Here is a 56626-nt window from a genome sequence, read left to right on the forward strand (position 1 = left end):
TCTGGCGTTGATTTTTGGCACGCTGTTGAGTTCTCAAGGTGCGGACGCTTCCTTCGTTCCCGTTTCCGGGCCCTCCGGGCGCTTCCTTCGTTTCCAGCTTAGCAGATCCGATTTCCGTTTCTGCCACCCGCTGGAGCGGGCTGCTGGGATTGGAATTCGCTATTCGCGCTTTCCGTTCCCGGCGGGGTTGAACATTACCAGGCTTTCTCGGCCCCCCTGACCATGTCCCCTGCGAACATGCAGAGGTGTAGACCACTGGGGTTAGGATCTGGCTTGATAGGTGCTGCCGACCCGCGACTCAAGGCCGCGTTGGGGTCAGGCAGGAGTACGACAGTACATCCCACCGTCAGTAGAGGCAAATCATTCCGGTAGTCCCTAGCTCCGCCCAACGGGTACGTCTCGTGCGGAACCGGGACTTCCTATGACATACGCTTCAGAACAGTACGCCGTCCAGGACAGGTAGTGACGGCGCCACACCATCTCCGCCCCTGGGAGGCTTCCCATGACAAACGTGACGTCGCCGCTCGCCGGCCGCGCCATCGGTCTCGCCGCAGTTCCCGACCCGGTCTTCTCCGGTGCGATGGTCGGTCCCGGTACCGCCATCGATCCCGTACGTGAGCCCTCGGAGGTCGTCTCCCCTCTCGACGGGGTCATCGTCTCCATGCACCCGCATGCCTTCGTCGTCGTGGACGACGAGGGACACGGTGTGCTGACCCACCTCGGCATCGACACCGTCCAGCTCAACGGGCAGGGCTTCGAGCTGCTCGTCAGCAAGGGTGACCGGGTGACGCGCGGACAGGCCGTCGTCCGGTGGAACCCCGCCGAGGTCGAGACCGCCGGCAAGTCCCCCATCTGCCCCATCGTGGCCCTGGAGGCCACCGCCGACTCGCTCACCGATGTCGTCGAATCCGGCGACGTGAAGGCCGACGACCTTCTCTTCGGCTGGAACTGAGCCGGGCCGTCCTCGTGACGACCGCGAGTTCGACATTCAACGCGACGGCCGGGACCGTCGCTCAATCGGAGACGGGTGAGATGGAGACAACGCTGCGAGGCGTCGGCGTCAGCCACGGAGTGGCGATCGGCGAGGTCCGGCACATGGGCACGGCGGTTCTGGAGCCGCCGGCCAAGCAGATCCCCGCGGACGAGGCGGAGCGTGAACAGGGGCGCGCCCGTCAGGCCGTGGAGGCTGTGGCCGCGGACCTGATTGCCCGGGGCAATCTGGCCGGTGGCGAGGCCCAGGCGGTGCTCGAGGCCCAGGCGATGATCGCCCAGGACCCGGAGCTCATCGCCGACGTCGACCGCCGCATCGCGGTCGGCAGCACGGCCGAGCGCGGTATCTACGACGCCTTCTCGCACTACCGCGAGCTGCTCGCCGGTGCCGGCGAGTACATGGCGGGCCGGGTCGCGGACCTGGACGACGTGCGGAACCGGATCGTCGCGCGGCTGCTCGGCGTGCCGATGCCCGGCGTGCCGGACAGCGACGAGCCGTACGTGCTGATCGCGCGGGACCTGGCGCCCGCCGACACGGCGCTGCTCGACCCGGCGCTGGTGCTCGGGTTCGTGACGGAGGAGGGCGGTCCGACCAGCCACAGCGCGATCCTCGCGCGGGCGCTGGGCGTGCCGGCCATCGTGGCGCTGCCGGGCGCGGGTGAGCTGGCCGAGGGCACGCTCATCGCGGTCGACGGTTCCACCGGTGAGCTCTTCGTGGACCCGAGCGAGGAGAAGAAGGCGGAGCTGACGAAGGCAGCCGCCGCCCGCAAGGCCGCGCTGGCGACCTCCAGCGGTCCGGGCGCGACCTCCGACGGTCACAAGGTGCCGCTGCTCGCCAACGTCGGCGGTCCGGCGGACGTGCCGGCGGCGGTGGAGGCCGGCGCCGAGGGCGTCGGTCTGTTCCGTACGGAGTTCCTCTTCCTGGACGACAGCGAGAAGGCGCCGTCCGAGGAGAAGCAGGTCGAGGCGTACCGCAAGGTTCTCGAGGCGTTCCCCGAGGGCCGTGTGGTCGTGCGGGTGCTGGACGCGGGTGCCGACAAGCCGCTGGACTTCCTGACGCCGGCGGACGAGCCGAACCCGGCGCTCGGTGTGCGGGGTCTGCGGTCGCTGCTCGACCACCCGGAGGTGCTGCGGACGCAGCTGACCGCGCTGGCGAAGGCGGCCGAGGGGCTGCCGGTGTACCTCGAGGTCATGGCTCCGATGGTGGCCGACCGCACGGACGCGAAGGCGTTCGCCGACGCGTGCCGTGAGGCGGGGCTGCGGGCGAAGTTCGGCGCGATGGTCGAGATTCCCTCGGCCGCGCTGCGGGCGCGCTCGATCCTGCAGGAGGTCGAGTTCCTGTCGCTGGGCACGAACGACCTGGCTCAGTACACCTTCGCGGCCGACCGCCAGGTCGGTGCGGTGTCCCGGCTCCAGGACCCGTGGCAGCCGGCGCTGCTCGACCTGGTGGCGCTGTCCGCCGAGGCGGCCAAGGCCGAGGGCAAGAGCTGTGGTGTCTGTGGCGAGGCCGCTTCGGATCCGCTGCTCGCCTGTGTGCTGACGGGTCTGGGTGTCACCTCCCTGTCGATGGGTGCGGCGTCGATTCCTTATGTGCGGGCGACGCTGGCCAAGTACACGCTGGCGCAGTGCGAGCGGGCCGCGGCCGCGGCGCGGGCCGCGGACACGGCGCACGAGGCGCGTCTTGCCGCGCAGGCGGTGCTGTCCGGGGAGTGATCCCCTGACCGAACCGGTCGTCGAAGGGGCTTTCCGTCACGTGGTGGCGGGGAGCCCCTTCGTCGTGTCGTCGTGCCGGTGTCAGTGGTGGGTGGTCCAGTCGTCGTCGGGGTCGGGGGTGAGGGGGAGGCCGGCGTGGTACTCGACGCCCGGTTCCGGGGAGAGGGGTTCGCCGGTGCGGGCGTCGGTGCAGTAGGCGGCGAAGACCTCGGCCTCGGTGAGGGGCGTCAGGGTGCCGCCCGTGAGGCGCCAGCCGTGGAGCCGGTCGGGGGCGTCGGGGGTGGTGGTGCGCAGGACGATTCCGCCGGGTGCCGCGAGGGCGATGCCGGCGGCGAGTACGGCGGTGAACTCCGCTCCTGTGGCGTCCTCGGGTGGTGCGGTGTCCTGGGTGTGGAGGACGGCGAGGAGTTGGTCGTCGGCGGCCTGGACGCTGCAGACGAGGTGGTGGGTGCCGGGGCCGGCGGCTTCGAGGAGTCGGAGGAGCAGGCGGGTCGCCCGCTCGTACGCGGCTTTGCCGATGTCCTTGCCGCAGCCGGCGCAGTCGCCCGCGGTGGCGAGGACGGTGGTGGCGTACTCCCAGGTGGCCTGGCGGACGGCGGTGTCGACGAGTTCGGGGAGGAGGGTGGTGAGGGGCTGGCCGGTGTAGGTGACGCGGGCGCCGGTGACGGCCAGGTGGGCGGTGAAGCGGCTGCGGCTCGTGGGGTGGTCGGGGTCGGTGCCGGTCTCGGCGCACCAGGCCGCGTACTCCTCGGGGTCGAAGAGGGTGACGGTGGTGTGGCCGCCCTGGGCCGCGAGGGTTTTGAGGAGGGCCTCGATCTGCCGCAGGTAGGTGGTGTGGTCGTCGAAGGCGAAGGTCCGGTACTGGCGCATGGCGGCGAAGTCCTGCTCGTCGGCGAGGAGGCCGACGGTGCTGGGGACCTCGCGGCGCAGGGCGCGGCGGAGGTGTGCGGTGGTGGTGCCGGTGTGGGTCATGTCTCCCCCTGGTGACGCTCCGATCAGTGCTCACTCACCGTAACCTTCGGCACTGACAGTGACGGTCCGGTGAGGCGGCGGCGGACGAGGCGGTTCTGTGCGGCGGCGGTGGCGACCAGGGCGGCGCCGAGGAAGGGCCAGGCGAGGGGGCCTGCGGAGACGAGGCCGGTCACGAGGAGGGGACCGGCGAAACGCTGGGTGGACTGGGCGAGGCCGTGGACTCCGAGGTAGGCGCCCTGGGCGTCGTCGGGGGCGAGGGCGACGGAGATCTCCCAGGAGGCGATGGTGTGGATCATCTCGGCGAAGGTGAGGACGACGGCGGCCGTGATCAGGGCGGTGACCGCGAGGGTGCGGCCGCCCAGGGCGGAGACGGTGAGGGCGAGGGTGCCGATGGCGAAGAGGCCGGCCAGGGGTCCGTAGAGGCGGCGGGCGGAGTCGGTGGTGGAGCCGAAGCGGGAGAGCGGGACCTGGAAGAGCACGACGAGGGCGCTGTTGATCACCATCAGGAGCGGCGCGAGGCCGACCGGGGCTTCGGTGGCGTGGACGATCCAGAGCGGCAGGGCGACCTGGGTGATCGAGTCGTGGAGGAAGAAGACGGCCTCGCCGGCGGTGAAGGTGAGGAAGCCGCGGTCGCGCCAGGGGTTGGAGGGCTTGGTCGTGGGGGCCGGGCCGGTGGAGGCGGCGGCGACGCGGGAGGTGGCGGGGGCGGGGGGTTCGGCGCAGCGGAGGGTGAGGGCGGCCATCACGAGGTAGGACAGCGCGTCGCCCACGAGCAGGGCATGGAAGGCGGTGGTGGAGCCGATGGCGAGCGCGGCGGCGGCGCCGAGGCCGCCGAGGGTCCAGCCGAGGTTGGAGACGGTGCGGTTGATGGCCTGGTAGCGGACGCGGTCGGAGCCGGCGACGCGGGCCGCGTAGAGCTTGGTGAGGACGTTGGTGGCGCGGTCGGGGAGGGCGCCGACGGCGGAGAAGAGGACGAGCAGCGGGTAGTTGTCGGTGGTGAGGAGGGCGAAGAGGGCGGCGGCACGGAGGAGTTGGGTGCAGACGATGACGCGGACGAGGGGGAAGCGGTCGGCGAGGCGGCCGCCGAGCGGTGCGCCGGCTATGCCGGCGGCGCCGGAGAGGGCGATGAGGAGGCCGACCTGTCCGAGGCCGAGGCCGGTGACGTAGGTGAAGTAGAGGGCCATGGCCGTGGACCAGAGTCCGGTGCCGCACTTGTCGATGAAGCCGACGACGAGCATGCGGCGGCCGTCGGTGCCGCCGGGGATGCGGCCCTTGAGGGGTGGGCGGGTGGTGTGGGTGGTGCTGCGGCTCATGGGTCCCCCTTGCGAACTTCTTTGTATTGATACATAATTGATTACGTGGCAGCACAATATGCGATCGAAGGGGCGACGGCCAAGGGGATCGCCGCGTCCGTGGAGCGGGGCGTGTCCGAGGGCGGGCTCGCCCCGGGCGACGCCCTGCCGCCGGTGCGGCGGCTCGCCGACGAGCTGGGGGTGAGTCCGGGGACCGTCGCGACGGCCTACAAGGAGTTGCGGCAAAGGGGGCTGATCGTCACCCGGGGTCGGGGCGGGACGGTGGTGGCGGAGGTGCCCTCGGCGGCTTCGCGGCGCCCCCCGCGCGTGCCCGACGGCCTGGTGGACCTGTCCGCCGGGTTTCCGGACCCGGCCTTCCTCCCCGTACTGCGGCCCCCGGCGGCCGTCGACCCGGTGTACGGCTCCCATCGCGCCGCCCCCCGGCTCGCGCGCCTGGAGGCGCTGACCAGGGCCTGGTTCGAGCGGGACGGGGTGTCGGCGGAGCACGTGACGTTCGCGCACGGCGCCCTGGACTGCATCGCGCGGCTCCTTTCGACGGAGCTGCGGCCCGGTGACGCCGTGGCGGTGGAGGATCCCGGGTTCCACCATGTGCTCGACCTGGTGCCCGCGTTGGGGCTGCGGGCGGTCCCGGTGGCCGTGGACGGCGAGGGGCTGGTGCCGGAGTCGCTGCGGGCCGCGCTGCGGGGCGGGGCGCGCGCGGTGGTGTGCAGCCCGCGCGGGCAGTGTCCGACGGGGGCGTTCTTCACGCGCGCGCGGAGGGACGAACTGGTGGCGGTGCTCCGGGAGTTCCCCGAGGTGCTCGTGGTCGAGGACGATCACAACGCGGAGGTCGGCGGAGCCGCGGCGTACACGCTCGCGGCGGCGGGTCTCGACCGCTGGGCTCAGGTGCGGACCGTGTCGAAGCACCTCGGCATCGACCTGCGCTGGGCCGGGGTCGCATGCGACGCGGTGACGCTGGCGCGGCACGACCGGCGGATGGTGATGACCTCGGGCTGGGTCAGCCACGTCCTCCAGGAGACGGTGGCCGGCCTGTTCGCCGACCCGGCCGTACAAAAGCTGGTGGCGGCGGGCGAGGAGGCGTACGCGGAACGGCGCGCGGCGCTGATCGGCGCACTCGGCACGTACGGGATCCGTGCGGTCGGCGCGAGCGGACTCAATGTGTGGGTGCCCGTCCGGGACGAGTCGGCGGTGGTCAACGGCCTGCGGACGCAGGGCTGGTGGGTCGCTGCCGGGGCGAGGTTCCGGGTGGCGGCTCCGCCCGCGGTGCGGATCACCGCGGCGAGGCTCGCGCCCGTGGACGCGATGCGGCTCGCGGCGGACTTCGCCGGGGTCCTGGGGGACACGCAGGCGACGTACGGCGGGTGAGTCCCGCACCGGTGACGCGCGGATGCTCCGGGGCGGGCGTCGGCCTGCCCCGGAGCATCCGGTCGGTGTCGGTTCAGCGGGTGCGTCGGTGTCGGTTCAGCGGGTGCGGAAGGCGCCCAGCTGGGTCTGGGTGAGGGTGTTGCCCTGGGTGTCGGCGAGTTCGGCGCGGAGCGAGACGGTCCGGCCGGGGGCGGGGGCGCGGAAGGCCACCTGGCCGTTCAGGACGGGGACGCGGGTCCAGGTGGCGCCGTTGTCGGTGGACATCGACACGGTCAGGGACCGGACGCCGGCCTGGGCGGCCGCGCCCTGGACGGTGACCGGCACGCGGAGCGGGGTGCCCGCCGGGGCGGTGCCGTCGAGGGCGAGGCCCGGGGCGAAGCGGACGACGCTGAGCGGAAGCGCCTTCGGGCGGGCGGCGGCGGCCGAGCGGAAGGTCCAGGCGGCGGTGACGCGCCCGCTCGACGCCTTGCCGTCGCCCCGGGTCGCCGAGGCCGTCAGCCGGTACGAGGCCGCTCCGGAGGTGGTGGTGAACTCGGCGCGGCCGGGCTCGCCCCGGCGGGTGCCGATCAGGACGCCGTCGCGGTGGAGCGTGGTGGTCGCGGCGCTGAACCGCGGGGCGCTCGGGGCGTGGCCGTCCCCGTCGGCGAGGAGCGGGATGTCGAGCGCGATCCTGTTGCCGTCGCGGACGGCGGCCGGGCGGGCGCCGGGCGTGGTGTCGAGTGCGGGGCCGAAGACGGCGTTGCCGAAGGTGTGCGTGGTGGTCGCGCCCGCGTGGACCGCGATTCCGTTCGCCTCGTAGCGGTTGGGCGGCGTCTCGGGAGCGGCCGGGCCCGTGTAGGTGACGTCCCAGCGGCCCCGCTCCGGGGTGACGAGGACGGTCGCGGTGGCGGGGAGGCGGAGCGGCTGGGCGAGCCCGATGGTGGGGCCCTTGCTCGGCTGGATGGAGACGAACCCTGTTCCGGTCGCGCCCTCGGCGGCGGCTCCGCGGATCCTGACCGTGGCGAGCTTCCCGGCCGCCGGGTGCCGGACGAGGCCGGTCAGGGCGCGGTCGGAGGTGAAGGTGTAGCCGAGCGCGTAGTCGTTGCGCGCGCCGGACCAGTAGGTGTCGAACCACTCCTTGACGGAGCCCGGTTCGGAGGCCGGGCCGAGGTGGGCCACGCGCAGGCCCTCGCGGGCCGTCAGGATGTTCGCGGAGCGGGTGGTCCCCTCGTGGGTGACCTCGACGAACCCGATGCTGTTCAGGTAGCGGGCGCCCGACTCCTGCGGGCGGACGTCCACGGGGGCGGTCGTACGGGCGTCGACGGTGACGGTCGTGTTCTTGTTCAGGTCCAGGCGGGGCTGGACGACCCAGTCGGTCCCGGCGGCCGGGTCGGAGCCGTGCAGCGTGGAGTCGAGCAGGTAGCGCCCCTTGGGCAGGCGGACGGTGACCGTGCCGGACTTGTCGTAGGGCGCGGCCTCCTCCTTCGCGCCGGGGCCCGAGATGCCGGTGACATGGGTGCTGTAGCCGCCGGTGGCGGCGCCGGCGCGGTCGAGGTGCCGGATCGTCAGGGTGTACGTCTCGGGGGCGCCGGCCGCCACGGCGCTCGGGGGCAGGGCGTTCAGGGTCGTTCCGGCGAGGACCGCGGCGAGGGCCAGGGTGCGCAGGGCAGTGCGGCGGCCGGTGATGGTGGTGCGGGGGCCGGTGCTCCGGGGCGTACGGCGGGAGTTCGAGGAATCGTTCATGCTCAGCACTGCTCGTGGCGGGCGGGGCGTTCCCGTGACCTGGGCCACACCCTGCGGGCCGTGTGGTCCAGGTCACGGGAACCCGGGCGAACCGGCGCCCAGTGCCAGATGTGGAATCACCTATGAGAGATCGTTTCCGCGCCGGGGACCCCGCGGCGCTCGGAGAGGCGTACGACGAGCACGCACGCGTGCTGTACCACTACGCCTACCGGGTGTGCGGGGACCGGGCGGCCGCGGAGGACGTCGTGTCCGCCGCGTTCCTCGAAGCCTGGCGCTGCCGGGGGAAGGTGCATGCCGACGGCGGCAGCCTTCGCCCGTGGCTGCTCGGCATCGCGACCAACATCATGCGTGGGGCGGCCCGCGAGGCGCGCCGGCGCGACGCGGCGCTGGCCAGGATCCCCGAGCGCGGTGTCCTGCCGGACTTCGCCGACGACGTCCTCACCCGGATGACGGACGGGGAGCAGATCCGCGCCGCCCGTGTGGCGCTCGGCAGGCTCAGGCGGCGCGAGCGCGAGGTCTTCACGCTCGTGGTCTGGGCGGGTCTGGACTACGCGGCGGCCGGGGAGGCGCTTGGCATCCCGGTCGGCACCGTCCGCTCCCGGCTGTCCCGGGCCCGTGAACGGCTCCGGAAGCTCGCCGAGGCCGAACTGCGCGCGGGACGGCGCCGGGAGCGGTCCGCCGCCGCCGCGGTCCGCTCGGGCGGACGGCCGGTGCCCGGCGGCTCCACGGCCGGGGCGGGTGGGCCTCGCGGCGGCGAGGAGGGGGACACGTCCGGCTCCTTCGCGGTGACGGGGCCGGATTCCGGTTCCCTCGGGGTGCCGGGAGCCACGCCGCCCGGGGCCGCCGCCGGTGCCGGGCCCGCGCCGAGGTCCGGGGCCGGGAGCGTCGGCTCGCCCGCTTCCGTGTCCCCCGCCCTCACCGGGACCGACGGCGTCCCCGGGCCCGCCCCCCTCGCCGTACCCGGCGGCTTCGCCGTCCGCTCGACCGTCCGCCCGGCCCTCGCGCCCCGACCGACCCAGGAGAACCAGGCATGAACGCCTCCGCCCCCCGCCCGCCGCATGCCGACGCGGACGAGCTCCTGCGCACCGAGCTGACCGAGCTGCTGCCCCCGCCTCCGGTGCCCGACCTGACGGCCGAACGGAACCTGCGCCTCAGGCACTCCGTCCTGCGGACCGCCCTCGCCACCGGGGACGGTGCGGCCGCCCGCCCGGCGCGTGCGCGCCGGCCGCGCCAGGGGGTCCGGCTCGGCTGGATCGCCGCGCCGATGGCCGCCTGCGCGGTCGTCGCCGGTGTCGCCGTGCTCGCGCCCCGGGACGCTCCGGGCGGCTCCCCCGGTCACGGCTCGGTCGGGCAGCCCGCCTCGTCCGAGGCCGTGCGGGTGCTGTCCGGTGCCGCGCTCGCCGCGGCCGCCGCTCCCGCGCCGAACGTCCGGCCCGGTGAGTACGTCTACGTCAAGAGCCTCGTCGCCCACGCGGGGCGCGACGCGGCCGGCGGTCCCGCCGCGCTGCCGCCCGCCCATCAGCGCGAGGTGTGGCTCTCCCCCGACGGCAGCCGGCCGGGGCTGCTGCGCGAGCCGGGTGCCGCCGACACGGAACTCGGTGCCGAGGCGCCCGTGTACGAACTGGACCGTCCCGGGGCGACGCCCCGGAAGACGACCATGGAGGCGGCGCCGCCCTCCGTCACGAACCCGACCCACGCGTACGTGGCGACGCTCCCCACGGATCCGGACGTGCTGCTGCGCCTGATCCAGGACCAGACGCGCGCGGGCGAGGGCGACGCCGATCAGCGGGCGTTCACCGCGATCGGGACGCTGCTGGCCGAGACCTGGGCCCCGCCGAAGGTCACCGCCGCGCTGTACGAGGCGGCGGCGCGCATCCCCGGCGTGACCGTCCTGCCGTCCGCGAAGGACGCGGCCGGTCGCGAGGGCGTCGCCGTGGCCCGTACCGCCCACGGCGAGCAGACCCAGTGGATCTTCGACCGGGCGACGTCGGCGTTCCTCGGTGAGCGCACCGTCCTCACCCGGACCACCTCGGCCGGACGGGCCGGGACGGTCCTGGGGGTCTCGGCGGTACTCGCGAAGGCCGCCGCTCCGGCGCCCGGCGAGCTGCCGAAGGGCTAGCGCGTACGCGGAAGGGCCCGTCGATCCGGTCGGATCGGCGGGCCCTTCCGCCATGACGGGTCCTAGCGGCGGCGGTTGGCCGCGAGGGTCTCGTAGAAGTGGAGGAGGCCGAGGTCGTCGACCGAACCGGCGTTGACGGCCTTGGCCAGCGGGGTGCCCTGGAGGAGGCGCTTGACGGGGACCTCGATGCGCTTGCCCGTGAGGGTGTGCGGGACTCCGGGGACCTCGATGATCTCGTCGGGGACGTGGCGCGGGGAGAGCTCCGTGCGGATCGTCCGCTTGATGCGGTCGATCAGGTCCTCGTCCAGGGTGACGCCGTCCACGAGGTGGACGAAGAGCGGCATCCAGTATCCGCCGTCCGGTTCCTCCAGGCCGATGACGAGGGACTCGCGGATCTCCGGGAGGCGCTCGACGGCCTCATAGATATCGGCGCTCCCCATGCGGACGCCCTGGCGGTTCAGGGTGGAGTCGGAGCGGCCGTGGATGACGACCGAGCCGTGGTCCGTGATCGTGATCCAGTCCCCGTGGCGCCAGACGCCCGGGAACATCTCGAAGTAGCTGTCGCGGTAGCGGCTGCCGTCGGGGTCGTTCCAGAAGTGGATCGGCATGGACGGCATCGGGTTGGTGACGACGAGCTCGCCGACCTCTCCGATCAGGGGCTTCCCGGAGGGGTCCCAGGACTGGAGGTCGGTGCCGAGGCCCGCGGCCTGGAGCTCGCCGATGTGCACGGGCAGCGTGGGGACGGCGCCCGCGAAGCAGGAGCAGACGTCCGTGCCGCCGCTGACAGAGGCGATCCACAGGTTCTCGCGGACCTCGTCGTGGAGCCAGCGGAAGCCGTCGGGGGGCAGCGGGGAGCCGGTGGTGGCGACGCACTTCACGGCGGAGAGGTCGAAGTCCCGGCCGGGGTGGACGTCCGCCTTGGCGCAGGCCATCACGTACGCGGCGGAGGTGCCGTAGAGGGTGGCGCGGGTGCGTTCGGCGACCCGCCACTGGGCCGCGGTGTCGGGGTAGCCGGGGCTGCCGTCGTACAGGACGACGGTCGTGCCGGTGAGGAGGCCGGAGACGAGGAAGTTCCACATCATCCAGCCGGTGGAGGTGTACCAGAAGAACACGTCCTCGGGGCCGAGGTCGCAGTGCAGGCCCAGCTGCTTGACGTGCTCGACGAGGATGCCGCCCTGGGACTGGACGATCGCCTTCGGCAGGCCGGTCGTGCCGGAGGAGTACAGGACCCACAGCGGGTGCGAGAACGGCACCTGCTCGTAGACCGGCTCGACGTCGGCGGCGACCAGGTCGTCCCAGGCGAGGGTGCCCTCGGGGGCCGGGGTGCCGAGGAGCGGGATGTGGACGACGGCGCGGAGGGTGGGGAGCTCGGCGCGCAGTTCGGCGACGGTGTCGCGGCGGTCGTGCTCCTTGCCGCCGTAGCGGTAGCCGTCGACGGTGAACAGGACGACCGGCTCGACCTGCTGGAAGCGGTCGAGGACGCTGCGGGCGCCGAAGTCGGGGGCGCAGGAGGTCCACACGGCGCCGACCGCGGCGGTGGCGAGGAGCGCGACGACGGACTGCGGGACGTTGGGCAGGTAGCCGCTGACGCGGTCGCCGGGGTTCACGCCGAGGGCGCGCAGTTCGGCGGCGAGGGAGCCGACCTGGCGGCGGAGCTCGCCCCAGGTGATCGGCGTGGGCTCGTGTGTCTCGTCCACATGGAGCAGGGCCGTGTCGTGGGGCCGCTCGCCGGCGGCGCGCAGGGCATGCTCGGCGTAGTTGAGCGTGGCTCCGGGGAACCAGTCGGCGCCGGGCATGGAGCGGTCGCCGAGGACCCGCTCGTACGGGGTCGAGAAGCGGAGGTCGAACCACTCGACGACGGCCTGCCAGAAGGCTTCGAGTTCCTCGACCGACCAGCGGTGGAGCGCCGGGTACCCGCCCTCGGCGGGGGCGCCGTGGTGCTCGGCGGCCCAGGCCTGGAAGCGGGTGACGGCGGCCGTGGCGATGCGCTCCTCGTCCGGCTGCCAGAGGGGCTCGGTCGGCACTGCTGATGTCATGGGGGCTGCTCCCTGGCTGTCCGCGGGTCTGCGTGTGTCCCGCGCACGTGCTGGGGTGTGCGCGTGACGCGGCTGACAGGACGATGCCATGTGATCGTCTTTCGCACCAGGTCTGCCCACCCATGGTCCGGTAGTTGAACATGTGCTCCCACCACGGGTGAACGGCAGCTGAACGGAGCTCGTTCCGCCTCCGGGGGATGGCAGGGTGAGCTGCATGAACGGTCGGGAACTGGTGCGTTCGATCAAGGTGTTCGGTTCGGCGCAGGGCTTGCGGGCGGTGCGGTCGGCGTGGCGGCGGCGCCGTACGGACGCGTGGGGGCTGCCGCCCCGGGGACCGGAGCGGGCCAGGGTGCCGGGGCTCGCGGTGGGGGCGGAGGCGGCTCCGGGCGGGGGGACCGTCCGCTTCGCCCGGTCCTCGCTCCGGATCTGCGTGTCGTCGGGCGGCACGGTGTTCTGGGGGTGGGACGGGGCCGGGCCGTTGCCCTCGTACGCCCTGGCCGGCGAGGCGCCCGACGCGGACCCCCGGGCCTCCCTGGAACCGGACACCGACGGCGGCTGGCGCATCGTGTCGGAGCGGGTGACGGTGACGGTCTCCCGGCACGGGGCGGTGGAGCTCCGGACGCCGGGCGGGCTGCTGCTCCGCCGGGACCTGCCGCCGCGCTGGTGGGAGCCGATAGCGGATCCGGACGGCGGTTCCGGGGCGGCGGGATCGGCTCGCTGGGTGCAGCGCAGCGAGGTGCCGGCCGACGCGCGGTTCTTCGGGCTCGGGGGGCGGTCGGCGGGACCGCGTCTGCGGGACGGCTCGTACCGGCTGTGGAACACCGACCCCAAGGGCGGTTTCGGCCCCGGGGACGATCCGCTCTACATCACCATGCCCGTCCAGTTCGTGGTCTCGGACGCCGGTACGCACCTGGCGTTCCACGACAACTCCTGGGACGGCCGGGTCACTCTCGCCGAGGGCGAGGAGGGGGCCGGGTCCGGTCACGACCGGCCGGGCACGAGCGAGGTGCGGATGACGGGCGGGCCGCTGCGCTGCTGGGTGGTCGTCGGCACCCCCGCGCGCGTGCTGCACGGCTGGGCGGCGCTGACGGGCGCGCCGGCGCTGCCGCCGTCCTGGGCGCTCGGGCCGCAGCACGCGCGCTGGGGCTTCGGCAGCGCGCGGGAGGTGCGGCGGGTGGTGGCCGGATACCGGGAGCGGGGGCTGCCGCTGTCCGCCGTGCACCTCGACATCGACCACTACGACGGGCACCGGGTGTTCACCGTCGACCGGGAGCGGTTCCCCGATCTGCCGGGGCTCGCGGAGGAGCTGCGGGAGCAGGGCGTGCGCCTGGTGTCGATCGTGGACCCGGCGGTGAAGGCGGAACCGGGCGACCCGGTGTACGACGGCGGGTCGGCGGTCGACGCCTTCGTCAAGGACGCGCGGGGCCAGGAGGTGCGCGGGGTGGTGTGGCCCGGCGAGTGCGCCTACCCGGACTTCACCGATCCCGCCGTACGGGAGTGGTGGGGCGGTCTGTACGAGGAGCGGCTGCGGCAGGGCTTCGCCGGGGTGTGGCACGACATGAACGAGCCGGTGTCCTTCGTCCCCTTCGGCGACCCGACCCTGCCCCGTTCGGCCCGGCACGCGCTGGAGGGCGCGGGCGGCGACCACCGGGAGGCGCACAACGTGTACGGGCTCGCGATGGCCCGGGCCGGGTACGAGGGGCTGCGCCGGCTGCGGCCGGACGAGCGGCCGTTCCTCTTCTCGCGTTCCGGCTGGGCGGGCATGCAGCGGTACGGGGGCACCTGGTCCGGGGACGTGTCGACGGGGTGGCCGGGGCTGCGGGCCTCGCTCTCCCTGGTGCTGGGTCTGGGGCTGTGCGGGGTGCCCTACTCGGGTCCCGACGTGGGCGGTTTCGACGGCAGTCCGTCGCCGGAGCTGTTCCTGCGCTGGTACCAGCTGGGCGCGTGGCTCCCTCTCTTCCGTACGCATGCGGCGATCGACGCGGGGCGGCGCGAGCCGTGGGAGTTCGGCCCCGAGGTCCTGGAGCACGCGCGCGTGGCGCTGGCCGAACGGGAGCGGCTGCGGCCGTACTTCACGACGCTGGCCCGGCTGGCCCGGATGACGGGCGCGCCGTACGTGCGTCCGGTGTGGTGGGGGACGCCGGAGGACCGGGGGCTGCGCGACTGCGAGGACGCGTTCCTCCTCGGGGACGCGCTGCTCGTGGCGCCGGTCCTGACGCGGGGCGCGGACCGGCGGGCGGTGCGGCTGCCGCGCGGACGCTGGTACGACACCGCGACGGGGCGGGCGTACGAGGGTCCGGGGCAGGTCCTGCTCGACGCGCCGCTGTCCCGGGTGCCGGTCCTGGCCCGGGCGGGGGCCGTGCTCCCCGTGCGGGGCGAGGATGAGGGGCTCGTCCTGGAGGTGTGGGCGCCTGCCGCGGGGCGGGCCGGTGGCGGGCTCGTGGTGCGGGACACCGGGGACGGCTGGGAGCCGGCCGCGATCGAGCGGTACCAGTCGCGGCTCGTGGACGGCCGGGTGGTGGTGGAGCGCGTCACGGACGACGGGGTGGAGGAGGTGGGGTTGCCGGTGCGGGTGCGGGGGCTGTGAGGGGAGTGGATCCAGTTGGTGGATCCACGATCCGGTCGGTGGATCCACGATCCGATCTCCAGCATTCGGCTATTGGATAGTGGATCCACCATCCAGTAGCCGAATGTCGGATATTGGATCCAGCACCCGGGGCCGGTCACCCGTAGGCCCCGCCGAACCACCTCCGTACCGCCTCCGTGTGGAGCGGGAAGGCCAGTTCCGCGGGTGCCCTGAGGACGTGGTGGCCGCTGGTCTCGTCCGTGGGGGTCGAGGGCGGGAGCAGGTCCGCAGGGCGGGGCGGGAGGAGGCCGAAGAGGAGGAGGTGGCCGGCCGGGGAGCTCATGGCGTCGGCGAGGCGGACCTGCTCGGCCGGGGCCGGGATGCCGGTCTCCTCGCGGAGTTCGCGGACGACGGCGGCGCGCCAGTCCTCGCCGTGGTCGATGAAGCCGCCGGGCAGGGCGACCCCGCCCCGCGCGGGTTCGATGGTGCGGGTGATGACGAGGAGGCCCGTCCCCGTCGCGTCGGTGACGGGGAGGAGCGCGACGGCGACGGGCAGGGGGTTGCGGTAGGCGGTGTGGCCGCAGGCCGGGCAGGTGCGGGGCCAGCCGGCGTCGGCGGGGTGGGCCGCGCCGCAGGAGGAGCAGTGGGAGTCCTTCACGGCCCGACGGTATGCGATCGCCCTTTCCCGGCGCTGCCGGAACTGGTAGACGGGGCGCATGACTGGACTCGCAACCGCTTTCCGTACCCTCGCCGTCGCGGCCGCGGCCGGACTCCTCGCCGTCACCGGTTCCGTCGCCGCGCCCGCTCCCCCGGCCTCGGCCGCGCCGGAGCCCAAGGCGCCGCGGGAGTTCGTGGCCCTGGGCTCCGTGGACCCGACGATCCTCCAGGAGATGCGCTACACGACCGCGCACGACTTTGTCGGCGAGCCGGTGGACGGCTACCGGCAGCCGCTGTGCATCCTGACCCGCCCCGCGGCCGAGGCGCTGCACCGCGCGCAGGTCCGGCTGCTGGCGCGGGGGTACACGCTGAAGGTGTACGACTGCTACCGGCCGCAGCGGGCCGTGGACCACTTCGTGCGCTGGGCGAAGGACCTGGCGGACGAGCGGATGAAGAAGGAGTTCTATCCGCTCGTCGACAAGTCGAGGCTGTTCGCGGACGGTTACATCGCGGAGAAGTCCGGGCACAGCCGGGGTTCGACGGTGGACCTGACGATCGTGCGGCTGCCGGCGGCGCCCACGCGCGCGTACGTGCCGGGCGAGGAGCTCGTGGAGTGCTCCGCGCCGAAGGAGGAGCGTTTCCCGGACAACTCCGTGGACATGGGCACCGGCTTCGACTGCTTCGACACCCTCTCGCACACCGACGACCCGCGGATCGGGGGCGAGCAGCGGGCCAACCGCGATCTGCTGAGGGGAGCGCTGGCCGAGCAGGGCTTCGTCAACCTGCCCGAGGAGTGGTGGCACTTCACGTTCAAGCCCGAGCCGTTCCCGTCGACCTTCTTCGACTTCCCGGTGGCGCGGAGGTCGGTGGCCGGGCACTGAGGCGTCGGACCCTTCTCAGCACCGGTCTCCCGTGACACACTTCTGACGCTTCGTCAGATCACGGGAGGCCGGAGAGATGACACGGACACGCAGACCGGTGGTGCCGGGATGGTTCACCGACGACACCGTGCCGGAGGTGGAGTTCCGGCTGCTCGGCACCCGCTGCACGGCCTGCGCGTCGGTCTTCTTCCCGCGCGAGGACGACGGGTGCCGCAACCCCGGCTGCCCGGGCGGCGGCGAGCTGGCCGAGGTCCCGCTCTCGCCGCGCGGCCGGGTCTGGTCGTACACCGACGGCCGGTACCGTCCGCCCGCCCCGTACGTCTCCGACCCGGACGTGCCCTGGGAGCCGTACACCCTCGTCGCCGTCGAGCTCGCGGCCGAGGCGATGGTGGTCCTGGGGCAGGCGGCGCCCGGTGTGTCGACGGCCGACCTCGCCGTCGGGACGGAGGTCGAGGTGGTGCCCGGTGTCCTGAACGAGGACGAGCGGCACGTCTGGACGACCTGGAACTGGCGGCCGGTGCGACGGGGGCAGCGGGAGGAGCGGTCGTGAACGACATCGCCGTACTCGGGGCCGGGATGCACCCCTGGGGCAAGTGGGGCCGGAGTTTCGTCTCGTACGGAACGGCCGCCGCCCGCGCCGCGCTCGCCGACGCCGGTCTGGAGTGGTCCGACGTCGGGTCGGTCGTCGGCGCCGACACCATGCGGTGCGGATACCCGGGGTACGTGGCGGGGGCGACCTTCGCCCAGGCCCTCGGCTGGCAGGGGGCGCGGGTCACCAGCGTGTACGCCGCCTGCGCCTCGGGCGCCCAGGCCATCGGGACCGCGCGCGCCCAGATCCTGGCGGGCCTCGCGGACGTGGTCCTGGTCGTCGGCGCGGACTCGACGCCGAAGGGGTTCTTCGCCCCGGCCGGCGGCGAGCGGCCCGGGGACCCGGACTGGCTGCGGTTCCGGGTGCTCGGGGCGACCAACCCGGCGTACTTCGCGCTCTACGCGCGCCGCAGGATGGCGCTGTACGCCGACACGGCGGAGGACTTCGCCCGGGTGAAGGTGAAGAACGCGGCGGCCGGCGCGCTCAATCCGCTGGCCCGCTACCGCGCGCGCGTGACGGCCGAGGAGGTCGCGGCCTCCGCCGTCGTCGCCGATCCGCTGCGGCTCCTCGACATCTGCGCGACCTCGGACGGGGGCGCCGCGCTCGTGCTGTCCAGCATGGAGTTCGCGCGGCGGCACGGACACCCCGACCCGGTCAGGGTCCGGGCGGTGTCGACCGTCTCCCCCACGTACCCCAAGGCGGTGCTCGACCTCCCCGACATCGCGACGGACTCGGCGGCGGCCGTCTCCCCCGCCCCGCTCGCCTTCCGCGCCTCGATCGCCCGCGCCGCCTACGAGGAGGCGGGGATCGGGCCCGAGGACCTGTCGCTCGCGGAGGTGTACGACCTGTCCACCGCCCTGGAGCTCGAGTGGTACGAGGACATCGGGCTCTGCGCGCCGGGCGAGGGCGCCAAGCTGCTGCGGGAGGGCGCGACGGCGCTCGGCGGGCGCCTGCCGGTCAACACCAGCGGCGGTCTCGGCTCCTTCGGGGAGGCGGTGCCCGCCCAGGCGATCGCCCAGGTCTGCGAGCTGACCTGGCAGTTGCGCGGGAGCGCGGGCGACCGCCAGGTGCCGGGCGCGCGGGTCGGGATCACCGCGAACCAGGGCCTGTTCGGGCACGGTTCGGCGGTGGTGGCGGTGCGCTGACCGCCCGTGCGGTCACGTGGCGACCGGGCTCCGGTCCGCGAGGACGAGGGCGTGCTGCACGACCGCCACCAGCACGTTCTTCACCGACTCGCGGTCCCGGGCGTCGCACATCAGCAGCTCCACCTCGGGATCCAGGTCGAGCGCGCCGCGCACGCTCTCCGCCGGGAACCGCTGGGCGCCCTCGAAGCAGTTGACGGCCACCGTGAACGGGATGCCGCGCCGCTCGAAGTAGTCGATGGCGGCGAAGCTGTCCTCCAGGCGGCGGGTGTCCGCGAGGACGATCGCGCCCAGGGCACCCTGGGCCAGCTCGTCCCAGAGGAACCAGAAGCGGTCCTGCCCCGGGGTGCCGAAGAGGTACAGGACGAGGTCCTCGCGCAGCGTGATCCGGCCGAAGTCCATGGCGACCGTGGTGGTGGTCTTGGTCTCGACGCCGTGCAGGTCGTCGACGGGCCGCCCCGCCTCGCTGAGCATCTCCTCGGTCCGCAGGGGCCTGATCTCGCTGACCGCGCCCACCAGCGTCGTCTTGCCGACCCCGAACCCGCCCGCGACGAGGATCTTCAGGGTCACCGGCTCGACGAAGGGCTTGGTGCGGCTAGAGCGCCCGAAGGCCATTGATCACCTCGCGAAGGATGCTCACGTCCGGCAGCTCGGCCGGCGGAACGGGGCGGGTCACATGGACGAGTTCGTCCTCGACGAGGTCACCGACGAGGACCCGGACCACCCCGACGGGGAGGTCGAGTCCTGCGGCGAGCTCGGCGATCGACTGGGGCTGCTCGGAGCAGCGTTCGACGATCTCCACGTGTTCCGGGGAGAGCGTCTGGTCCCGGCCGGGGTCTTCGGCGGCGGGTTCGGGAACGACCACCGCGATCAGGTCGAGTCGGTGGCGGGTGGCGGTGCTCGTCCGGCCGCGGGTCATCGCGTACGGACGGACCACCGGCCCGGCCTCGTCGTCGAACCAGTGGTGGGGGCCGGGGGTCTGGCCCTGCTGGTTCCGCTCGGCTTCGTCACTCATGCCGTCCCACTCACCCTCCCGAGGGCAGGCCGGACCGGGGAGCCGTCGTGAGGTGGGCCCCGACCCGCTTCACCATCAGCGTCATCTCGTAGGCGACCTGGCCGACGTCCGAGTCAGCGTCCGCGAGCACCGCCAGACAGCTGCCGTCGCCGGCGGCCGTGACGAAGAGGAAGGCGTCCTCCAGCTCGACGACCGTCTGGCGGACCTTTCCGGCCTCGAAGTGGCGGCCGACGCCCTTGGCCAGGCTGTGGAAGCCGGAGGCCACGGCGGCCAGGTGCTCGCCGTCCTCGCGGGTCAGCTCCTGGGAGGCTCCGGTGGGGAGTCCGTCGCTGGAGAGCACCAGGGCCTTCCGGATGGACCCGACGCGCTGGACGAGCTCGTCGAGGAGCCAGTTCAGCTCGCCGTTCCCGTTTCCGTGTCCGGTCGTGCTGGGTGCTGCGGCGTTCGGTGCGGTCATCGACCGTCCCCCTCGGGTGTCGTTCCTGGTGCTGTCGTGTCGTCCGGCTCTGTGGTGTCCCGCCGAGCACGCTGCCAGCCGCGCTGCATGGCGGCCATGCGGGCGCGCACCTCCTCGGCGTCGCGCTCGAAGGAGTCGGGTCCGCCGGTCGGTGCCCCGGTTCCCGTACGGGCACCGCCTCGGGTTCCCGTACGGGCGGCCGGGCCCTCGGTCTCGCGCAGCTGGGGCGCGAGGCTGGCCTGGCGGACGCGGCGGGGCAGGCCGTCGAACGGGTCCGGGGTCTCCGGCGGCACGGGCCCCTCCGGTGGTACGGGTACGAGGACGGGCCCGGCGCCGGGCAGGGGGCCGCGCCGCTCGTCCCTCGGGACGTCCGCCCGGTGGTCCTGCGGGTGCGCGCGCTCGGGCCGCGCGTGGGCGCCGTCCGGCTCGTCGAGGCGGCGGCCGTGGTCCACGACGAGCGTCGGGGTGCGGCGGCGCGGCAGCTGCACGGGGCCGTGCGGCGCCCCGTCGGCGGAGGCGTCCCGGCCCGCCGTGCGGTCCGGGGCCTGCTCGTGCTGCTCCCCGGCGGGCGCGAGTCCGGTGCGGCGGCGGGGCCGGAAGAGGCCTCCGCGCTCGCTGTCGCTGTCGAGGAGGTCCGCGGACCGGTCGAGGAGGACGTCGAAGTCCTCGGTGCCGAGCGGGGCCTCCAGCTCCACGGGGCCGTCCAGCGGTCCGGGTGCCTCGGGCACGTCGGGGACCTTCGTGAGGGCCGGCCTGCGCAGGGGCAGGGCGCCGCCTTCGGAGGAGGCCCCGTCGGTGCGTCCCGGCTGCTCCAGGGTCTTGCGGTCCAGCCGGAATCCGGCGCCCTGGGTCTCGGGCGCGTCGGTGAGCAGCGCGGCCGGGATGAAGACGACCGCGGTGGTCCCTCCGTACGGGGAGGTCTGGAGCGAGACCCGGACGTTCTGGCGCTGGGCGAGGCGGCTGACGACGAAGAGGCCGAGCCGGTCGGTGTCGGAGAGCTCGAACTCGGGGGTCTCGGCGAGCCGGAGGTTGGCGTCGAGCAGCGCGTCGGGGGTCATGCCGAGGCCGCGGTCGTGGATCTCCAGGGTGAAGCCGTTGGCGACCCGCTCGCCCAGGACCTGGACGGCGGTGTGCGGGGGCGAGTACACCGTGGCGTTCTCGAGGAGTTCGGCGATGAGGTGGGTGAGGTCCGCGACGGCGGGGCCGCCCACGCCGAGGCGGGGCAGTCGGCGCACCTCGATCCGCTCGTAGTCCTCGACCTCGGCGACGGCGGCGCGGACCACGTCCATGAGCTGGACGGGCTTGCGCCACTGGCGGGAGGGGGCGGCGCCGGACAGGATGACGAGGCCCTCGGCGTGCCGGCGCATGCGGGTGGTGAGGTGGTCGAGGCGGAAGAGGTCGGCGAGCTCGTCGGTGTCCTCGGTGCGCCGTTCCATGGTGTCGAGGAGGGTCAGCTGACGGTGGAGCAGGACCTGGTTGCGGCGGGCGAGGTTGACGAACACCTCGGAGACGCCGCGGCGGAGTTCCGCCTGCTTGACGGCGGCCTCGACGGCGGCGCGCTGGAGGGTGTTGAGGGCCTGGCCGACCTGGCCGACCTCGTCCTCCCCGTACTTGAGGTGGGGCACCTCGGTGCCGACGTCGACCTGCTCGCCGGCGGCGAGGCGGCGCATGACGCTGGGCAGCCGGACGCCGGAGACCTCCTGGGCCTCCTTCTGCAGGCGGCGCAGGTCGCGGATGAGGGCGCGGCCGATGCGCAGCGAGATGACGACCGAGGCGACGAGGGCGAGGAAGCCGAGGACGCCGGCGATGCCGACCTTGAGGAGGACGCTGTACGCGGCGGGCTTGACGCGCTCCTGGTAGCGGTCGCCGGCGGCGGTGTTCTCGCGGGCCAGGTCGTCGAGGACGGGGCCGGCCTGTTCCTGCCACCGTTCGGCGGTGATGGCGCGCGGGTGGTCGGTGGCGCCCTCTTCGATGAGCGCGTTCTCGGCGGTGCGCAGCGGCAGGGTCTTGGGGCTGCGCCAGTACTTCTCGAAGTGCTCGCGCTCGGTGGTGGGCAGGAGTTCGAGGTTGACCTCGTAGAACTGCTCGCGGTTGGCGACGAGGTCGGAGATCGAGCGGATCTCCTCGGCGGTGACGCGGTCCGCGACGAGCGCGGAGAGAACGAGGGCGTCCTCGCGGGAGAGCAGCTCACGCGCGCGCGTGATGCCGACGAGGGCGCGGCCCTGCTTGTCCATCTCCACGTTCTCGAGGGCGTGGAGGGTGATGAGGAAGCTGTAGCAGGGGTCGACGAGCCGGTTGTAGAACTCCAGGGCCTGCATGCGGCCGATGCCGCGGCTCTCGACGGAGCGGCGCAGCGAGGCGAGGCCGTCGAGCGCGTCGAGGAGGGAGTTGAGCCGCTGGGTGGTGACGGGCTGCATGGTGTCGCGGACGCCGGGTTCGGCGGCGTTGGCGCGGATGCGGGCGATCTGCCGGTCGGTGGCGCGGCGGGTCTCGCGCAGGAAGGCGAGGGCGTCGGAGCCACGGGGGTCGGCGAGGTAGATGAGGGACTGGCGGCGTTCGATCTGGATGACCCGGGCGGTGTCCTCCAGGGGGTAGCCGACCTTCTCCACGATGTAGCCGACGTCGAGGAGCTGGTTGGCCTCGCGGCCGGTCAGGACCGTGGCGAAACCCCACAGTCCGGTGAGGGAGACGAGCGGTACGAGCAGCAACGCCACGATCTTCCTGCGGATGGACTTCCCGCGAAAGCGCATGGCCTCCCCCTGCTCGGCCCCCGTGCGGCACGGGGGTCCCTCACGTTCGTGACGTCCGGCGTCAACACGCGGCGTCAACATTGAATTTCAACAAACGGCGGCGCGAGCCTACTACTGCATCACGGCCATCTCGAAGGCGTGTCCGAGCTATTTTCAGCCTGTCGAGTGAGTGTTGATCATGAGATGTCCTGGTATTGCGGGAGTTGGGATTGGCCACTGTGGCGTAGGACACCTGATGGCGTGCCATTTCTCCTACCTGCGTGGATGGCTGGAACTGTTCGTTCCGCCCTGTCGCGGGCCGCGTTCGTCCCCACCCGGACGAAACCTTTTCCCTCTCTCGTGCGTCAATACGTAACGGGGAGGGTTGTGTCCGCGTAAAGGCGCTCAAGGCGGGCAGCCAACCCTGGAGTCGTTCAGTGGTGGGGAGTGACAGGACAATGGAGCACGAGGCGCGGTCGGCGCGTCAGTTGTGGGTGGAGGAAGAGCGGGGCAGACGGCGGATGCCCGATCCGGTGCGCAACGCCGCCGTGCGGGCCGTGATGATCATTTCGGTGACGCTCATCCAGGCCGTGGTGGCCTTCTACTGCACGGTCGCGGGCGCGTGGCTGGCGTTTCCGATGACCGTCAGCGCGGTGGCCTCGACCGTCGCGGCCACCTGGAGCGTCCTCGACGTCTGGATCACCCGTCAGGTGTGGCGTCAGCGCAACGGCGTGGTGTCGGAGCCGAGCAGCACGGCGCGCCCGTCGGTCCGGACGCGGCGCGACGAGGGCCGGGCGGAGACGACACCGCTCTCCGAAGCGGCCTGAGGCGAGAACGGCGAGCGGCCCGGTCCCCTTTCGAGGGGGCCGGGCCGCTCGCCGTTGTACGGCCGGGGACTACGCGTCGCCCGCCGGGGCCGCCGGGTCGTCCGACGGGTGGCGGCGGAACATCCGCGTCGCCGTGATCTCGCCGTGGATCGTCTCCCCCTGCGTCCCGGGCTGCGGCAGACCGGGGCGCAGGTGCTCCTCCACGCTGATGTACTTCAGGCCGGCCCGCAGGTCCGCGTCGTTGCGGAGCCGGATCACGAGCGGGAACTCGGCGAGCGCGGTCGTGTCGAACAGGCCCGTCGTGTAGAGGAGCTGGACGCCCAGCGCGTCCGACACGGCCCGCTGGAGCTCCAGGAGGTACGTGGCGTTGGCGCGGCCGATCGGGTTGTCGAGGAACAGCGTGCCCGCGTGCCGGTGCTTGTCGCGGCCCCGGTCGTTGGAGCGGAGCGCCGCCATCGTGCAGTACAGGGCGATGGCCGCGGTGAGCAGCTGGCCGCCGGAGAAGACGTCGCCCATCTGCCCGACGGGGACGCGCTCGGCGCGCAGCACCGCGTCCGGCTTGAGGATCTCGACCGAGACGCCCTTGGGTTCGAGGGCCGCCTGGACGCCCCGCAGGAGCAGGGACATGCCGTCGCGCCGCAGGTCGGAGTTCTTCTTGACGGCGGCGCGGGTCGCCTCGTCGACGACCTCGCCGAGCCGCTCGGCGAGCGTGGCCTGGTCGGGCTCCTCGAAGCGGATGCGGAGGAACTCCTGGCCCGACCACTCGCCGAGGCCCTCGGGGAGCCGGGAGAGCCGCTGGGCGGAGCGGAGCGTCGCGAGCGAGGACTCCACGAGGCCGCGCAGCCGGTCCACGATCGAGTCCCGGTTGCGCTCCAGCTGCGCCAGCTCGTCGGTGAGGACCCGCAGCCGGGGCGCGAAGGCCTCGGCCCACTTGGCGGCGTGCTCCGGCAGCGCGGAGGCCGGGAGCTCGCGGATCTGCTGGCGGGCCGGGGTGCGGACCTGCTCGTAGCGGGTGGAGTTGGCGTGCCGGACGAGGATGTCGCTCGCCTCGCGCACGGCGGCGTCGGCGGCGGACAGCTCGGCGGTGCAGCCCCGCAGGGCGCGCCGCGCCTCGGCCGCCGTCGTACGGGCCTCCTCCAGGGTGCCCGCGTACGGCTCGGTCTCCTCCCGCTCCTCGTCCGTGTGGTCGCGGAGCAGGTCCCGCAGCAGGGCCGCCGTCTCGTCGAAGCCGCCGGCCGCGTCCTCGGCGGCCCGGTGGTCGCGGAGCAGTCCGGCGTGGGCGGCGCGCGCGGCCTCCAGGGCATCGGTGCGGGAGGCGAGTTCGGCGGTGGCGGTACGGAGCAGGGCCTGGGCCCGCTCGGCGTCGGCGGGGACCAGCTCCTCGGGCAGCTCGGTGTGCGCCTCGCCGTCCTCGGGGGCCAGGCGCTCGGCCTCGCCGCGCAGCCGGCCGAGCTTCTCGCTCGCCTCCGAGGCGCGGGTCTCCAGCATCTGGACCAGGGCCTCGGCGCGGGCGGCGGCGGCCTGCCGGGACGGGCCGTCGGCGCCGTCGGTGGACTCCAGGAGCTGTTCGGCGCGGGTGCGGACCTTGTTGGTGAGGCGGTCGAGCTCGGCGAGGGCGGCGGACTCGTCGCTCTCGGCGCGGGCCTGCTCGGCGCGCAGGTCGGCGCCGACGCCGACCTTCTCGTACACCTGGGAGGCCGCCCGGTAGGCCTCGCGGAGGGTGGGGAGCGCGGCGCGGGGCGCGGCCGGGTCCGCCTCGGGGAGGGTGTCGGGGGCGCCGGCGATCTCGGCGCGCTCGGCCCGCAGGGCGCGGGCGGTGCGGTGGGCGTCGTCGGCGGCGCGCTGGGCGGCGCGGCGGTCCTCGTCGGCGGCGCGGGCGCGCTCCAGACAGGTCTGGGCGCGGGCCTCGGACTCGGCGGCGTCGTCGGCGAGTTCGCGGAGCTTGGCCTGCCAGGCGGACCGCTCGCGCAGTCGGAACGCCAGGCCCGCGAGGGCGTCGGCGACCCGGCGGGCACGCTGGGCGGCCTCCTGGCGCTCGTCCCGGAGGTGCGCGGCTTCGGCGGCGGCCTCGTCGGCCTCCGTACGGGCCGTGCGGGCCTCCTCCAGGGTGGCGGCGGCGGCCTCGGCGGTCTCGCGGGCGGTCGTGGCGACGGACGCGAGCTCGGCGAGCATCCCGAAGGGACAGTCGGCGCGCCAGGCGCCGATCCGGGAGGCGAGGGCGCGGTCGCCGGCGAGGCGGCCGGCGAGGGTGCGGATCTCCTCGTCGCGGGCGGCGGCGCGGGCGCGCAGCGCGTGCCGCTCCTCGTCGGCCGCGTGCTCGTCGTGCATGGCCGGGTTCGGCGGGACGAGGAAGACCCCGCCGTCCTCGGCCGTGTCCTGGGCGGGTACGGGGGCGAGGAGGGCGGCGGCGGTGCCGACGGCGACGGCGGAGCGGGGCAGCAGGGCGGCGGTGCCGAGGACCTCGCGGGCGCGTCCGTACGAGATCGGGTCGGTGATCACGACGCCGTCGACGAGCTCGGGGCGGGCGGCGAGGACGCGGGCGTGGTCGACGGGGTCGACGGACTGGGCGAGGTAGCGCCAGCCGGGGAGGGCGGGGATGCCGTGCTCGCCGAGGTACTCGACGGTGGCGAGGACGTCGGGGCCGGGCGGCAGCAGGCCGCCGTCGCCGAGGGCACCGAGGATGCGGGAGTCGTCGGCGGCGGCGGTGCGCAGCTCGAAGAGCCGGCTCTCGGCGGAGGCGACGGCCTGGTCGAGCAGGCCGCGCAGCTCGTCGGCGTACCGGTCGAACTCGGTGACGGTGAGCGGGCCCTGGGGCGCGGTCCCGTCCTCGGGGTCGGCGTCGCCGTCGGAGGGGGTCGCGGCGCGCTGTCCCGGGAGCGGGGAGCCGGAGGACGGCAGGCTGAGGAGTTCGGCGAGGCGCTCCTCGGAGGCGAGGGACTCGGCGGCGCGGCGCTCCGCGTCGTAGGCGTTCCCGGCGGCCTCGGCGGCGTCCGCGGCGCGGGCGGCGGCGAGTTCGGCGCGGGCCTCGGCGCCGGCGGCCTCCCGCGCGCGCTCGGCCGCCGTGCGGGCGGCTTCGCGGGCGGTGTCCCAGGCGGCGACGGTGGTCTTCTCGGCGTCGCTCGCGGCGAGGGCGGCGCGGGCCGGGTCGGCGTCGGGCGCGGTGTCGTCGAGCCAGCCGGCGCGTACGGCCTCGGCGGTCTCCTGCTCGACCTCGGCGAGCCGCTGGCGCAGGTGGCCGGCCTCGCTGCGGGCCCGCTGGGCCTCGGTGGCGGCGGCGGTGGCGTCGCGGTGGGCGGTCTCGCTCGCGTCCTGGAGGGCGGTGGAGCGTTCCTCCTCCTCCGCGGCGTGGCGCTCGCCCTCCTCGGCGGCGGCGGCGAGGGCCCGTACGAGATCGGCGGCGGCCTCGGCCCGGGCGGCCAGGGCGGGGGCGGCGTCGCGCTCGGCCTCGCGGATGGCGGCGGCCACGCGCGCGGAGCGGTCGCCCGCGGCCCGGTGGCGCAGGACCGCCTCGGCGGCCTGCCAGGCGGAGTGCAGGGTGCGGGCGTCGGTGAGTTCGCGGCGCTGGGCGGCGGCGCCCTTCTCGGCGGCGGTCAGCGCCAGGGAGGCGTGCCGGTAGGCGAGTTCGGCGGCGATGAGGGAGCTGCGGCCGCGGGCGGTCTCGGCCTCGGCGACGGCGTGTCCGGCGGAGGTGACCTGCTGGGCGAGTTCGGCGGCGCGACCGCGCTCCTCGGCGGCGCGGGCGGAGAGCCGGCGGGCCAGCGTGCGGGTGCGGCGCTCGGCGCCCGCGTGGACCTCGCGCGCGTGGGCACGGGTTTCGGCGGCCTCGACGATCCGGCCGAGGAGGTCGACGGAGCCGGCCGTGAAGTCGCGCTCGGCGGTCAGTTCGGCACGGCGGCCGAGCTTGTTGCCGAAGCCGCCGACGAGGTCGGCGAGGCCGTCGGTGTCGCGGGTGTCGGTGACGGCGCGCAGCAGCAGGTCGGTGAAGTCGGAGTCCTTCTTGACCGCGAAGAGGCCGGCGGCCTCGCCCTCGTCGGCGTTCATCTCGCGCTGGTAGCGGAAGAGTTCGGGGTCGAGGCCGAGGTCGCCGAGGTGCTCGTTCCAGCGGTCGTGGATCTCCTCCCAGACCACCTCCAGGTGCGGGTACGCCTTCCCGGCCTCGGTGAGGGCGTCGCGGAAGCCCTTCATGGTGCGGCGGCGGCCGGTCGCGCCGGAGGCGCCCTCGACGGGCGGGCGGACGGAGGTCGCCTCGGCGACGGGGAGGTTGTCCAGGCTGAGTCCGGGGCCGGGACGGAAGGAGTACCAGGCCTCGGCGAACTTCCGCGGGTCGTTGGAGACCTGGCGGCCGCGCCACTCGCTGGCCTTGCCGACGACGACGAGCTCGCCGGTGAGGGTGTGCTGCCACTCCAGGGCCACGTGGCCGCAGTCGTCGGCCAGGAGGAACTTGCGCAGCACGCCGGAGCTGGCGCCGCCGAGGGTGTTGCGGTGGCCGGGGAGCATGACCGAGAAGATCAGCTTGAGGAGGACGGACTTGCCGCCGCCGTTCTCCAGGAAGAGCACGCCCGCGGGGGCCGGGCGGCGCGGCGGGCCGACCGGCTCCTCCTCGAAGAACTCCGCCTGGGCGGGGGCGGGGTGGGGCACCGGCGCGCCGACTCCGCGCAGGTCCAGGACGGTGTCGGCGTAGCGCGCACCGGCGGGACCGATGGAGTAGAGGCGGACCCGGGACAGCTCGTACATGCGGCGGACTCTCGTCGTCTCGTTCGGGTGGTGCGCGGGTTACGCGTGGAAGGGCAGGCCGGCGTCGGCGGCGAGTTCCAGGTCGTCGCCCTCGGGCGGCGGGAGGAGGGTCGCGGAGCCGTCGCTGACGGGGACGACGCCGAGTTCGAGGAGCTCGGCCATGGCGGCGGAGCCGGCCATGTCGCGGACCTGGAGCTGGTAGCGGGCGGTGGTGCGGTAGGAGCCGCCGCCCTCGTCGCCGGTGCGCTGGAGGAAGCCGGAGTCGGTGAGGAACGCGGCCGCCTTGCCGACGATGCCGGTGGTGGAACCGGCGAGGCGGCGGGCGTCCTTGGTGGCTCCGGTGGCGCTGCGGCGGGCGTAGATCCGCCAGGCGGCCTCCAGGCCGGGGGCGTCGGAGGCCGGGTCGGTGTTCTCGCCCTGCTCCTCGGCGCGCTGCTCCAGGCGCAGACAGGCCTGGCGTACGAAGGCGTCGACGCCGTTGACGGTGAGCCGGCCGATGTACGCGTCGTCGGCGAGGTCCTCGGGCCGGGGGAAGGCCATGGCGGCGACGGCGAGGTGGGCCAGGCCGTGCAGGAAGCGGTCGGCGGAGTCCGTGCTGGCGCGGCGGGCGTAGTCGCCCATGCGGACGGCGAAGACGGAGTCCTCGCCCGCGGTGACGGCCATCCCCGCGCGCGGGGACACCTCCAGGACGACGAGTCCGAGGCCGGTGGCGACGGCGTCGGCGAGGCGCGCGAAGGCGGGGTCCTCGCGGTAGCGGCGCAGGAGCTCGGTGTACTCGGCGTCGCGGGCCGGGAGCAGCTTGGGCTGGAGCCCGAACGAGACGAGCCGGGCCGCGTCGGCGGCGTCCGCGGGGGTGACGACGGAGGCGGTGGTGGCGGCCGGGGTCTGCGGGGGCTCCTGCTCGCTCCACGCGTCGGGGTACTCGGCGTGGGTCTCACTCACGGCTGGGGCTCCTCGGTACGGCTCTCGGTCGGTACGGCGCGGGGTACGGGCAGGGGGACGGGGGTGACGGCGGCGGGCGCCGGGCGCTCCGCGGGCGCGGACGGCTCGTCCGTGAGCCGCACGGCCCGCACGGCCGGGAGGTCCCGGCGCCGCGCGGGCGGGGTACGGGCCGGCTCCGGCACCGACACGGTCCCGAACCGGGGGCGGCCGGCCGTCGGCGGAGCGTCCGCTTCGCGCCGGGGCAGGCTCTCGTCGTCGCCCCGGGCCCCGGCCGGGGGCGCCACGGGCACGGCCCGCAGCCGCGGACGGTCGCTTGGGGCGGCCTGATCATCCGGGTCGCCCGGAACGGCCAGGTCGCCCTGGACGGCCTCGACTGCCTCGGCGGCCTCCCGGTCCGACTCGGGGGCGGCCTCCGTGTCCGGCTCCGGAAGAGGCCCGGCGCCCGTCTCCCGTACGGTCTCGGCCTGCGGCTCCGGTACGGACTCGGCGGTCGGCTCCGGTACGGACTCCGCTCCCGCCACGGACTCCGGCTCCGGCACGGGTTCCCGCTCCGGCACGGCGGCGTCCGCCGGTGCGGCGGGGGCCGGGACGGGTGCGGCGGCAGGGGTCGGTGCGGCGGGGCGAGCGGGGTCGGCAGGGCTCGTCGGGGGCTGGGGGGCGAGGGTCACGAGGCCTCCGTGCGGTCCGCGGCCATGCCCGCCGCGTCGAGCAGGGCCGTACCGACGATCAGGTCGGCGCCGCCGAACTCGGGGTCGTCGAGCGGGGTGCCGTCGTCGACGGCGAAGAGGAGGCGCTCCTCGCCCTGGCGGTAGGCCGTGCCGACCGGGGGGCTCGCCGCGTGGACGGCGAGGAGGGCGACGAGGTACGGGAGGTCGGGGTCGAGGCGGCGGGCCTCGGCGAGCAGGCCGGAGAGGCGGCGCGGGGCGTCGTGCTCCAGGTCGAGCAGGCGCATGGCGCTCGCGAGCTGCTCCTCGCTGAAGCGGGAGTCGTCGGGAGTGGCGATGAGGTCCGGCTCGGGCATCTCCGCGCCGAGGTGCTCGCGCTCGACGGGCGGGGTGAGGAGCAGGTCGACGAGGTCGCCGAGGCGGACGGAGGCGGGGGTGCGCAGTCCGGTGCCGTGGGCGAAGAAGGCGTCGGTGACACGGGTGGCCTGCTCGACGGGGAGCGGCAGGACGGGGGCGACCAGCTGTCCGTACAGGTCGAGTCCGGTGTACGCGGTGGGGGCGGCGAAGGCCTGCCGGTCCTGCTCGGCGCGGAAGAGCGGTCCGGCCTCCAGGAGGCGGGACTGCAGCTGGGTGTGGCGCCGGATGCAGTCCTTGACTATGTCGACCAGTTCGGCGGCGCGCCGCTTGTGCTCGGCGGTCTTCGCGTCGGAGGCGGACTCGGCCTCGTCGCGGGCCCTGCGGATGTTGGTGAGGATCGCGTTCTCGTGGCGGTAGCGGTCGGCCACGTGGTCGAGCGCCTCGGCGATCATGTCGGGGACCGTGTGGAGCCAGTCGACGGCGCGGACGTTGCGCCGGGTGGCCTCCAGGGTCTTGCGGAGGGTCTCGGCGTACTGCACGGTCCGGTAGCGCGCCTGCTCGGCGGCGAGCTGGGCGTCGGCGAGGCGGCCCCGGTTGATGAGGACCTCCAGCTTCACCTCGGCGGCGATCTGGGCGCTGGTGACGTCGGTGTCGAGGGCTCCGACGAGGACGTTGACCGCTTCGTCGGTGGTGCGGAGGTAGACCCCGCCGCCGTACCCGGGGACCTCTTCGATGAGCTTGAAGTCGTAGTCGCGGCGGACGTAGACCCCGTCGGTGCCGAAGGTCCCGTAGACGGCGCGGAAGCCGCGGTCGACGCTGCCGACGTTGATCAGGTTCTCCAGGACCCAGCGGGCCACGCGCTCGTGCTCGGCGGCGGGGCGGGTGGGGGCCTGGGCTGCGACGCGGGGCAGCAGGCGGGCGACGATCTGCTCGTGGTCGGCGCCGGTGTCGAAGTCCATGTTCAGCGTGATGAGGTCGATCGCGGCGAGGGCCACCTCGGCCATCGCGTAGACCGTGTACTCGCCGGCCAGGTTCGCCTTGCGCGCGTCGAGGTCGTGCAGCGGGGCGGTGCACGCGAGCGCGCGGAGGCGCCGCGCGAGCCCTTCGTCGGCGGCCGGGCCCTGCGCGGGGCGCGGCCCCGCGCTGAGCTGGGGCGGAGCGAGGTCCGTCGAGGCAGGCGAAGTCACGGTGGACAGATTAGGTCCTCACCCTGACAACGGTCGAAACGGCGCAGATGCGCCCGGTCTCCCGGGGCGTCCCCGGGTCAGCCGGCGGGGGCCGCCGGGTCGTCGACGGCCCGGGCGTAGACGGCGGCGACCCGGGTGCGGGAGTCGTCGAGGTAGCGGGCGAGGAGTCGCTCCGCCGAGGCCCGTTCCCCGGCGCGCAGGGCGTCCAGAATCTCCCGGTTCCTCCGGAGATAGGGCTCGTGGAGCGCGCGCGGGTCGTCGACCACGTGGAAGGCGAGGCGGAGTTCGGCGAGGACGCCGCGCATCAGCTCGTCGGTGCGGGCGCTGCCCGCGAGGGCGACGAGTTCGCGGTGGAAGTGGATGTTGGCCGTGGAGACGCCCGTCCAGTCGTCGGCGCGGGCCGCGGCCTCGCCCTCGGCGACGGCGGCGGCGAGGGCGTCGACGTCGAACGGCGGCTGTCCCAGGCCCCGCACGACGGCGCATTCGACGAGCCGTCGGGTGCGGTAGATGTCGTCCACGTCGTCGACGGCCAGGACGCGGACGAACACGCCCCGGTTGAGCTCGTGGACGAGCAGGCGCTCGTGGGTGAGGAGGCGGAACGCCTCGCGGAGTGTGTTGCGGGACACACCGAGGGCGCCGCCGATGCTCTCCTCGGAGAGTCGCGCGCCGGGCGGGAAGTAGCCCTCGGCGATCCGGGTGCGCAGGATGTCCGCGACCCGCTCCGCCGTGCTCGTGCGCCCCAGGAGCGCACGGTCGTCCGTCAGTCCTCCGGCCCCGCTCAGGTCCACAGCGCCTCGCCCCTTCCGTCGTCCGCGGCCGAGTCAACCGCAGAAACGGGGAACCGACAACACGCATCTTGTCGGATCGTTGAACAATCCTCTACCTTGACGACACCGCACGGATCCTCAGTACGTCTCTCAGGCACGCCTCCCTCTCCTGCGAGGTGCAGATGAGCACGACACAGACCCGGCAGCACTCCCAGGGCGAACGGCCCGACGACACGGGCGCGTTCGCCTGGCTGCGCGGCCTCGGGCCGCGCGGCCGGCGCGCCTTCGGCGGAGCTTTCGGCGGATACGCCCTGGATTCCTACGACTTCTTCACCCTGCCCCTGTCGATGGTGGCCATCGCCGCCTCCTTCGGCCTCGACAAGGGTCAGACCGGTCTCCTGACCACCGTCACCCTCGTCGTCTCGGCGGTCGGCGGCGCGCTCGCCGGCGTCCTCGCCGACCGCGTCGGCCGGGTGAAGGCGCTGATGATCACGGTCGTCACGTACGCGCTCTTCACCGTCCTCTGCGGCTTCGCCCCGAACTACGGGACCCTGCTGGTCTTCCGGGCGCTCCAGGGCCTGGGCTTCGGCGGCGAGTGGGCCGTCGGCGCGATCCTGGTCGCCGAGTACGCCTCCGCGAAGCACCGGGGCCGGACGCTCGGCGCCGTCCAGAGCGCCTGGGCGGCCGGGTGGGCGCTCGCGGTGCTCGTGTACACCCTGGTGTTCCAGTGGGCCGATCCGGACCTCGCCTGGCGGATCCTCTTCTGGACGGGCGCGCTGCCCGCGCTCCTCGTCGTCTACGTACGGCGGAACGTCGAGGACGCCCCGCAGGCGACCGAGGCCCGCCGGGCCGGCGGCGGCCGCGGCTCGTTCCGGGCGGTGTTCCGTCCCGGTCTGCTGCGCACGACGCTCTTCGCGATCCTGCTCTCGACCGGCGTCCAGGGCGGGTACTACACGCTCGCCACCTGGGTCCCGGCCTTCCTGAAGACCGAGCGCGGCCTGACCGTGGTCGGCACCGGCGGGTACCTGACCCTGCTGATCTCCGGGGCCTTCACCGGCTATCTGACCGGCGGACACCTCACCGACCGGCTCGGCCGGAAGAAGAACATCGCCCTCTTCGCCCTGCTGTCGGCGCTGTCCGTCCTCGCGTACACCCACATCCCCGCCGGGGCGAACACCCTGCTCCTGCTGCTCGGCTTCCCGCTCGGCTTCTGCATGTCGGCCATCTTCAGCGGCTTCGGCTCCTTCCTCGCGGAGCTGTACCCGACGGCGGTGCGCGGCACGGGTCAGGGACTCACGTACAACACGGGACGCGCGGTCGGGGCCGTCTTCCCGACCCTGGTCGGCTTCCTCGCCGAGAGCTGGGGCGTGGGCGGGGCCCTGGTCTTCGGGGCCGTCGGCTACGGCCTGGCCGTACTGGCGCTGCTCGGACTGCCCGAGACCCGGGGGAGGGAACTCGCGTGAACCAGACGGTGGTTCCCGATCCGCGTGAGGCACGCGCGCGTGCCCGGGCCGGGACGGCGGGCCCGACGGCCGGCTGGGCGCCGGGCCACGCGCAGGCCAACCTGATCGCGGTGCCCACGGACTGGGCGTACGACGTGCTGCTGTTCTGCACCCGCAACCCCCGGCCGTGTCCCCTGCTCGACGTCACCGACGCGGGCTCCTGGACGACCTCGCTCGCCCCGGACGCCGATCTGCGCACGGACGTCCCGGGCTACCGGGTGTGGGAGCACGGGCGGCTCGTCGACGAGCCGGCGGACGTGCGCGCGTACTGGCGGAGCGATCTGGTCTCGTTCCTGATCGGCTGCAGCTTCACCTTCGAAGGGGCGCTGGCCGGGGCGGGGGTGCCGCTGCGTCATGTCGCGCAGGGGCGGAACGTCTCGATGTACGTCACCGACCGGGCCTGCCGTCCGGCGGGGCGGCTGCACGGGCCGATGGTGGTGTCGATGCGGCCGGTCCCGGCGGAGCTCGTCCCGGTGGCGCGGCGGATCAGCGGTCTGCTGCCCGCCGTCCACGGGGCCCCGGTGCACGCGGGTGATCCGGCGGAGCTCGGCATCCGGGACCTGGACCGGCCCGACTTCGGGGACGCGGTCGAGGCGGAGCCGGGGGACGTACCGGTGTTCTGGGCCTGCGGGGTCACCCCGCAGGCCGCCGTGATGGCCTCACGCCCGCCGTTCGCGATCACCCACGCCCCGGGCCGGATGTTCGTCACCGACGTCCGGGACGAGCACTACCGGATCTCCGTCTGAACCGTACGGAGCAGTCATCAGCACCAACGCACCACCAGGTGGGAGAGGAAGCACCACATGACCCGGGTCCCGATCGATCTCAACGCCGATCTCGGCGAGGGCTTCGGCCGCTGGACGCTGACCGACGACGAACAGCTCCTGTCCGTCGTCACCAGCGCCAACGTGGCCTGCGGCTTCCACGCCGGGGACGCGGCCACCATGCGGCGGGTCTGCGAGCTCGCGGCGGCGCGCGGGGTACGGATCGGGGCCCAGGTGTCCTACCGCGACCTGGCCGGCTTCGGGCGGCGCGCGATGGACGTCCCGGCGGCGGAGCTGGCCGCCGAGGTGGCGTACCAGATCGGCGCCCTGGAGGTCTTCGCCCGGGCCGCGGGCTCGCGGGTCTCGTACGTGAAGCCGCACGGGGCGCTCTACAACCGGGTGGTGCGGGACGCGGAACAGGCGGCGGCGGTCGTCGAGGGCGTGCTGCTCGCGGACCGGACGCTGCCGGTCCTCGGTCTTCCGGGGTCCCGGCTGCACGAGGCCGCCGCCGCGGCCGGGCTCCCGGTCGTGGCCGAGGCCTTCGGCGACCGGGCCTACCGGGCGGACGGCTCCCTGCTGCCACGGGGGCAGGAGGGAGCCGTCGTCACGGATCCGGACGAGGTCGTCGAACGGTCGGTGTCCATGGCCCGGTTCGGGGTCGTCACGGCGCACTGCGGGAGCTCCGTCGCCGTCCGGGCCCGCTCGCTCTGCCTGCACGGGGACACCCCGGGCGCGGTGGGCCTCGCCCGGCGCGTCCGGGAGCGGCTGGAGGCCTCGGGCGTGCGCGTGGAGGCCTTCGCGTGAGGGTGCTGAGGGTGGGCGACCGGGCCCTCCTGGTGGAACTGGACGGCGGCGGGGCGACCGAGGCCTTCCACGCCGAGCTGCTGCGGCGGCGGGCGGCCGGCGCGCTGCCCGCCGTACGGGAGATCGTCCCGGCGGCGCGGACGGTGCTCCTCGACGGGGTGGCCGATCCGGAGCGGCTCGCGGCGGAGCTGACCGGCTGGGAGCCGGCGCCGCTCCACGCGCGCGTGGGCGAGGCCGTCGAGGTGCCGGTCCGGTACGACGGTCCCGATCTGGCGGAGGTCGCCGCGCTGTGGGGAGTGTCCGTGGAGGCGGCGGTACGGATCCACACGGCGGCCGAGTTTCGGGTCGCCTTCTGTGGGTTCGCGCCCGGCTTCGGCTATCTGACGGGGCTCGGCGAGCGGTACGAGGTGCCGCGCCGGGCCACCCCGCGCACGGCGGTCCCGGCCGGCTCGGTCGCCCTGGCGGGCCCGTACACCGGGATCTATCCGCGTTCCTCCCCCGGCGGCTGGCAGCTGATCGGCACGACCGGCCTGGTGCTGTGGGACGTCGAGCGGGACCCGGCCGCCCTGCTCACGCCCGGCACCCGGGTCCGGTTCACGGCGGAGGGCGTGCGATGAGCGACCGTGCCGTCGCCGTGGTCCGGGCCGGGGCCCTGACGACCGTGCAGGACCTGGGGCGCACGGGGTACGCGCACCTGGGCGTGCCCCGCTCGGGCGCCCTCGACCCGGCGGCCGGGCGCCTCGTCAACCGGCTCGTCGGCAACGCGGAGGACGCGGCCGTCCTGGAGACCACCGTGAACGGGTGCGCGCTGCGGCCCCGGTGCGCGGTGACCGTGGCGGTGGGCGGCGCGCCCTGCCCGGTCCGGGTGGACGGCCGTCCGGCCGCCTGGGGCACGACGGTCCGGGTCGGGGCCGGGTCCGTCCTGGAGGTCGGCGCGGCCGTACGCGGTCTGCGCTCGTACGTGGCGTTCGGCGGCGGGATCGCCGTCGCGCCGGTGCTCGGCAGCCGCTCCACCGACCTGCTGTCGGGCCTCGGCCCGGCGCCGCTGGCGGAGGGGGCGGTGCTGCCGCTGGGAGCGGCCACGACCGTACGGGGGTCGGTCGACGCTCCCCCCTGGCCGGGCCCGCCGGACGAACTCGTCCTGCGGGTCCGGCCGGGCCCCCGGGACGACTGGTTCACCGGTGCGGCGCTCCGCGCCTTCACCACGCGCGCGTACCGGGTGTCCCCGGCGAGCAACCGGATCGGGCTGCGGCTGGAGGGCCCGGCCCTGGAGCGGGCCGTGCCGGGCGAGCTGGCCAGCGAGGGCATGGTCCTGGGCGCGGTGCAGGTGCCGCCGGACGGGCGCCCGGTGGTGTTCCTCGCGGACCATCCGACGACCGGGGGCTATCCGGTGGTCGCGGTGGTGCGGGAGGCCGACCTGGGCGCGGCGGCCCAGGCGGTCCCGGGGACGCCGGTGCGGTTCGTGGCGGTGCGCTGACCGGTCACAGGGGCGGTGGGTCGACGGTTCACAAGGGCGGTGCGCTGTCGGTTCACAGGGGCGGCGGGCCGTAGCCCCCGCCGCCGGGTGTGCGCAGGACGAGGACGTCGCCGGGGCCCACCTCGGTGGTGGCGGCGCCTTCGAGGTGCTCGACGGTGCCGTCGGCGCGTTCCACGAGGTTCTCGCCGAGGGCGCCCGGCTCCCCGCCGGCCATTCCGTACGGCGGGACCCTGCGGTGTCCGGTGAGGAGGGCCACCGTCATCGGCTCCAGGAAGCGCAGCCGCCGTTCCACGCCGTGGCCGCCGTGCCACCGGCCGCGCCCGCCGCCGTCCTCCCGTACCGCGAAGGCGTCGAGGCGGACCGGGTGGCGCCACTCCAGGATCTCGGGGTCCGTGAGCCGGGAGTTGGTCATGTGGGTCTGCACGGCGTCGGCGCCGTCGAAGCCGTCGCCGGCGCCCGAGCCGCTGGCGACGGTCTCGTAGTACTGCACGCGCGCGTTGCCGAAGGTGACGTTGTTCATGGTGCCGGAGCCCTCGGCCTGGACGCCGAGGGCCGCGTAGAGCGCGCCGGTGACGGCCTGGGAGGTCTCGACGTTCCCGGCGACGGTGGCCGCCGGAGGGGCGGGGGCGAGCATGGAGCCGGGCGGGACGCGGATCTCCAGGGGCTCCAGGCAGCCGCTGTTGAGCGGGATGTCCTCGTCGACGAGCGTGCGGAAGACGTACAGGACGGCGGCCATGACGACGGCGGTGGGCGCGTTGGCGTTCCCGGGCAGCTGGGGGGAGGTGCCGGTGAAGTCGAGGACGGCGGAGCGCCGTTCGCGGTCGACGCGGACGGCGACCTGGATCACCGCGCCGCCGTCGGTCTCGTAGCGGTACGCGCCGTCGTCGAGGCGCGCGACGATGCGGCGTACGGACTCCTCGGCGTTGGCGCGGACGTGCCGCATGTAGGCCCGGACGACGTCGAGCCCGAACTCCTCGACCGTGCGGCGCAGTTCCTCGATGCCCTTCTCGTTGGCGGCGATCTGGGCGCGCAGGTCGGCGAGGTTGGTGTCCGGGTCGCGGGAGGGGTGGCGGGCGCCGGTGAGCAGGGCTCGGGTCTCGGTCTCGCGCAGCTGTCCGTCGCGGACGAGCAGCCAGTTGTCGAAGAGGACGCCCTCCTCGTCGACGGTCCTGCTGAAGGCGGGCATGGAGCCGGGGGTGATGCCGCCGATCTCGGCGTGGTGCCCGCGCGAGGCGACCAGGAAGCGGAGTTCGCCGCCCGTGTCGTCGAACACCGGGGTGACGACGGTGACGTCGGGGAGGTGGGTGCCGCCGTGGTACGGGTCGTTGATCGCGTACACGTCGCCGGGGCGCAGGTCGTCCGCGCGCCGGCGGAGCACCTCCTTGATGGACTCCCCCATGGAGCCGAGGTGGACGGGGATGTGGGGGGCGTTGGCGATGAGGTTGCCCTCGGCGTCGAAGAGGGCGCAGGAGAAGTCGAGGCGTTCCTTGATGTTGACCGACTGGGCGGTGTTCTCCAGGCGCACGCCCATCTGCTCGGCGATGGACATGAAGAGGTTGTTGAAGACCTCCAGGAGGACGGGGTCCACGTCCGTGCCGGCGGCCACGCGCGCGGGGCGGGGGACGACGCGGTGCAGCAGGAGGTGGCCGCCGTCGGTCGCGGTGGCCCGCCAGCCGGTGTCGACGACGGTCGTGGCGTCGGCCTCGGCGAGGATCGCGGGCCCGTCGACGGTGTCGCCCGGCCGCAGGTCCTCGCGGCGGTGGAGCGGGGCGTCGTGGGGTGCGCCGGCGCTGTGCATCCGGACGGTGGCGAGGGGCGCGAGGGCGCCGGTCCGCTCTCCGGTGTCCACGAGCACCGGGCCGTGCGGTCCCGCCGTGCCGACGGCCTCGACGGTGACGGCCTCGACGACGAGCGGCCGGTCCAGGGTGAAGGCGTACCGCGCACGGTGGACGTCCGTGAACCCGGTTTTCAGCTCGTCGGGCGGTGCGAGGTCGACGGGCAGGCTCGCGTCCGTGCCCGCGTACCGCAGGAGGACGCGCGCGTGGGTGGTGATCGCCTCGTCCGGCAGTCCGTCGGCGCGCAGTTCCTCGCGGGTGTGCTCGGCGAGCTCGGCACAGAGGTCCCTCACGCGTTCAGGGGTGCCGGCGGCGTCGAGTTCGGCCTCGACGGACCGCTCCCGCATGGCGGTGGCGTCGGCGAGCCCGATCCCGTACGCCGAGAGGACTCCGGCCAGCGGGGGGACGAGGACGGTGTCGACGCCCAGGGCGTCGGCGACGGCGCAGGCATGCTGGCCGCCGGCGCCGCCGAAGCTGGTGAGGGCGTACCGGGTGATGTCGTGGCCGCGCTCGACGGAGATCTTCTTGACGGCGTTGGCCATGTTGAGGACGGCGATCTCCAGGAATCCGGCGGCGACCTCCTCGGGGGTGCGGCCGCCGCCGACCTCCTCGGCGAGGGCGGTGAACCGCTCCCGTACGACGTCGGCGTCGAGGGGGAGGTCGCCGCTCCCGCCGAAGACGGCCGGGAAGTGGTCGGGCTGTACGCGCCCGAGCATGACGTTGGCGTCGGTGACGGTCAGGGGTCCGCCTCGGCGGTAGCAGGCGGGTCCGGGGACGGCGCCGGCCGAGTCGGGGCCGACCCGGTAGCGGCGCCCGTCGTAGTGGAGGACGGAGCCGCCGCCCGCCGCGACGGTGTGGATGCTCATCATGGGCGCCCGCATCCGCACCCCGGCGACCTGTGTACCGAGTTCACGCTCGAAGGTGCCCGCGTAGTGCGACACATCGGTGGAGGTGCCGCCCATGTCGAAGCCGATGACCCGGTCCCGGCCCGCCTGGGCCGAGGTGCGGGCCATGCCGACGACGCCGCCCGCCGGTCCCGACAGGACGGCGTCCTTGCCGCGGAAGTGCGCCGCCTCGCGCAGTCCCCCGTTCGACTGCATGAACATGAGGCGGATCCCGGCCAGTTCACGGGCGACCTCGTCGACGTACCGGCGCAGGACCGGCGAGAGGTAGGCGTCGACGACGGTGGTGTCCCCGCGCGGGATCAGCTTGATCAGCGGGCTGACCTCGTGCGAGCAGCTGACCTGCGTGAAGCCCGCGGCGCGGGCCGCCTCCGCGACCCGGGTCTCGTGCTCGGGGTACCGGTATCCGTGCAGGAGGACGACGGCGGCGGAGCGGAAGCCGTCCCGGTGCGCGGCGGCGAGCGCCCCGGCGACGGCGTCCTCGTCCAGCGGGCGGACGACCTCGCCGTGGGCGTCGGTCCGCTCGGGGACCTCGATCACGCGCGCGTACACCGCCTCGGGCAGCACGATGTGGCGGTCGAAGAGCCGCGGCCGGTTCTGGTAGGCGATGCGGAGCGCGTCGCGGAAGCCCTCGGTGACCAGGAGCACGGTCGGCTCGCCGCGCCGCTCCAGGAGGGCGTTGGTGGCGACGGTGGTGCCCATCTTGACGACGGCGATCCGGTCGGCGGGGACGGGTTCTTCGGGGCCCAGACCAAGGAGGAGACGGATGCCGGCGACGGCCGCGTCCTGACGGCGGGCCGGGTCGTGCGAAAGCACCTTGCGGGTGACGAGCCGGCCGTCGGGCCGTCGCCCGACGACGTCGGTGAAGGTGCCGCCCCGGTCGATCCAGAACTCCCAGCGCCCGGTCATCTCCCCATTGTGGCCGCGAGCGCCGCCGCGAGGGCGTCCTCCGCGCGCGCGTCGAGCGGCGCCGTGCCCGTGCCGTCGGCCCAGTGGCGCAGTTCGGCGGCGGCGAGCAGGAGGAGCTGCGGGAGCAGGTCGCGGCTGCGGCGCAGGACCCAGCCGGTGCCGGCGGTGGCGAGCCAGAGCAGGGCCTCGGCGCGGGTCGGCGGCGGTTCGACGGGCTCCGTCGAGGGCGGCGCGCCGTGGGCGAGCCCCCGATCGGCGAGGAGCCGGTGGAAGCCGGCGGCGACGGCCCGGTGACCGCGCTCGCCCGGGTGGAGCCGGTCGGCGCTCCACAGGGCGCGGTCCTCGGTCCAGGTGGGGTCGGCGAGGTGCAGGTGGACGGCTCCGTACCGCTCGGAGAGCACGTGCACGACCGCGTTCACGGAGCGCTGGCGGCGGGCGAGCGGGCGCGCCAGCGGCGGGGGCAGGCCGAGCATCCGCCCCGGATCGGGAAGACAGGCCGTCAGGAGTACGGCTCCGAGGGCGTCGAGGTCGGCGCAGACCCGGTCCAGGCGGTGGGCGAGGAGCCCGATGTCGAAGGTGCGGCGCAGGGTGTCGTTCACCCCGACGACGACGGAGGCGAGGTGCGGGCGGAACGCGAGGGCGCGGGGGGCCTGCTCGTCGGCGACGTCGCCGACGAGGGCCCCGCTGGTGGCGAGGTTCAGGAAAGCGCTCCCCCGCCCTTCGGCCGCGAGCCCCTCGGCGAGCAGCGCGGCCCACCCCCGCCACGCCCCGCCGACCCGGTCCCCGACCCCCTCGCTGAACGAGTCCCCGAGCACGACGAACCGAACGGGTCCCCCGTCGCCCTCGGCAGCGCCGCCGATCCGGGCGGCGGGGACGCGGGACCGCGCCACCAGTGCCTCGGCCACCGGGGGGCCGGAGGCGGTTGCCACGGCCTGCGGCACCGTGAGGCCCCCGGCCGCGAGGGGCGCGGCCGGGACCGGGCCCGCCGTCTCCGGTGTCATCGCCGCACCTCCTCGGGGACCAGCGGCGAGGGCACCGGGAGGGCGTCGTGGGCGTGGAGGAAGGCGGTGACCGCGCGGTCCCAGGAGAAGGCCGCCGCACGCGCGCGTGCGGCCCGGCGGCGGACGGTCTCCGGGGCCGCGAGGAGATTCCGTACCCCGGCGGCGAAGGCGGCCGGGGTGTCGGCGGCGGCGCCCGCCGTGCCCACGACCTCGGGCAGGGCGGAGGAGGCGCTGACGACGACGGGGGTCCCGCAGGCGAGGGCCTCCAGGGCGGAGAGTCCGAAGGTCTCCGCGGGCCCGGGCGCCAGGCACACGTCGGCCGCCGCCTGGAGGTCCGCCAGGGCCTCCCGGTCGGCGACGTGCCCGAGGAACCGCACCGGGAGGCGCCGCTCGCGCGCCCGGCGCTCCAGGGAGCCCCTCAGCGGCCCGTCCCCCGCGACCACGAGCGCCGCCGCGATCCCGTCCGCCCGCAGCTCCTCCAGGGCGTCCAGGGCCGTGCCCGGCCGCTTCTCGACCGAGAGGCGCGAGCACAGCAGGAGCAGCACCCGCTCCCCGCCGGCATGCCGGGCCCGCAGCGCGGTGTCGCGGCGGCCGGGCCGGCAGTGCTCCAGGTCCACGCCGAGCGGGGCCCGTACGACGTTGCGCGCCCCGATCCGTACGAACTCGCGCTCCGCCCACTCCGTCGTGCACACGATCCGGGCGAAGGCCCACGCCGTGCGGCGGTTGAGCCGGTCCGCCGCGCGGGCCGCGAGCGCGGGCGGCACGCCCCAGGTGCGCAGGACCCCGTCGGCGGTCTCGTGGGAGACCATGACGGACGGCACGCGCGCGCGTCGCGCCCACTCCCCTGTCCACCGCAGGGTGGTGCGGTCCGAGACCTCGATCCGGTCGGGGGCGAGTTCGTCGAGGAGCCGGCGGACCCGGTGCCGGTCGGCGAGGACCCGGTAGCCGCCGGTGCCGGGCAGCACGGGGCCGGGGAGGGTGACGACCCGGCCCTGTTCGGTGCGGTGGTCGCTCACGGCGTCTCCGGGGACGACGAGGACGGGGTCGTGGCCGGCGGCCAGATAGCCGCGGCCGAGCTGTTCGAGGGCGGTGCGCAGGCCCCCCGAGGTGGGGGTCACGAAGTTCGCGAGCCGCACGATCCTGAGCCCGGAGCCGCCCTCCGTACGGACGCCGTTCACGCCGCCACCGCCGTCCGCTCGCGCAGCACCTCCAGGTAGTGGCCGATCAGTTCGTCGCCGAGCGCCTCCCAGGTGCGTCCCTCGACGGCGGTCCGGCCGGCGCGGCCGTACTCCGCGCGCGTGCGGGGCTCGGCGGCGAGCGCGGCGACGGCCGCGCGCAGCGCGTCCGGGTCGCCCGGGGGTACGAGGAGCCCGGTGCGCCCGTGGTCGACGAGGTCCAGGGGGCCGCCGGCCGCCGGGGCGACGACGGGGACCCCGCTGGCCATGGCCTCCTGGACGGTCTGGCAGAAGGTCTCGTACGGGCCGGTGTGGGCGAAGACGTCGAGCGAGGCGAAGATCCGGGCCAGGTCGGCGCCGGTGCGGCGGCCCAGGAACCGGGCGCCCGGCAGGGCCGCGCGCAGGGCGGGCCCGCTCGGCCCGTCCCCGACGACCACGACCCGGACGCCGGGGAGCGCGCAGACGCCGGCGAGGAGGTCCACCCGCTTCTCGGGGGCGAGGCGGCCGACGTAGCCGACGAGGAGTTCCCCGTCGGGGGCGAGCTCGCGGCGGAGGGCGGTGTCGCGCAGGGCGGGGCGGAAGCGGACGGTGTCCACGCCGCGTCCCCAGCGCCGGACGCGGCCGATGCCGTGGGCCTCCAGGTCGCGCACGGCGGCGGAGGACGGGGCGAGGGTGCGGTCGGCGGCGCCGTGCACGGCGCGGAGGCGGCGCCAGGCGGCGCCCTCACCGGTCCCGACGTACGTGCGCGCGTAGCCGGCGAGGTCGGTCTGGTAGACGGCGACGGCGGGTATGCCGAGCCGGGCGGCGGCGGTCATGCCCCGGACGCCGAGGACGAACGGTCCGGCGAGGTGGACGAGGTCGGCGCGGTGGGCGGCGATGGCTGCGGCGACCCGGCGGCTGGGCAGGGCGACCCGTACCTGCGGATAGCCGGGCAGCGGGAGGGAGGGCACCCGGACGACGGGGCAGGGGGCGTCGGTGTCCGCGGCCGGGTCGGCGACGGCGGGGGCGATGACGAGCGGGGTGTGGCCCCGCCGGACGAGGTGGCGCGCGGTCTGCAGGGCGCAGTGCGCCACACCGTTGACGTCGGGAGGGAAGGATTCGGTGACGATGACGACACGCATACGGGTGTTCTCGTCGCGCTCGGCGTGTCCCCGCCGACGTGGATCTGGACGGGGAGGGAACGTCCCGTGAGCGTTTCCCCCAAAGCCGGGAGAACGCGCCCGAAGCCGGGGGGCACACTCCGGGGGCCGGGAGAACGCGCACGAAGCCAAGAGCACGCACCCCACTCCAAGCCGGGAGGACACCCCCCGGGGCCAGGAGGCCCCCGAGGCCGGGAGAGCGCACCGGCCCCCGGGGCGGGGCCACGGTCGGCGGGTTCTCCGCCGCAGGCCGCGCCGTCCCGGGGGCCGGGTGGCGGGTGCTCGGGTGCGTGGGATCGGGCCGGGAGGGGTTGGCCGGACCTGTCGCTGTCCCGGAGCCGGGGTCAGACCTGGAGGTCCGGCCCTATCCGGTTGCGTACGGCCGTCTGGACCTCGACCTCTTCGGCCGGGTCGGCGGCGAGCCTGCGCAATCGTTCGGCGACGCGCACGTCACCGGTCTCGGCGTGCTGGGCCGCCACCTCGCGGGTGGTCTCCTCGCAGTCCCAGAGGCATTCGACGGCGAAGCCGGTCGCGAAGGTGGGGTCGGTGGTGGCGAGGGCGCATGCCACGCGGCCACGCAGCCGGGAGGAGGTCGTCTCGCGGTAGACGTGGCGCAGCACGGGGGCCGCGCAGGCGATGCCGAGGCGTCCGGCGCCGTCGACGAGGCAGGTGAGCTCGGGGGCGTCGGGGCCCGCGGAGCGCACGGTGTCGCGCAGGGCGCCGAGGACGAGTCCGGCGTCCTGGGCTGTGCCGCGGCAGGCGAGGACCTCGGCGGCGGCGGTCCCGAGGGCGTCGGTGCGCCGGACCCACGCGCGGGCGCGGGCGACGGCGTCGTCGCCGCACATCCGCCGGTAGGCGGCGACGGCGGCGTCGGCGATCTCGCGGGAGTCGCCGTCGGCCGCGGCCTCGACGAGGTCGAGGACGGCGGGGTCCCGTGACTCGGCGAGGTGGTGCAGGGCGGCACCGCGGGCTCCCGGCGCGCCGTACCGGGCGGCGGCGAGGAGCTCGGGCCGGTCCTCGGGTCCGGCCACGGCGGTCAGGCAGCGGGCGGCGGGGCCGTACAGCACGGCTCCGCGCTCGTACCCCTCCTGCGCCCAGTCGAGGACGGCCTTGACGCTCCACTCGGGGCGGGGCCCGGTGGGGCGCATCTGGCGCTGCCAGCGGTCGAAGGAGCCCTGTTCCCGGGCGGCCCGGACGCGGGCGCCGACGGCCTCGCGCGGGTCCTCGGCCCAGAGCCGCCAGGGGCGGGGCTCGTAGGCGTCGCGGACGACGGCGGCCAGCTCGGCGTCGCCCTCCGCGTCGGCCGGGAAACGGGCCAGTACGGGCAGGGCGAGCGCGCGGAGTCCGGCGTCGTCGTCGCGGACGGCCAGCTCGTCCAGGGCCCAGGCCCAGTTGGCGCCGGTCGCCGCGTACCGCCGGAGCAGCAGCAGGGCGTCCTGGCGTCCGTAGGACGCGAGGTGGCCCAGGACGGCGAGCGCGAGCCCGGTCCGGGACTCCTCGGTGTCGAGGTGGTCCTCGGCGTCGAAGAGGTGCGCCTCGATCTCGTTCAGGCCTCCGTGGAGGTCCAGGTAGAGACGGGCGTAGTACAGGGAGCGGTTCTCGACCTGCCAGTCGTGGCGGGGGTCGTCGAGAACGCAGTGGTTGAGGGCCGCGAGGGCCTCGGCGCGTGGCGCGGCGAGCGCGTGCAGGGTGCCGTCGCCGCGGCCCCGCTGCAGCAGGCCGAGCAGGGTGCCGCTCGGCGCTATGACTGGATCGAACATGGGAAGACGCCTCACATCAAGCTGTCGACACGACCGGGGGATACCGGGGGCGACCCGGTCGGGCGGTACATCGCCCGTACGCCTAGGCCGTGCGGCAACATTCGGGGCCGCCCGTCGTCGTGATTCGCCTGCCAGTGACCATCTTCCTCAGCCTCTCGTCGGTGGCCCGTTTTGCCGGGCCCGACGTCATGATGACCCACCCATTTCGCCACCGCGACCACATTTACGACCCCGCTCCCACCTGGGGTTCAGCCGCCGTTCACCTGGCTCCGAAGAGCTCCAGGAGTTCGGTCCTGCCGAACATGCGGGCGGTGTCGAGCGCGGACGGAGTCCCCGCCTCCGGATTGGCTCCGGCAGCGAGGAGGGCGCGGATCACGGCGTCCTCGCCCTTGAAGACGGCGCCGGCGAGCGGGGTCTGGCCGCGGTCGTTGGCGCGGTCGGCCTCGGCGCCGCGCTCCAGGAGGGCGGTGACCGCGGCGGCGTGGCCGTGGTAGGCGGCGAGCATGACGAGGGTGTCGCCCCTGTCGTTGGTGAGGTTCGCGGGGACGCCCGCGTCCAGGTAGGCGGCGAGGGCGTCGGCGTCACCCGTGCGTGCGAGGTCGAAGACCTTGGACGCCAGCTCGATGACCTCGGGATCCGGAGTCTCGCTCATCGGGTGGGACCGCCTTTCTCCTGCTGTGTCGACCGGCGCACGGCAAGCGCGGCCGTACGAGTGAATCGACAGGGTACTGCCCCTCCGGCGACATGACCGTGCCCGGCCGAGGCAAAGATCACGACATCCGATACCAGCGCCCGCCCCTAGCGCACGTCGGGTATTTCGCCACCCGGGGCGGCGTCCGCCGTCCGCCGGTCAAGTGAAATCGCCCGTTTTTCACTCGAATGCACCTTTAGTCACATAGATACTTGCTGTGAACCTGGAAGGACTCATGGTGACTGTCCCCTCAACCAGGAGAACAACCAATGATCCTGTCCATCTCAGGCGTGGTCCTGCTCGGCATCATCTGCTTCCTGTTCTTCAAGAAGGACGGGATGAAGGCCTCGCACGCCCTCGTCAGCGCGCTGTTCGGCTTCTACCTGGCGGGCACCGCCATCGCCCCGAGCATCACGGCGGGTGGGCAGAGCCTCGCCGGTCTCCTGGGCGGGATCAAGTTCTGACGCCCTCCAGTCCCTTCCATCGATTCAGGAGTACTTCGTGGCCCGGCGACCACTCCCCCGCATTCTGAGCAGCGGCAGCGCGCAGATCGCTCGCAGTCGAGAGATCGCGCGTTCGGCCGCCGACAGCGCCACCGACGTGCTCCATCCGCTGATCACGGTCTCCCGCGGTCTGCGGAAGCTGGCCGCGACCGCGCGCGCCAAGTGGGCCGCGACCCCCAAGGAGCGGCGTGGTCCCACGCTGCTCCTGGTCGCGGCCTGCGTCCTGGTCGTCGCCCTCATGCCGTACGGGCCGCTCCTCGCGCTCGTCGCCCTGATGGGCGCGGCCGCGTGGAAGGGCCGTGAGCGGCCGGTCGTGAAGACCGGGCCCGACGACGCGGAGATCGCCCGGCTCAAGGGCCTGTACGAGGCCCTCGTGCCGTACTTCTCCGTCCCCGAGGACCCCTCCCCGCTCTTCTCCCACGGCGGCGACTGGAGCGGCGCCTTCGCGGAGTACGCCTTCGACGAGGACGGCCGGCTCACCCGGCTGAGGATCGCCTATCCCCCCTACTTCACCGACGGCGAGCCCGCCGCACGCGCGCGCATCGAGCAGCTGCTGCATGCCAAGTCGGGGCGCGGCCGCGAGTACCTCTTCGACTGGGACGAGGAGGGCAACCGGCTCGTCATGAGCGTGCTGCCCGCGCTGCCCACCACGATCGCCGCCCAGCGCTTCGTCACGGTGCCGGGCGAGACCGTCCTCGGCTTCACCGACGCCGACGCCGTGCAGCGGACGGTGCCCGTCGTCTCGGCGGACGGCACCGAGGACGCGCCGGCCGTCGTCTGGCGCACCGGCCCCCGCTCCACCGAGCCGCACCTGCTCGCCGTCGGCCAGCCCGGCAGCGGCACCACCTCGCTGCTGCGCTCGATCGCCCTCCAGGCCCTCCCCCACGGCGACGTGCTGATCGTCGACGGCGGCGGCACCGGCGAGTACGCGTGCCTGACCGGCCGCGACGGAGTCCTCGCGGTCGAGTGCGGGCTCTCCGGCGCCCTCGCCACCCTGGAGTGGGCGGCGCACGAGACGGAGCGGCGGCTGATCGCCGCGAACCGGGCCCGGCAGGCCGGCCTCCCCGCCCCGGAGGACACCCGCCGCCCGCTGTGGATCCTGCTCGACCGGCCCGGCGCCCTCGGCCACCTGGCCGCCGCCGACGGCCGCCCCGACCCGCAGGAGCTGCTCCAGGTGCCGCTGCGGCACGGGCGCGCGGCGCAGGTCACGGTGGTGGTCGCCGAGCAGTTCGACGGCGTGGACACACTGGGCGAGGCGGTGCGGACCCACACCCGGGCCCGGATCGTCCTCGGCCCCGCCGCCCCGGAGCAGATCGCCTCCGTCCTGGGCGCCCGGCCGCACACCACGCCGACGCCCGAGGTCCCGGCGGGCCGCGGGTACGCGCGCCTGGGCACCGGTCCGGTCCTGCGGCTCCAGGTGCCGGCGACGCCCGACCCGTACGACGACGCGACGAGCGAGGCGCACCGCCAAGCGGTCCTGGAGCTCCTCCCGGAGCGCAGCGCGCACTCGGCGCCGGCGGCGCCGGTCCTGGTCAAGACCCCGGCCCCGGTCGCGGCTTCGGACACCGTCTCCTTCTCGGCCGTCGTCGCGGCCCCCGACACGGTCACGCTCTCGGCCGCCGCGGTCGAGGCGGTCCCCGGCTCGGCGCCGGAGCCGGCCCCGGCGCCCCGCTCCGAGGCGGGCCCCGGTCCGGCCCCGCTCCACGCGCCCGTCCCCGCGGAGGGCTGAGCCCCCACGCCGGGCACGTACGGAGGGTCCCCACGCGCGCGCGTGGGGACCCTCCGTACGTGCGCGTGACGGGCTACGCCACGAACGACCTGGGCGGTTCCGCTCCTCCGCCGCCCACGCCGGACTCGACCAGCCGGGCCGCGGCGGCGAGCCGGACGGCCGCCTCGTCCGCGACCGGGCCGCCGACCGTGAAGGGCAGCCGGACGAAGCCCTCGAAGGCGCCGTCGACGCCGAAGCGGGGCCCGGAGGGGACGCGGACGCCGACCCGCTCCCCCGCCTCGGCGAGCCGGGAGCCGGAGAGGCCGCCGGTGCGGACCCAGAGGGTCAGGCCGCCGCGCGGGACCGAGAACTCCCACTCCGGGAGCTCCCGGCGGACGGCGGCGACGAGCGCGTCCCTGTTCTCCCTGGCCTGCTCGCGGCGGAGGCTCACGGCCTCCTCCCAGCCGCCCGTCCGCATGAGCCAGTTCACCCCGAGCTGCTCCAGGACGGGGGTGCCGAGGTCGGCGTACGCGCGCGCGGCGACCAGGGAGCGGATGACGTCGGGCGCGGCCCGGACCCAGCCGATCCGCATGCCCGCCCAGAAGGCCTTGCTGGCCGAGCCGACCGTGAGGACGGTGGCGCCCGCCGGGTCGAAGGCGCAGACCGGCCGGGGCATCTCCAGGTCCTCGTCCAGGTGCAGCTCGGCCATGGTCTCGTCGACGACGAGCACCGTGCCGGCCGAGCGCGCCGCCTCGACGAGCTGCCGCCGCTGGTCCTCGTCGGCGAGGGCACCGGTCGGGTTGTGGAAGTCGGCGACGACGTACGCGAGGCGGGGCGCCGCGTCCCGCAGCACCTGCCGCCATCGGGGCAGGTCCCAGCTGCCGAGGCCCTCGGCCATGGCGACGGGCACGAGCCGGGCGCCGGCCGAGCGCATCAGCTGGAGGATGTTGGCGTACGAGGGCGACTCGACGGCGATCCGCTCGCCGCGCCCCGCGAAGAGGTGGCAGATGGCGTCGATGGCGCCCATGGCACCGGTCGTGACCATGATCTGCTCGGGCATGGTGGGGATCCCGCGCGCGGTGTACCGGTCGGCGAGCATCTGCCGCAGCGCGGGCAGCCCGGCCGGGTAGTCGCCGTGCGTGTGGGCGTACGGCGGCAGCTCCTCCAGGGCGCCCTGGACGCCCCGGGTGAGCCAGGGCTCGGGCGCGGGCAGGGCGGCGCAGCCGAGGTCGATCATCGAGCCGAGGGCCTCGGGGGGCAGCGGTTCGAGGCCGCGCGCGGGCAGCGGGTTCCCGGCGGGGACGGAGGTCCAGCTGCCGGCGCCGCGCCGGGACTCCAGGAAGCCCTCGGTGCGCAGCGCCTCGTAGGCCGCGGCGACCGTGGTCCGGCTGACGGTGAGCGCGAGGGCGAGTTCCCGCTCGGCGGGCAGCCGGGCGGCGACCGGGACGCGGCCCTCCAGGACGAGCAGCCGGATGCCGTCGGCCAGCGCGCGGTAGGCGGGCGGCTTGCGGACGCCGGGGCCCGCGGGCCGGGGCTGCTGCGCCTGGAGTTGCCGGGCGAGCTGAGCCGGTCCCACCGCCGAAGTCCACTGAGCCATGGAAATCAGTCCACCTTCCTCGAATTGGCCATGGTTGGCATCCGATGCCCCGCCACAGAGTGTCATGGGTCAGTCCACTACCACCACCTTGGGGGGCAGTTCCTTGTCCATCGCCTCCGGCCCGCGCGGCCGGCACCTCACCCGCCGGCTCGTCCAGCTGTACGTCGGACTGACCCTGTACGGGGTGAGCTCGGCGCTGCTCGTGCGCAGCGGGCTCGGTCTGGAGCCCTGGGGCGTCCTCCACCAGGGTCTCGCCGAGAAGACCGGGCTGACCATCGGCGTGGTGTCGATCGTCGTCGGCGCGGTGGTGCTGCTCCTGTGGGTCCCGATCCGGCAGCGGCCCGGGCTCGGCACGGTCTCCAACGTGTTCGCGATCGGTCTGGCGATGGACGGCACCCTGGCCCTGGTCCCGGACGTCGACGGCCTGGCCGGGCAGATACCGCTGCTCCTGCTCGGCATCGTCCTCAACGGGGTCGCGACCGGCCTGTACATCGCGGCGCGGTTCGGGCCGGGCCCGCGCGACGGTCTGATGACCGGTCTGCACCGGCTCACCGGCCGGTCCATCCGGCTGGTGCGGACGTCCATCGAGGTGGTGGTGGTCGCCACCGGCTTCCTGCTCGGCGGCTCGGTCGGCGTCGGCACGGTCCTCTACGCCCTGGCGATCGGACCGCTCGCCCAGTTCTTCCTGCGCCGGTTCGCCGTCCCCGAGCCGGACTCCGTCCCCACCCAGGTCGCCACCGGGACACCGGAAGGCGCCATACTGCGGCCGTGACTCGCGTACGCCACCCCTATCTCGACCATCCCTCCCCCCTCGCGTTCGCCCATCGCGGCGGCACGGCGAACGGCCTGGAGAACACCGCGACCGCCTTCCGCCGGGCCGCCGCGGCGGGCTACCGCTATTTCGAGACCGATGTGCACACGACGTCCGACGGGGCGCTCGTCGCGTTCCACGACGCGACCCTCGACCGCGTGACGGACGCCTCGGGCCGGATCGGCGACCTGCCGTGGGCGGCGGTGCGGGAGGCCCGGGTGGCGGGCACGGAGCCCCTGCCGCTCTTCGAGGACCTCCTGGAGGAGTTCCCGGAGGCCCGCTGGAACGTGGACCTCAAGGCCGAGTCGGCCCTCGCGCCGCTGGTGGACCTGATCCGCAGGACCGGCGCCTGGGACCGGGTCTGCGTGGGCTCCTTCACCGAGTCCCGGATCGCGCGGGCCCAGCGCCTGGCCGGTCCGCGGCTCGCCACCTCGTACGGGGTGCGCGGGGTGATCGGGCTGCGGCTGCGCTCCTGGGGCATCCCGGCGGCGCTGCGGGCCGGAGCCGTGGCGGCCCAGGTGCCGGAGCGCCAGGGCGGGGTCCCGGTGGTCGACCGCCGGTTCGTCCGGGAGGCGCATGCGCGCGGGCTCCAGGTCCACGTGTGGACCGTGAACGATCCGGCCCGGATGAACTCTCTCCTCGACCTGGGGGTCGATGGCATCATGACCGATCACCTGGAGACGCTGCGCGGCGTGCTCACCGACCGGGGAGCGTGGATCTGAGCCGCGTCCCGGCCACGGGAACGAACAAGGGGGGCGTGGCCTTGACCGCAGACACCATCGAGCCGGAGGAGTACGCCTCCGATCCCGCCGAGCGGAAGCGCGAGCAGCGGGGCTGGTACTTCTACGACTTCGCGTGCTCGGTGTACTCAACGAGCGTGATCACCGTCTTCCTCGGCCCGTACCTGACCTCCGTGGCGCGGGCCGCGGCCGACGCCGAGGGCTTCGTGCACCCGCTGGGGATCCCGGTGCGGGCGGGCTCGCTCTTCGCGTACGCCGTGTCCGCCTCGATCGTGGTCGCGGTCGTGGTGATGCCGCTGGTGGGCGCGGTGGCGGACCGTGCGGGCCGGAAGAAGCCGCTGCTCGCGGCGTCGGCGTACCTGGGAGCGGCGGCCACGACGGGGATGTTCTTCCTGGCGGGCGAGCGCTATCTGCTCGGCACCTTCCTGTTGATCGTGGCGAACGCCTCGCTGTCGGTCTCGATGGTGCTCTACAACGCCTATCTGCCGCAGATCGCGGAGCCCGACGAGCGGGACGCGGTCTCCTCACGCGGCTGGGCCTTCGGGTACACGTCCGGCGCGCTGGTCCTCGTCCTGAACCTGGTCCTCTACTCGGGGCACGACTCCTTCGGCCTCTCGGAGGGCGAGGCGGTCCGCATCTGCCTGGCCTCGGCCGGTCTGTGGTGGGGCGCCTTCACTCTCGTGCCGCTGCGACGGCTGCGCGACCGGCAGGTCCGCCCGGAGGGAGCCGGGCGGTCCGGCGAGGGCGCGGTCGGCAGCGGCTGGGGCCAGCTGCGGGCGACCCTGAAGGACATGCGCCGGCATCCGCTGACGCTCTCCTTCCTCCTCGCGTACCTGATCTACAACGACGGCATCCAGACGGTGATCTCGCAGGCCTCGATCTACGGGTCCGAGGAGCTGAAACTCGACCAGACGACGCTCATCACGGCGGTCCTGCTCGTCCAGGTGCTCGCGGTGGCGGGCGCCCTCGGGATGGGACGACTCGCCCGGGTGTACGGCGCCAGGCGGACGATTCTGGGCTCGCTGGCGGTCTGGACGCTGATCCTGGCGGCGGGCTACTTCCTGCCGGCGAACTCGCCGGTGTTCTTCTACTGGCTGGCGGCCGCCATCGGCCTGGTCATGGGCGGCAGCCAGGCGCTGTCGCGCTCGCTGTTCTCGCATCTGATACCGCGCGGCAAGGAGGCGGAGTACTTCTCGGCGTACGAGATGAGCGACCGCGGGCTCAGCTGGCTGGGTCCACTCGTTTTCGGTCTCGCGTATCAGCTGACCGGAAGCTACCGGGATGCCATCATCTCCCTGGTGATCTTCTTCGCCGTCGGTTTCGTACTGCTCGCCCGGGTTCCCGTCCGGCGTGCGGTGGAGGCCGCGGGGAACCCGATACCCGACCGTATTTAGACGTGGCGGTGAAAGGGCGGTAGTGTACGCGTTTGGCCTGCCAGGCGGACCGTTACTGCGTGCTGCTTTGGTGAAGACACCGGGTCACATCTGCCGTCAGATGTGACAAAACGGGCACTGGTGGGTACAACAAGGGGCGGCACGACGGGCGACGCATGACCCGGCACGGGAATCTTTACCGCCGACCGGACGTTGACCGGATAACGACGACAGCGACACCTGTCCTGTGGGCGACAAGCCCGGGAGGCACGATTCATGAGTGAGCGAGCTCTTCGCGGCACGCGCCTCGTGGTGACGAGCTACGAGACCGACCGCGGCATCGATCTGGCCCCGCGCCAGGCGGTGGAGTACGCATGCGAGAAGGGACATCGTTTTGAGATGCCCTTCTCGGTCGAGGCGGAGATTCCGCCGGAGTGGGAGTGCAAGGTCTGCGGAATCCAGGCACTCCTGGTGGACGGGGACGGACCTGAGGAGAAGAAGGGCAAGCCTGCGCGTACGCACTGGGACATGCTCATGGAGCGGCGCACCCGCGAGGAGCTGGAGGAGGTTCTCGCCGAGAGGCTGGCCGTCCTGCGTTCCGGCGCCATGAACATCGCCGTGCATCCGCGCGACAGCCGCAAGTCCGCCTAGCGGACCGCCGCGAGAGCACAACGCCGCGGGGCCCGGTACACGAGCTGTGTACCGGGCCCCGCGGCGTTCGCGTGCCCGCACGAGGGTGCGGGCACGAAAAGGATCGAGAAGGATCAGGGAGAAGATCAGGGCATCAGCGGCGGGCGGGGCTCCTCGGGCCCACGAGGGCCCTGGGAGGCGTCCTCGCGGATGACCTCGCCCTGGACCACCTTCCCGTCCGGCCGGTGGATGCGGGCCTGCTGGAAGGCGTCCTGGAGGCTGCCGGGAGGTGCGGCGCTCATCCGGCGCTCGACGGCCTTCTCCGCGTACCGCCCGAGGAACGAGCGGACCTGCGGGATCAGCAGGAGCAGACCGGCCGCGTCCGAGAGCAGGCCGGGGATCATCAGGAGCAGGCCGCCGAGCATCAGGAAGCCGTTGCGGTCGTCCGCACCGGCCCCGTCGGCGGGCGAGGGCGCCACGCCGCTCTGCGCGGCCGCCTGGGCCTGCTGGAAGGTCGAGGTGAGGTTGCGGAAGGCACGGCGGCCCGCCCGCTTGACGACGGTGGCGCCGAGCACGGCACCGCCGACGAGCAGGACGAGGGCGGTCAGCCCGCCCGCCGCGTTCGCCACCACCGTGAGCAGCCAGATCTCCAGGACCAGCCAGGCGGCGACGCCGAGCGGGAGGAACGTACGCGCGCGTGAGCGCTTGGGGGCGTGGGGAGGCGGTGCGCCGGTCGTCATGATGCCCAGTGTGCCTGGCGCCCCGCCGGAACGTCGTAAAGAAAGGATCAGTGCGAAGGGTCGGTACGGAGGTCAGGAGGACTTGCGGCCGAGCAGCTTGCCGACCTTCTCCGCACGGGCCGTCAGGCCCCAGCCGGTGACCCGCCACAGCGCCTCGACGACGATGTTGCGGCTCATCTTCGAGTCGCCGATCTCCCGCTCCACGAAGGTGATCGGGACCTCGACGACGTGGAAGCCGGCGGCGATCGCGCGGCGGGCCAGGTCGACCTGGAAGCAGTAGCCCGCCGAGGCCACGTCCTCCAGGCCCAGGCCCTCCAGGGTCTCCTTGCGGAAGGCCCGGTAGCCGCCGGTGACGTCGCGGATCGGCACGTCGAGCATCACGCGCGAGTAGAGGCTGCCGCCCTTGGAGATGAACTCGCGGGACTTCGGCCAGTTCACGATCCGCCCGCCCGGCACCCAGCGGGAGCCGAGGACCAGGTCCGCGCCCTTGAGGGCGGTGAGCAGCCGCGGGAGCTCCTCGGGCTGGTGGGAGCCGTCGGCGTCCATCTCGACGAGGACGCCGTAGCCGTGCTCGATGCCCCACCGGAAGCCGGCGAGGTAGGCGGCGCCGAGCCCCTCCTTGCCCTTGCGGTGCAGGACGTGCACGTGGTCGTCCTCGGACGCGATCTCGTCCGCGAACTTGCCCGTGCCGTCAGGGCTGTTGTCGTCGGCGACGAGAACGTGCGCCTCGGGTACGGCCTCCCGCACCCGCGCGACGATCGGCTTGATGTTCTCCGCCTCGTTGTAGGTCGGAATGATCACCAAGGCCTTGCCGAGCGGGCCGTAACGCCTCTGGCCACCGTCGTTCACTACTGCCCCTTCGGATACATACGCAGGCCCCCACCATAGCGAGGTCCCCGGTGTGCTCCGGCGTGGCGGGTCGAGTGGTCCGGGTGACAGACCGGACGGAAGGGACCACCGGGACGCGTGACGTGCGGTGCGGGGCCGGGCGTCCTTCGGTCCGACCTGGGATCCGCTGGCTGCGGGTCGACCGAGAGCCGTTGTCTACTGAACGTCCGGGCCCCACCCGGGTCGCACCTTCCGCCGGAGAAACCTTCCCTCGCGGCCGAGGCGCGGGCGGCGTTCGGCTACGGCACGGGGGGCGGTCCGGTCGGACGTCCTGTGGTGGACGCGGTGAACCTACCCGCCCCCGGCGGGCGACTGTCAACACCCACTTGACCTGCGAAGACTTCCCAAAAGGCCAGGCCGGAGGGGAAGATCCGCAGGTCGGGGACAAGCGTACGGAAGGGCGACCTCAAGGGCGAAATGTCCCCATATCACTCGTTCGGTCGTACGAACACCGTCTGTCCGTACACCACCGTGCGGAGACAGACCGGGAGATCGACACCGGGCGACAGATCGGGCAGACCGGGCGTTCCGGAGCGGGGGTCGGTGGACCAGCGGGCGACCCGGTCGTCGGGCGCCTGCACGACGAGCTCCTCGGTGCGCCAGACCGCGTAGTCGGCGGGGGCGCCGGGGACCAGCGTCCCCGCGTCGTCCCGGCCCACCGCCCGCCAGCCGCCCCGGGTGTGGGCGGTGAAGGCGGCACGGGCGGAGATCCGGTGCTCGGGGGTCCGGTGGAAGGCGGCGGCGCGCACGGTCCCCCAGGGGTCGAGCGGGGTGACCGGGCTGTCGGAGCCGAAGGCCAGCGGCACCCCGGCGCGCAGGAGCGCCGCGTACGGGTTGAGGGTGCGGGCGCGCTCGGCGCCGAGGCGGTCGGCGTACATGCCCTCCTCGCCGCCCCAGAGGGCGTCGAAGGCGGGCTGCACGGAGGCGGTGAGTCCCAGCTCGGCGAAGGCGGCGATCGTCTCGGGGGTGAGCATCTCGACGTGCTCGACGCGGTGGCGGGCGGCCCGGATCCGGGCCAGGCCGAGCTTCTCGGCGGCGGCCCGGACGCCCTCGACGACGGCGGTCACGGCCGCGTCCCCGATGGCGTGGAAGCCGGCCTGGAGGCCCGCCTCGGTGCAGGCGACGACGTGCAGGGCGACGGTGGCCGCGTCCAGGTGGGCCGAGCCGGTGTGTCCGGCGTGGTCGGCGTACGGCTCGTGGAGGCAGGCCGTGTGGGAGCCGAGGGAGCCGTCGGCGAACAGGTCGCCGGCCGCGCCGAGGGCGCCCAGGGCCCGCGCCCGCTCGACGTCGAGGTCGGCCCAGTAGCCGACGACCCGGGGGCCGGCCTCCTCGCGCGCGAGGTCCAGGAGGCCGGTGAAGTCCTCCTCGGAGGAGATCTGCGGGCCGCCGCACTCGTGCAGGGTGCCGATGCCGAGGGAGGCGGCGTGGGCGCGGGCGGCGCGCTGGGCCTCGGTGCGCTGCCGCGGCGACACGGCGGCGAAGGCGGCCGCGCGGACGGCGTGGTGGGCGTCGCCGGTGAGCGGCCGCTGCCCGTCGTGGAAGCCGTCCAGCTCGCGGACGCCGGGCACGAGGTCGAGGAGGGCGGTGGTGACGACGGCCGAGTGGACGTCGATCCGGGTCAGGTAGAGCGGGCGGCCGCCGGTGAGTTCGTCGAGTTCGGCGCGGGTGAGCGGGCGGCGCTCGGGCCAGCGGGCGGCGTCCCAGCCGTGGCCGATGAGGATGCGGTCCTCGGGGCGGGCGGCGGCGTGGGCCCGGATCAGCCCGGCGGCCTCGGCGAGCGAGGCGGCGGCGGACAGGTCGAGCCCGGTGAGGGCGAACCCGGTGGCGGTGGTGTGCACGTGCGCGTCGACGAACGCCGGGGTGACGAGGGCGCCCTCCAGGTCGACCACCTCGTCCACGCCGGACGCGAAGGCGTCGGCCGCGCCTTCCGAG

At 74.4% G+C, this 56626-nt stretch carries 46 protein-coding genes (1 of these 46 cut by a window edge); 22 read left to right on the plus strand and 24 right to left on the minus strand.

Annotated elements, in window-relative coordinates; translation table 11 throughout:
* The 3 genes from ACH4TP_RS38920 to ptsP all read left to right on the plus strand — a co-directional run.
* Window positions 1-220, plus strand: a 220-nt coding sequence (locus tag ACH4TP_RS38920; RefSeq protein WP_389237682.1) for a hypothetical protein, incomplete at its 5' end; no start/stop codon positions are given.
* Between the two features lie 282 nt (window positions 221-502).
* Entirely contained in the window at window positions 503-952 is a 450-nt protein-coding gene (locus ACH4TP_RS38925) for a PTS glucose transporter subunit IIA (protein ID WP_389237684.1), read from the plus strand.
* A gap of 80 nt (window positions 953-1032) precedes the next feature.
* Entirely contained in the window at window positions 1033-2703 is a 1671-nt protein-coding gene (gene ptsP / locus ACH4TP_RS38930) for a phosphoenolpyruvate--protein phosphotransferase (protein ID WP_389237686.1), read from the plus strand.
* 81 nt (window positions 2704-2784) lie between these two features.
* Here the strand turns inward: ptsP and ACH4TP_RS38935 are convergent, their stop codons facing one another.
* On the minus strand, window positions 2785-3675 hold the full coding sequence (locus ACH4TP_RS38935; RefSeq protein WP_398440561.1) for a hypothetical protein: 891 nt from the start codon (window positions 3673-3675) through the stop codon (window positions 2785-2787).
* A 23-nt stretch (window positions 3676-3698) separates the two neighbouring features.
* A complete protein-coding gene (locus tag ACH4TP_RS38940) occupies window positions 3699-4988 on the minus strand; it encodes an MFS transporter (protein ID WP_398440562.1) in 1290 nt (429 codons plus the stop codon).
* Window positions 4989-5033: 45 nt separating this feature from the next.
* Between ACH4TP_RS38940 and ACH4TP_RS38945 the strand changes: the two genes are divergently transcribed.
* Window positions 5034-6353: an aminotransferase class I/II-fold pyridoxal phosphate-dependent enzyme gene (locus tag ACH4TP_RS38945; protein WP_398440563.1), complete on the plus strand. Its 1320-nt coding sequence runs from the start codon at window positions 5034-5036 to the stop codon at window positions 6351-6353.
* A 96-nt stretch (window positions 6354-6449) separates the two neighbouring features.
* On the opposite strand, the gene ACH4TP_RS38950 is transcribed toward ACH4TP_RS38945, so the two are convergent.
* Window positions 6450-8075: a serine protease gene (locus tag ACH4TP_RS38950; protein WP_398440564.1), complete on the minus strand. Its 1626-nt coding sequence runs from the start codon at window positions 8073-8075 to the stop codon at window positions 6450-6452.
* Window positions 8076-8197: 122 nt separating this feature from the next.
* Between ACH4TP_RS38950 and ACH4TP_RS38955 the strand changes: the two genes are divergently transcribed.
* Window positions 8198-9109: an RNA polymerase sigma factor gene (locus ACH4TP_RS38955; protein WP_398440566.1), complete on the plus strand. Its 912-nt coding sequence runs from the start codon at window positions 8198-8200 to the stop codon at window positions 9107-9109.
* Window positions 9106-10194 (plus strand): CU044_5270 family protein, encoded by a 1089-nt coding sequence (locus ACH4TP_RS38960; protein WP_398440567.1) that lies wholly within the window; start codon window positions 9106-9108, stop codon window positions 10192-10194. The genes ACH4TP_RS38955 and ACH4TP_RS38960 overlap by 4 nt, the downstream gene beginning before the upstream one ends.
* Window positions 10195-10256: 62 nt before the next feature.
* Here ACH4TP_RS38960 and ACH4TP_RS38965 read toward each other — a convergent pair whose 3' ends face one another.
* Complete coding sequence (locus ACH4TP_RS38965; RefSeq protein WP_389237696.1) at window positions 10257-12230, minus strand: acetoacetate--CoA ligase; 1974 nt, start codon at window positions 12228-12230, stop codon at window positions 10257-10259.
* Between the two features lie 214 nt (window positions 12231-12444).
* Here ACH4TP_RS38965 and ACH4TP_RS38970 point away from each other — a divergent pair, with 214 nt between their 5' ends.
* Window positions 12445-14817: a glycoside hydrolase family 31 protein gene (locus tag ACH4TP_RS38970; RefSeq protein WP_398191687.1), complete on the plus strand. Its 2373-nt coding sequence runs from the start codon at window positions 12445-12447 to the stop codon at window positions 14815-14817.
* A 136-nt stretch (window positions 14818-14953) separates the two neighbouring features.
* On the opposite strand, the gene ACH4TP_RS38975 is transcribed toward ACH4TP_RS38970, so the two are convergent.
* On the minus strand, window positions 14954-15514 hold the full coding sequence (locus ACH4TP_RS38975; RefSeq protein WP_398440568.1) for an NUDIX domain-containing protein: 561 nt from the start codon (window positions 15512-15514) through the stop codon (window positions 14954-14956).
* On the opposite strand from ACH4TP_RS38975, the gene ACH4TP_RS38980 reads away from it, so the two are divergent.
* The 3 genes from ACH4TP_RS38980 to ACH4TP_RS38990 all read left to right on the plus strand — a co-directional run bounded on the left by ACH4TP_RS38980 (window position 15513) and on the right by ACH4TP_RS38990 (window position 18068).
* Window positions 15513-16334, plus strand: coding sequence for a M15 family metallopeptidase (locus tag ACH4TP_RS38980; protein WP_398191693.1), 822 nt, complete (start codon window positions 15513-15515; stop codon window positions 16332-16334). The two genes, ACH4TP_RS38975 and ACH4TP_RS38980, sit on opposite strands and share 2 nt — an antisense overlap.
* Before the next feature lie 76 nt (window positions 16335-16410).
* Window positions 16411-16884 carry a Zn-ribbon domain-containing OB-fold protein gene (locus tag ACH4TP_RS38985; protein WP_398440569.1) on the plus strand — a complete coding sequence of 158 codons (474 nt, stop codon included), beginning with the start codon at window positions 16411-16413 and terminating at the stop codon, window positions 16882-16884.
* A 26-nt stretch (window positions 16885-16910) separates the two neighbouring features.
* Window positions 16911-18068, plus strand: a complete 1158-nt coding sequence (locus tag ACH4TP_RS38990; RefSeq protein WP_398440586.1) for a lipid-transfer protein — start codon at window positions 16911-16913, stop codon at window positions 18066-18068.
* A 12-nt stretch (window positions 18069-18080) separates the two neighbouring features.
* Here the strand turns inward: ACH4TP_RS38990 and ACH4TP_RS38995 are convergent, their stop codons facing one another.
* Genes ACH4TP_RS38995 through ACH4TP_RS39010 form a run of 4 tightly spaced genes read right to left on the minus strand, consistent with a single transcriptional unit; the run spans window position 18081 to window position 22287 of the window.
* A complete protein-coding gene (locus tag ACH4TP_RS38995; RefSeq protein WP_389237706.1) occupies window positions 18081-18680 on the minus strand; it encodes an ATP/GTP-binding protein in 600 nt (199 codons plus the stop codon).
* Window positions 18661-19080, minus strand: a complete 420-nt coding sequence (locus ACH4TP_RS39000) for a DUF742 domain-containing protein (RefSeq protein ID WP_389237708.1) — start codon at window positions 19078-19080, stop codon at window positions 18661-18663. The genes ACH4TP_RS38995 and ACH4TP_RS39000 overlap by 20 nt, the downstream gene beginning before the upstream one ends.
* Before the next feature lie 10 nt (window positions 19081-19090).
* Window positions 19091-19537 carry a roadblock/LC7 domain-containing protein gene (locus ACH4TP_RS39005; protein WP_389237710.1) on the minus strand — a complete coding sequence of 149 codons (447 nt, stop codon included), beginning with the start codon at window positions 19535-19537 and terminating at the stop codon, window positions 19091-19093.
* Window positions 19534-22287 carry a nitrate- and nitrite sensing domain-containing protein gene (locus ACH4TP_RS39010; RefSeq protein ID WP_398191698.1) on the minus strand — a complete coding sequence of 918 codons (2754 nt, stop codon included), beginning with the start codon at window positions 22285-22287 and terminating at the stop codon, window positions 19534-19536. Before ACH4TP_RS39010 ends, ACH4TP_RS39005 begins: the two co-directional genes overlap by 4 nt.
* A gap of 437 nt (window positions 22288-22724) precedes the next feature.
* Between ACH4TP_RS39010 and ACH4TP_RS39015 the strand changes: the two genes are divergently transcribed.
* Window positions 22725-23093 (plus strand): hypothetical protein, encoded by a 369-nt coding sequence (locus tag ACH4TP_RS39015; RefSeq protein WP_389237714.1) that lies wholly within the window; start codon window positions 22725-22727, stop codon window positions 23091-23093.
* A gap of 69 nt (window positions 23094-23162) precedes the next feature.
* On the opposite strand, the gene ACH4TP_RS39020 is transcribed toward ACH4TP_RS39015, so the two are convergent.
* The 5 genes from ACH4TP_RS39020 to ACH4TP_RS39040 form a co-directional block, all read right to left on the minus strand.
* Window positions 23163-27827, minus strand: a complete 4665-nt coding sequence (locus ACH4TP_RS39020; protein WP_398191701.1) for a hypothetical protein — start codon at window positions 27825-27827, stop codon at window positions 23163-23165.
* 39 nt (window positions 27828-27866) lie between these two features.
* Window positions 27867-28769, minus strand: a complete 903-nt coding sequence (locus ACH4TP_RS39025) for a hypothetical protein (RefSeq protein WP_389237718.1) — start codon at window positions 28767-28769, stop codon at window positions 27867-27869.
* Window positions 28766-29437 carry a hypothetical protein gene (locus ACH4TP_RS39030; RefSeq protein WP_398440570.1) on the minus strand — a complete coding sequence of 224 codons (672 nt, stop codon included), beginning with the start codon at window positions 29435-29437 and terminating at the stop codon, window positions 28766-28768. The genes ACH4TP_RS39025 and ACH4TP_RS39030 overlap by 4 nt, the downstream gene beginning before the upstream one ends.
* Window positions 29434-30978, minus strand: a complete 1545-nt coding sequence (locus ACH4TP_RS39035; protein ID WP_398440571.1) for a hypothetical protein — start codon at window positions 30976-30978, stop codon at window positions 29434-29436. Before ACH4TP_RS39035 ends, ACH4TP_RS39030 begins: the two co-directional genes overlap by 4 nt.
* Window positions 30979-31055: 77 nt before the next feature.
* Window positions 31056-31760, minus strand: coding sequence for a GntR family transcriptional regulator (locus tag ACH4TP_RS39040; protein ID WP_389237840.1), 705 nt, complete (start codon window positions 31758-31760; stop codon window positions 31056-31058).
* 167 nt (window positions 31761-31927) lie between these two features.
* Between ACH4TP_RS39040 and ACH4TP_RS39045 the strand changes: the two genes are divergently transcribed.
* From ACH4TP_RS39045 to ACH4TP_RS39065, 5 genes are read left to right on the plus strand one after another with little or no spacing between them, the layout of a single operon-like run.
* Window positions 31928-33208, plus strand: a complete 1281-nt coding sequence (locus tag ACH4TP_RS39045) for an MFS transporter (protein WP_398440572.1) — start codon at window positions 31928-31930, stop codon at window positions 33206-33208.
* Complete coding sequence (locus ACH4TP_RS39050) at window positions 33205-33993, plus strand: putative hydro-lyase (RefSeq protein ID WP_398440573.1); 789 nt, start codon at window positions 33205-33207, stop codon at window positions 33991-33993. The genes ACH4TP_RS39045 and ACH4TP_RS39050 overlap by 4 nt, the downstream gene beginning before the upstream one ends.
* A 57-nt stretch (window positions 33994-34050) precedes the next feature.
* Window positions 34051-34815, plus strand: coding sequence for a LamB/YcsF family protein (locus tag ACH4TP_RS39055; RefSeq protein WP_398191716.1), 765 nt, complete (start codon window positions 34051-34053; stop codon window positions 34813-34815).
* Window positions 34812-35432 carry a 5-oxoprolinase subunit PxpB gene (gene pxpB / locus ACH4TP_RS39060; protein WP_398191719.1) on the plus strand — a complete coding sequence of 207 codons (621 nt, stop codon included), beginning with the start codon at window positions 34812-34814 and terminating at the stop codon, window positions 35430-35432. The genes ACH4TP_RS39055 and pxpB overlap by 4 nt, the downstream gene beginning before the upstream one ends.
* A complete protein-coding gene (locus ACH4TP_RS39065; protein WP_389237732.1) occupies window positions 35429-36292 on the plus strand; it encodes a biotin-dependent carboxyltransferase family protein in 864 nt (287 codons plus the stop codon). The genes pxpB and ACH4TP_RS39065 overlap by 4 nt, the downstream gene beginning before the upstream one ends.
* A 52-nt stretch (window positions 36293-36344) precedes the next feature.
* Here the strand turns inward: ACH4TP_RS39065 and ACH4TP_RS39070 are convergent, their stop codons facing one another.
* The 6 genes from ACH4TP_RS39070 to ACH4TP_RS39095 all read right to left on the minus strand — a co-directional run bounded on the left by ACH4TP_RS39070 (window position 36345) and on the right by ACH4TP_RS39095 (window position 45665).
* Window positions 36345-39938: a hydantoinase B/oxoprolinase family protein gene (locus ACH4TP_RS39070; RefSeq protein ID WP_398440574.1), complete on the minus strand. Its 3594-nt coding sequence runs from the start codon at window positions 39936-39938 to the stop codon at window positions 36345-36347.
* Entirely contained in the window at window positions 39935-40939 is a 1005-nt protein-coding gene (locus tag ACH4TP_RS39075; RefSeq protein ID WP_398440576.1) for an SGNH/GDSL hydrolase family protein, read from the minus strand. The genes ACH4TP_RS39070 and ACH4TP_RS39075 overlap by 4 nt, the downstream gene beginning before the upstream one ends.
* Window positions 40936-42117, minus strand: a complete 1182-nt coding sequence (locus ACH4TP_RS39080; RefSeq protein ID WP_398440577.1) for a glycosyltransferase — start codon at window positions 42115-42117, stop codon at window positions 40936-40938. Before ACH4TP_RS39080 ends, ACH4TP_RS39075 begins: the two co-directional genes overlap by 4 nt.
* Window positions 42114-43235, minus strand: a complete 1122-nt coding sequence (locus tag ACH4TP_RS39085; RefSeq protein ID WP_398191731.1) for a glycosyltransferase family 4 protein — start codon at window positions 43233-43235, stop codon at window positions 42114-42116. Before ACH4TP_RS39085 ends, ACH4TP_RS39080 begins: the two co-directional genes overlap by 4 nt.
* A 362-nt stretch (window positions 43236-43597) precedes the next feature.
* Entirely contained in the window at window positions 43598-45013 is a 1416-nt protein-coding gene (locus ACH4TP_RS39090; protein WP_398440578.1) for a HEAT repeat domain-containing protein, read from the minus strand.
* Between the two features lie 259 nt (window positions 45014-45272).
* Window positions 45273-45665 carry an ankyrin repeat domain-containing protein gene (locus tag ACH4TP_RS39095; RefSeq protein WP_389237742.1) on the minus strand — a complete coding sequence of 131 codons (393 nt, stop codon included), beginning with the start codon at window positions 45663-45665 and terminating at the stop codon, window positions 45273-45275.
* Window positions 45666-45973: 308 nt separating this feature from the next.
* On the opposite strand from ACH4TP_RS39095, the gene ACH4TP_RS39100 reads away from it, so the two are divergent.
* The gene (locus ACH4TP_RS39100) at window positions 45974-46168 is read left to right on the plus strand and encodes a hypothetical protein (RefSeq protein ID WP_015032212.1); all 195 of its coding nucleotides are present in this window, start codon (window positions 45974-45976) and stop codon (window positions 46166-46168) included.
* Between the two features lie 37 nt (window positions 46169-46205).
* Window positions 46206-47936 (plus strand): hypothetical protein, encoded by a 1731-nt coding sequence (locus ACH4TP_RS39105; protein ID WP_398191739.1) that lies wholly within the window; start codon window positions 46206-46208, stop codon window positions 47934-47936.
* A 73-nt stretch (window positions 47937-48009) separates the two neighbouring features.
* Here ACH4TP_RS39105 and ACH4TP_RS39110 read toward each other — a convergent pair whose 3' ends face one another.
* Window positions 48010-49512, minus strand: coding sequence for a PLP-dependent aminotransferase family protein (locus tag ACH4TP_RS39110; protein ID WP_389237746.1), 1503 nt, complete (start codon window positions 49510-49512; stop codon window positions 48010-48012).
* 64 nt (window positions 49513-49576) lie between these two features.
* Here ACH4TP_RS39110 and ACH4TP_RS39115 point away from each other — a divergent pair, with 64 nt between their 5' ends.
* The 4 genes from ACH4TP_RS39115 to ACH4TP_RS39130 all read left to right on the plus strand — a co-directional run bounded on the left by ACH4TP_RS39115 (window position 49577) and on the right by ACH4TP_RS39130 (window position 53087).
* Window positions 49577-50284: a YitT family protein gene (locus tag ACH4TP_RS39115; RefSeq protein WP_389237748.1), complete on the plus strand. Its 708-nt coding sequence runs from the start codon at window positions 49577-49579 to the stop codon at window positions 50282-50284.
* Window positions 50281-51045, plus strand: a complete 765-nt coding sequence (locus tag ACH4TP_RS39120; RefSeq protein ID WP_398440579.1) for a glycerophosphodiester phosphodiesterase — start codon at window positions 50281-50283, stop codon at window positions 51043-51045. Before ACH4TP_RS39115 ends, ACH4TP_RS39120 begins: the two co-directional genes overlap by 4 nt.
* A gap of 41 nt (window positions 51046-51086) precedes the next feature.
* Window positions 51087-52457: an MFS transporter gene (locus tag ACH4TP_RS39125; RefSeq protein WP_398440580.1), complete on the plus strand. Its 1371-nt coding sequence runs from the start codon at window positions 51087-51089 to the stop codon at window positions 52455-52457.
* 255 nt (window positions 52458-52712) lie between these two features.
* Window positions 52713-53087, plus strand: coding sequence for an RNA polymerase-binding protein RbpA (locus ACH4TP_RS39130; protein WP_015032218.1), 375 nt, complete (start codon window positions 52713-52715; stop codon window positions 53085-53087).
* A gap of 125 nt (window positions 53088-53212) precedes the next feature.
* Here ACH4TP_RS39130 and fxsA read toward each other — a convergent pair whose 3' ends face one another.
* The 3 genes from fxsA to ACH4TP_RS39145 form a co-directional block, all read right to left on the minus strand.
* Window positions 53213-53806 carry an FxsA family membrane protein gene (fxsA, locus tag ACH4TP_RS39135; RefSeq protein WP_398440581.1) on the minus strand — a complete coding sequence of 198 codons (594 nt, stop codon included), beginning with the start codon at window positions 53804-53806 and terminating at the stop codon, window positions 53213-53215.
* 72 nt (window positions 53807-53878) lie between these two features.
* Complete coding sequence (locus tag ACH4TP_RS39140; protein ID WP_389237756.1) at window positions 53879-54655, minus strand: polyprenol monophosphomannose synthase; 777 nt, start codon at window positions 54653-54655, stop codon at window positions 53879-53881.
* Between the two features lie 467 nt (window positions 54656-55122).
* Window positions 55123-56626 carry the 3' portion of an amidohydrolase gene (locus ACH4TP_RS39145; RefSeq protein WP_389237758.1) on the minus strand. The gene runs 128 nt beyond the window's last position, so only the last 1504 of its 1632 coding nucleotides appear in the window; its start codon lies off the right edge, out of view; the stop codon is at window positions 55123-55125.

The organism is Streptomyces sp. NPDC021012 (genome assembly GCF_044333355.1).
Taxonomy (GTDB): Bacteria; Actinomycetota; Actinomycetes; order Streptomycetales; family Streptomycetaceae; genus Streptomyces.

Bases quoted from the DNA above. Each gene is read 5' to 3' on its own strand.
- ACH4TP_RS38960 (WP_398440567.1), top strand. From the start codon at position 9,106: ATGAACGCCTCCGCCCCCCGCCCGCCGCATGCCGACGCGGACGAGCTC.
- ACH4TP_RS39070 (WP_398440574.1), bottom strand. From the start codon at position 39,938: ATGACCGGGCGCTGGGAGTTCTGGATCGACCGGGGCGGCACCTTCACC.
- ACH4TP_RS39065 (WP_389237732.1), top strand. From the start codon at position 35,429: ATGAGCGACCGTGCCGTCGCCGTGGTCCGGGCCGGGGCCCTGACGACC.
- ACH4TP_RS39095 (WP_389237742.1), bottom strand. From the start codon at position 45,665: ATGAGCGAGACTCCGGATCCCGAGGTCATCGAGCTGGCGTCCAAGGTC.
- ACH4TP_RS39130 (WP_015032218.1), top strand. From the start codon at position 52,713: ATGAGTGAGCGAGCTCTTCGCGGCACGCGCCTCGTGGTGACGAGCTAC.
- ACH4TP_RS39115 (WP_389237748.1), top strand. From the start codon at position 49,577: ATGGGTCAGTCCACTACCACCACCTTGGGGGGCAGTTCCTTGTCCATC.
- ACH4TP_RS39100 (WP_015032212.1), top strand. From the start codon at position 45,974: ATGATCCTGTCCATCTCAGGCGTGGTCCTGCTCGGCATCATCTGCTTC.
- ACH4TP_RS38995 (WP_389237706.1), bottom strand. From the start codon at position 18,680: ATGGCCTTCGGGCGCTCTAGCCGCACCAAGCCCTTCGTCGAGCCGGTG.
- fxsA (WP_398440581.1), bottom strand. From the start codon at position 53,806: ATGACGACCGGCGCACCGCCTCCCCACGCCCCCAAGCGCTCACGCGCG.
- ACH4TP_RS38935 (WP_398440561.1), bottom strand. From the start codon at position 3,675: ATGACCCACACCGGCACCACCACCGCACACCTCCGCCGCGCCCTGCGC.
- ACH4TP_RS39055 (WP_398191716.1), top strand. From the start codon at position 34,051: ATGACCCGGGTCCCGATCGATCTCAACGCCGATCTCGGCGAGGGCTTC.
- ACH4TP_RS38975 (WP_398440568.1), bottom strand. From the start codon at position 15,514: ATGCGCCCCGTCTACCAGTTCCGGCAGCGCCGGGAAAGGGCGATCGCA.
- ACH4TP_RS39015 (WP_389237714.1), top strand. From the start codon at position 22,725: ATGGAGCACGAGGCGCGGTCGGCGCGTCAGTTGTGGGTGGAGGAAGAG.
- ACH4TP_RS39075 (WP_398440576.1), bottom strand. From the start codon at position 40,939: ATGACACCGGAGACGGCGGGCCCGGTCCCGGCCGCGCCCCTCGCGGCC.
- ACH4TP_RS38980 (WP_398191693.1), top strand. From the start codon at position 15,513: ATGACTGGACTCGCAACCGCTTTCCGTACCCTCGCCGTCGCGGCCGCG.
- ACH4TP_RS39020 (WP_398191701.1), bottom strand. From the start codon at position 27,827: ATGTACGAGCTGTCCCGGGTCCGCCTCTACTCCATCGGTCCCGCCGGT.
- ACH4TP_RS38985 (WP_398440569.1), top strand. From the start codon at position 16,411: ATGACACGGACACGCAGACCGGTGGTGCCGGGATGGTTCACCGACGAC.
- ACH4TP_RS39110 (WP_389237746.1), bottom strand. From the start codon at position 49,512: ATGGCTCAGTGGACTTCGGCGGTGGGACCGGCTCAGCTCGCCCGGCAA.
- ACH4TP_RS38950 (WP_398440564.1), bottom strand. From the start codon at position 8,075: ATGAACGATTCCTCGAACTCCCGCCGTACGCCCCGGAGCACCGGCCCC.
- ACH4TP_RS39005 (WP_389237710.1), bottom strand. From the start codon at position 19,537: ATGACCGCACCGAACGCCGCAGCACCCAGCACGACCGGACACGGAAAC.
- ACH4TP_RS38955 (WP_398440566.1), top strand. From the start codon at position 8,198: ATGAGAGATCGTTTCCGCGCCGGGGACCCCGCGGCGCTCGGAGAGGCG.
- ACH4TP_RS38925 (WP_389237684.1), top strand. From the start codon at position 503: ATGACAAACGTGACGTCGCCGCTCGCCGGCCGCGCCATCGGTCTCGCC.
- ACH4TP_RS39010 (WP_398191698.1), bottom strand. From the start codon at position 22,287: ATGCGCTTTCGCGGGAAGTCCATCCGCAGGAAGATCGTGGCGTTGCTG.
- ACH4TP_RS39000 (WP_389237708.1), bottom strand. From the start codon at position 19,080: ATGAGTGACGAAGCCGAGCGGAACCAGCAGGGCCAGACCCCCGGCCCC.
- ACH4TP_RS38990 (WP_398440586.1), top strand. From the start codon at position 16,911: ATGCACCCCTGGGGCAAGTGGGGCCGGAGTTTCGTCTCGTACGGAACG.
- ACH4TP_RS39085 (WP_398191731.1), bottom strand. From the start codon at position 43,235: ATGCGTGTCGTCATCGTCACCGAATCCTTCCCTCCCGACGTCAACGGT.
- ACH4TP_RS38970 (WP_398191687.1), top strand. From the start codon at position 12,445: ATGAACGGTCGGGAACTGGTGCGTTCGATCAAGGTGTTCGGTTCGGCG.
- ptsP (WP_389237686.1), top strand. From the start codon at position 1,033: ATGGAGACAACGCTGCGAGGCGTCGGCGTCAGCCACGGAGTGGCGATC.
- ACH4TP_RS39090 (WP_398440578.1), bottom strand. From the start codon at position 45,013: ATGTTCGATCCAGTCATAGCGCCGAGCGGCACCCTGCTCGGCCTGCTG.
- ACH4TP_RS38940 (WP_398440562.1), bottom strand. From the start codon at position 4,988: ATGAGCCGCAGCACCACCCACACCACCCGCCCACCCCTCAAGGGCCGC.
- ACH4TP_RS38965 (WP_389237696.1), bottom strand. From the start codon at position 12,230: ATGACATCAGCAGTGCCGACCGAGCCCCTCTGGCAGCCGGACGAGGAG.
- ACH4TP_RS39045 (WP_398440572.1), top strand. From the start codon at position 31,928: ATGAGCACGACACAGACCCGGCAGCACTCCCAGGGCGAACGGCCCGAC.